This is a genomic window from Paenibacillus sp. NPDC058367 (assembly GCF_042723305.1).
Lineage (GTDB): Bacteria > Bacillota > Bacilli > Paenibacillales > Paenibacillaceae > Paenibacillus_AQ.
Map to the genome: position 1 here is coordinate 1,707,791 of NZ_JBHXIZ010000001.1, position 57,671 is coordinate 1,765,461.

Below are 57,671 nucleotides of genomic sequence, written 5' to 3' on the forward strand. Positions count from 1 at the left end.
GTAGCGGCATATATTTCATCATCGCCATGAACATTTCCGGATTATCGTCCATCGCACCTTCCATTCCAAAAATACTACTGAACTCCTTCACTTTATCTGCCGTACGTGGGTTGTCTAGCAAATCACCAACGGTACTGTTGCGATGAAAACGTAACGCAAGCGGAACTGTCGATTCCACTTCAATAGAAGCAGTCAGACGAATATCCCGCGAAGATGAACCGATAGCAATCTCAAAGACTCCACTTTCCACATGCCAATCACCAATGTTAACGTTGTAATAAGCAAAGGAGCGTTTATCCAGTTCAAAAGAAACCTCTTGCTCTTCCCTAGGCTGAAGCTCTATCTTCTGGAAGCCCTTAAGCTCCTTAAGTGGACGGATCACGCTGCTCTTCACATCGCTAACATAGAGCTGAACGATTTCTTTTCCTGCGCGAGTACCCGTGTTTTTGACGGTGGCCGTAACTTGTACGTTCTCGGTATCTTTTATGCTGCTCTTGGAGATTCTCAAATTGCTGTATTGAAACGCTGTGTAGCTTAGTCCGAAGCCGAAAGGAAACAGCGGTTCAAGCTCTTTTTTATCATAATAACGATAGCCAACAAACAAACCTTCTTTATACTCTACTGTATCCCCTTCACCTGGGAAATTAAGAAAGGATGGATTATCGCTCAGCTTCATCGGGAAGGTCTCTGCCAGTTTGCCACTTGGACTAACCTCTCCAAACAGTAAATCTGCCACTGCACCGCCAAAAGCCTGACCGCCTAGATAACCTTCAAGAATACCCTTCGTTTTATGAATCCAAGGCATTTCTATGGGTGAACCATTGCTGAGTACGACAACGATATTGCTTTGCACCTCAGACACTGCTTCGATCAGCGCTTTATGGCTCTCTGGAAGCGACAAATGACTGCGATCATAACCCTCTGATTCATAGTTATCCGGAAGTCCAAGGAACAATACGGCTACATCACCTTTTGCCGCTGTATCCCGTGCCTCTTGTAGCAAAGCTTCATTAATCCCGTCATGATTCAGTTCATATCCTTGCGCATATAGCAGTTCGGCAGAACCTGCAAGGACCTTCATCTCTTCAAAAGCATCGTCCAATTTCGTCGGATTCACATGTGAGCTGCCCCCGCCCTGATAACGCGGATTTCTAGCAAACTCGCCAATGACCGCAATCGTTCCTTGCTTTGTCAGCGGCAGAATGCCTTCCTCATTTCTAAGTAGAACCATGCTCTCCCGCGCCACTTCACGAGCCAGACGGTGATGCTCATCAGCATTAAATGAAGCATTATCTTTACGGTTCTCCACCGCCTTAAAAACAAAGGTAAGTAAACGTTCCACTGCAAGATCTAACGTTTCTTCAGACAGCTCGCCACTTTGTACTGCTGCGACAATCTTGGCATCACCAATGCCTCCGGTTGACGGCATTTCCAGCTCCAGTCCTGCTTGTAGAGCCTTCACCCGTTCATTAACCGCTCCCCAGTCGGAAACGACGAATCCCTTGTAGCCCCATTCCTCTCTAAGAATCTTTGTCAGGAGAAATTCACTCTCGGAGGCATATTCACCATTTACCCGATTGTAAGAGCACATCACGCTCCATGGCTGACTCTGCTTAACTGCGCCTTCAAAGCTAGCCAAATAAATTTCTCGTAGCGTCCGCTCATCAATCACAGCATCTACAGACATTCTCCGGTGTTCCTGATTATTAGCAGCAAAATGCTTAAGCGAGGTGCCTACCCCTTCACTTTGCACACCTTTGATATGATTCCCACCCATCTCCGAGGAAAGATAAGGGTCTTCCGAAAAATATTCAAAGTTACGACCGTTCAGTGGAGAGCGCTTAATATTTGTTCCCGGTCCGAGCAGAACAGCAACGTTCTCTGCTTGACACTCTTTCCCGAGTGCTTTACCTACACGCCCGATTAACTCCCTATCCCAGGAAGAAGCCATCCCTGCTGCCGAAGGAAAACAAGTCGCGGGTACACTGTTATGGAGTCCGAGGTGATCGGCGCTCTCTTTTTGCTTGCGTAAACCATGGGGTCCGTCCGTTACCATTAAAGAGGGGATTCCGAGTCGTTCAATGCCCTTTGTATTCCAGAAATCAAGCCCTGAGCAGAGTCCTGCTTTCTCCTCAAGGGTCATTTGTGATATGAGTTCATGAATATTGGTTTTCATAAAAATACCTCCTCTGAATGTATACTATCCCCATTTTAATCTACTTCATGTTAGATTTATGGCATTATCATTGTATTTTTGGTATTCTGGTTGGGCGAGGAGGTTGAAAGAATGTTGAATCATTTGGACGGTCATGAAGGAGCTCAATATATTTGTAAAGTGTTGTATGAATCGCTGCAAATTCCTGTGTTTCTGCTAGATGCCAATCGGAGAATCGAGCTAGCGCTGCCTTCCTCTTCAGAGAGCGCCCCGTGGGTTCATAACCTCAACGAGCTTCTTTCAGAAATTGCAGACTCTACTAAAAGCGAGAACAACTCTAAGCACGATAGCTCAAATGCCTCTATACCGATCATTCGCACCACTAACTTCCTAGAGAATTACATCCTTCTCCATCTGCCCTCAGGCAGCAGTAACGGGGGAAGCATTGTGATCGGTCCTACACTTTATACTCACCTTTCAGAGGACAATATGACAAGTCTGATGCGTGACCATGAAGTTCCATTAAAGCTTCAAGAGCAATGGATGAAATACTACCGCAGCTTGACCGTGCTAAATAAAATGAGACTCTACCATACCGCTATGCTGATGTACTCGCTCGTCACCGGAAAGACGTTATCTCTTAGCGAACTGCTACTCGACACCCGAACTCTTGAGCATAAACAGCCTCCCGCAGGCAGTTTGGACTTGGATGTTTCCTATCGACGTGAGAATACATGGCTGCACCACGAACCCATGCTGGAAAAATCCTTATTTCACCATATCAAAAATGGAAATAAGGCTGAGCTACTTCGTGTCCAAGCAACCTTCTCCGAAGACAATTACGGAGTACTCTCCAAGAAGAGCCATTTACGCAACAAAAAAAATCTGGCGATCTCCTGTATTACGCTCGCTACTCGTGCAGCAATAGATGGAGGACTGTATTGGGAGATTTCTTATACCCTCAGCGACTTTCATATCCAGCATATCGAAGAACTAAAGGATGTTCCGGCTGTAGATCATGCTATTCTTAATGCGCTTTGCGATTTCGCCGACCATGTCAAAGAGAGCCGGATGGCGAAACTTTCGCGCACCGTGGCCCTCTGTCAGAACTATATTTTTAATCACTTATATGAGGAACTCTCCTTAGATAAGCTGGCTGAAGTCGCTGGATTGAACAGAAGCTATCTCTCCCTATTATTTAAGAAGGAAACAGGATTCACCATCAGTGATTTTATTCAATTCGAGCGGATTGTAGAAGCCAAACGATTAATCGAATTACCGGGCATTAGCTTATCTGATATCGCTACGAGGCTACATTTCAATGACCAGAGCTATTTTACCAAAGTGTTTAAGAAATATACTGGCACCACCCCTAAACAATTCAGAAGAAACTGGGAAAGCACGCTTTAAGTATAGATAACACGACAAAAAAACTAAAAAGAGGATTAAAGATCAGTGATGGCTGCCAGAACAGTATTATTGAAGTAATCCACATACATATTTTTAAATGGCTTCTGGTGATCTAGCTCTACAGATAAATGCACCGTAACTGTCTGATAAATCGGATCAACGCAGAGGAAAGGACCTGCCGCGCCCCAGTGTGAATAGGCTTCTGGAGAAAACAAATCTCCACCATCACGCTTCGAGCCGTTAATCGCCCATCCGTACCCCCAATACGCTTCTGGAAAAACCTCGTTTCTATATTGTGAGGATACGCCTGGAATTTGGTTGCGGGTCATTTCTTTTACGGTTACCGGACTAAGAAATCGTACTCCGTTATATATCCCACCGTTAAGAAACATCTGGCCAAAGACAGCCAAATCCATAGCCGTCGAGTAAGCGCCGCCCCCCGCAGATACGGAATTCAAATTATACTCGCTGTCCACCCATTCCGCGCACGCTGCTTCTGGTGCACGTCTTACTACTTTGTCCCGCACATCCATGGGTACACGATAATATGTATTTTCCATACCAAGCGGTTTAAAAATGGTTTCCTTTACGAATACATCATAAGCCTGTCCGCTAACGCGCCGGATGATTTCACCCAACAGCTCATAGCCATACCCGCAATAAGACATGACCGTACCAGGTTCGTTACTAAGCGGTGCATCATAACCGCCATATAAGTACTTATGCTGATCTGGATCTTGATTAGGTTCGTGTGGAGGGTACTCTCCTTGTTCCTTTTTCAACTGTCCGTTCTGCCAAATCACCTCACCCTCCAGGCCAGAGGTATGTGTCAATAAGTGATGTACGCATACCTTAGTTTTGCCTTCACCTGTAAATTCGGGGATGTAATCGGAAACAGGTCTGTTTAGACCAATCTTCCCTTGTTCCATTAACATCATTATAGCGGTTGCCGTAAACAGTTTTGTTATGGAACACAGTGGATAAATAGCATCTACAGTTAATTCCGCTGCGCCTGGCTCTGGACCGAATTTCCCGTTCGCTTGATGGACCAGTAGCATCCCCTTTCTCGCAGCAACAATAACTTGTGCCGGTGTGATGTTGTCTTCAACCATTTGTGCAGCTGCTATACGTATGCGCTCTATACCGTAAGCCGACACACCCGCCTGTTCTAAAGAATGAAATAACAGTTCTTTCATGGGCAGCCCTCCTAAATAAATTTATTCAATACATATATAAACTATTATATAAATATGTTAAATAATCCTGCTTACTTACTATTTACCTGTGACTCCATGGTTAATGAGCTATTCTTAATAAAAGAAAAACGCTAATCTCGGTTATCTCCCGAAAATTAGCGTTTTATTTTAACCGCATCCACTTCTTCACTAAGTGACCGCTACCTTAAAAGCATCGACATTTAATGCCGTCCCATTGATGGTTAATGTGGCGTTGTAATAACCGCGATCACCACTCGGCTTACATTTATAATCACCCGAACATCCGCACACAAAGAATTTTGTATTTGTATAACCTGGATATATATTAGTAAGCTTTCGATAAAACAAATGTCCATGATGTGTGAAAATAGCTAGCACCTTATCCCTCACTTTCGTAGGAATAGCTGCAAAAAACTTAGCAGTCTCCGCCGCGCTTAATACATGGCTTGGATCGACCGTGATCCCGCTCACTTTTAAAGGCCAATGAAAATCAATAATATAAAAATGCTGATCATCTAAATTTTTCAATATATTTATACTACCCGGAGTGAACAGACCCAGAGCACAATTAAGCCACACGTACTTCACCTTACCCTGTGTCCCAGGGAAATTCATTTGCCCTTCTACTGCACCTAAATATTGCGTGAATAAGGACTGGGTACTTGCCTCCCAATTTCCTATCGATGCTTTATAGGGGATACTTCCGAGCGTGCTAGTTACTGTATCCTTGAAGTCCTTGTAATAGGCATTTGCATTATTTCCATGATTCGCTCCCGCTTGCGTGTTATCTCCTCCAAAAATAACAAACCTCTTATTCCCGCTCCCTACAGCCTTTGACAAAAGATTTCTAAAAATGCTTGCGCTATTCCCATATCCCACATGACTATCCCCAATTACCGCGAAGTTGATAGTCTGGGCTGTTGCTTTAGGATTCAGATTACGTTTGGGCTTAGGACTGGCGAAAAGCCTTCGCTTCTTAGTGGAGGCTGTCTGCTTTTTCATCTTAATCACCTCTTTAAAATGGATGAAGAATACCTGGTAGTATATATATTCGATCCAATATGCTTTCTCTTGGACAGACGTATCCTTTAAAAAGAATAATAGGGCAGATAATTAACAGGCTTATCTAAAAAGGTAAGATGTTATAATTAGTTCCACAGACGTCAATAATACAGTTCGATCCATAGCATTATAGTTTGAAAATATATTCAAGTAACGGAGGCCTTATTTTGAATAACGTTATCCCGGAATGGGCCGAATCTCATTTTCCTTTATATAGCGCTGGCAGCATTCAATCGATGTATGGGACCTCAAATCTACCAAGAGTTCAGATTCATGAGAATCTAACCGTATTACTGGCCGTTGCAGCTGGTAAAGGGAGCCTTGAGGTTAATAATCTGACTTATGAGCTTACGGAAGGAAGCGTAATCCTTCTCCCCGCTAATACTCATGCCTCTTTAATTACAAATCTCCAGCAGCCGCTTCACGCCTATAAGCTCACCATCTGGATTCAAGAGCAGACTCAGGCTATACCTGGCGGTGCGATGATACGAAAAAGCGAAATGGCTTCGAGTTCAAATATGCTGTTGTTTCCTTATGAGCCTACTATTGTATCCAGTATCAAGGAATTGTATCTTCACCGACTGCCAGATCGAGAAACACGCCATGTACAGAATCAAATGCTTTTTCATCAGATTATTTTACAATTGCTCGAACAGCAGGAAGCCAGATATACAGTTAACGAGCAACCATCGATGGAACGGAGCATTTCTTACCTGGAGAATCACTTTAGCGAAAAAATAACACGTGAGCACTTAGCCGCCATTGCGGGTGTAAGCAGCTCGCATTATTCAACGTTGTTTAAGCAGGTGACAGGCTTCAGCCAGAGCGAATATCTGTCGCGGCTACGGGTTCATAGTGCCAAGGAGCTTTTGCTTAACGGTTCAGGCACACTTAGGGAAATTGCGCTAAAGGTAGGCTACAAGGATGAATTTTATCTCAGTCGTCGTTTTAAGCTGCAGACAGGCGCATCTCCGTCTGGTTACAGCCGAAGCTCTTTCCAGCGAGTTGCCGTAATGCTTACCCCTTATGCAAGCCATTTGCTGTTACTTGGCTTAGAACCTGCGGTAACCATCTCTGAAAGTAGTGAATATTTGAATCTTTCGGATCAGGAGCCACCGCAGTCGATGAAGTTTATCAATACAAACAGCTCGGCTGAACAGATCAGATCGCTATTAATTGATGCCAACGTTGAACTGATTATTGCGGCCAAAGAACATCTGGAGGAATACGGATTGAAGGCCGGGCAGCTGCGAGCTGTAGCACCTATTATGGAGATCTCTTGGAACGAAATCGGCTGGAAAGATCAGCTACGCCTAATCGGCCGAGCCATTCAGCGGAGTGAACGGGCGGAGCAGTGGCTGAAGGATTTTGAACAAGAAGAGCTAGAAGCCCGAGAAATAGTACAGCACAGCACAGTAGCTAACGATATCATCACCATTCTGGTAATCAAGCCTGAGGAGCTACTCGTTTACGGAGCAAGGAATGTAGGTTATGTGATGTACCAATCCCTTGGACTTAGAGCACCGACCTTGATTGACAACGAGATAAAAAGATTGGGAGATCAGTTCCATTCGATTTCGATCGGGGTTTCAGATCTTGCAGATTATGCAGGAGACCGAATTTTAGTCATTGTATTTCCCGATGCCAAAGGCTCTACTGCGCATACTGAAGCGATCTTTCAATCCCCTTATTGGAGCCAGCTTCCCGCAGTGCAGCAGAAGAAAGTCCATATTCTTGATCTGGATGATTGGGTGCCTTATAACCCGGCTTCGATTCGCTTACAACTAGGACGAGCGGTAGCTTTATTCGGAGGCAAATAATAGTCCAAGTCTTTTTTCCAACAAAAAGGCATGGTTAGGCACATGAGTGATCCCTATAATAATTACAAATGCGAATGATTCTCATAATCACTCTAAGGCATAGGCTGAAGATTGATTTACATTGTTTGAATTGTTCAAAGTAACACTGTCATACAAAAAAGGGGAGAATTATTTAATGAGAAAGATATTTATTCCGTTTGTACTTATTATGGGGATTGCACTTAGTGCTTGTGGGGGAAACCAGGCGAAAAATGATGCTAGTCCTACAAACAGCCCATCTTCTACTCCTGCTGCGGAGTCAGAAAGTGCGACTTTTACGTATCAATCCGAAGATGGACCTGTTGAGGTTCCAACACATCCTCAGCGTGTTGTTGTACTCACCCGTTTTTTAACAGGTAATGTCATGGCACTGGGTGTACCTGTTGTGGGCGTAGATGAAATGTCCAAAACTAACCCGCGCTTTGAAGAGCAACTAAAAGACGTAGAAGCGGTTAGCGATGAAAGTCTGGAGAAAATCATTGAACTGCAGCCGGATCTGATCATCGGGCTCTCCGATATTAAGAATATCGATAAATTCAAGCAAATCGCACCAACCGTTACTTATACTTATAATAAAGTGGATTACTTAACCCAACAGCTGGAAGTCGGCAAATTGGTGAACAAAGAAAAAGAAGCTCAAGCTTGGGTCGATGATTTTAGTGCCCGTACCAAAAAAGCGGGTGAAGAAATCAGAGCGAAGATCGGTGATAATGCAACTGTCTCTGTTATTGAGACCTTTAATAAGCAATTGTATGTATACGGGTATAACTTTGGCCGCGGAACTGAACTCCTCTATGGGGACTTCAAGCTTGGCATGCCAGAAACAGTAAAAGAAAGCACCAAAACGGATGGATTCTTTGCTGTCTCGACAGAAGTGCTGAAGGATTATCTGGGCGATTACGTTATTTTCAGTAAAAATGCGGATGAAGATAATTCCTTCCAGAATACAGAAATCTACAAGAGCATCCCTGCCGTCAAAAACAATCGTGTTTTCGTGGCTGATGCAAAAGCATTCTATTTTAACGATCCGCTTAGCCTTGAGTACCAGTTGGAATTCTTTGAACAACAATTTCTTGGAAAATAAAGATAATGACTACGAAGCAAACTTCCATTCCATTTTTATATAAGCTGCTTGGTAGCGTGCTGGTAATGGTTATATGCCTCGTGATTGCTATGCTATTCGGGGCTAAAGAAACCACTTTCAATGATCTGTGGCTTGCCATCACCTCTAATTCAAAGGCAGACAATGTCCTTATTCTGCGTGAGATCCGGCTACCTCGCGAACTCGCCGCCATGCTGATCGGTGCTGCCTTTGCCGTATCCGGTGCTATCATGCAGGGGGTTACACGCAATCCATTAGCCGACCCAGGCCTGCTCGGTCTGACCTCGGGCGCGAATATGGCGCTGGCTCTTACGTTTGTATTTCTGCCGGGACTGAATTATTTTGGTACCATGATCGCTTGTTTTTTTGGCGCTGCCCTAGGAGCCGTGCTAGTGCTTGTTCTAGGTTCTGTGCGCCAAGGTGGCTTCTCTCCGATTCGAATCGTACTCGCCGGTGCAGCGGTATCTGCCTTTCTGTATGCTATTGCAAGTGGTGTAAGCATTGCCTTCAAAATATCCAAGGATGTATCCATGTGGACAGCGGGTGGATTGATCGGCACAACCTGGGGCCAGCTTCAGGCTATCGCACCCGTTATTCTCATCGGCATTGTGGTGGCATTAATATTTTCAAACCAGTTAACCATTCTTAGCTTAAGTGACGAGGTAGCCATCGGATTAGGACAAAACCTTGCTGCGGTTAAAGGGATTCTATTCACTCTTATTATTCTGCTGACTGGAGCATCGGTCGCTCTAATTGGGGATATGGCTTTTGTAGGGCTGATGATTCCGCATATTGTCCGTAAGATTGTCGGTACCGATTATCGGTATATTTTGCCGATATCGATCTTCACGGGTGCATCGTTCATGCTTCTCGCGGATACAATTGGACGGACAATCCATGCACCTTATGAGACGCCAGTGGTCGCCGTCGTAGCTATGCTTGGGCTACCTTTCTTCTTGTTTGTTGTTCGGAAAGGAGGTAAAACACTCTCATGATTTCCTCTGCACCCGTGCGAAAGCAACGTATTATCCTATGTGTATGCACCGGATTGATTCTGCTAACAGCAATCGTCAGCATGGGAATCGGATACTCTTCCCTATCTTTTGACAGACTGCTTCCGGTTCTGTTCGGGCATGGAACCTTTAAAGAAGACTTTGTATTATTCTCTGTAAGATTGCCGAGGATTCTGATTACACTGCTGGCAGGCATGGCCTTGGCGTTATCCGGTTCCATTCTGCAAAGCGTTACACGAAACGATCTAGCCGACCCCGGTATTATTGGTATCAACTCTGGTGCGGGTGTCGCTGTCGCTGTTTTCTTTCTTTTTTTCCCGGTTAGCGCTGGATCATTCATTTATGCGCTGCCGCTGGTTGCTTTTATAGGGGCATTACTTACGGCAGCGTTAATCTATCTATTTTCATATAGTCGGACTAAGGGGCTTGATCCTGTTCGATTGGTGCTCGTTGGGGTAGGGTTCTCCCTAGCGTTGTCTGGCGTTATGATCGTGATCATTTCGTCCGCGGATCGTGCCAAGGTAGATTTTATTGCAAAATGGATCGCAGGGAATATATGGGGTACAGATTGGCCATTCATTTGGGCTTTACTGCCTTGGTTAATCTTACTAGTTCCCTTTACCCTGTACAAATCACAGCGACTCAACCTGCTCAGCCTAAGTGAAGTCTCTGCCATTGGTGTCGGGCTGAATCTCGAACGTGAACGTATCGTTCTGATTCTCACGGCAGTTGCAGCTTCCGCCTCCGCGGTTTCTGTCACAGGCGGGATCGCCTTCATCGGACTGATGGCTCCACATATTGCCAAATCGCTAGTCGGCCCGCGTAATCAGATGTTTATTCCCGTCGCTGTATTGCTGGGCGGCTGGTTACTTCTGATCGCGGACACCGTTGGCCGCAATCTCGTCGATCCTGACGGCATTCCGGCAGGGATCATGGTGTCGCTAATCGGCGTACCTTATTTCGCTTATTTATTGCTTAAGAAATAAGCAGTTCTATAAACAAAAAAGAGGACCTCGGCATAATTGCCGAGGTTCTCTTTACTGACCGTCTTTGTCCCCAGATTTCCACCGCTACGAGCGGTTCAATCAAGAAATCTGGGGACAACAACGGCAGGAAGTCCAATGATTCACTGCAGTGAATACTGAGCTTTTTGTTCGCAAATTTAGTTCAGCCTATATATCACCTAAATCTTCATATCCTTACCCGTATAATCTACAAACATGAAATGACCTTCTGGTGTAGTACGCTTCTCGATCAGGTCAAGGATCCCCTCGGCACTTTGATTTGGATTTGTCGGTGCCTCTGCCCCGCCCATATCGGTTTGCATCCACCCCGGATGCACGCTGAGCACTTGAATCCCACGTTCTTTTACATAGACATGCAGCTGCTGTGTGAACATATTGAGCGCCGCTTTGGAAATGCCATAAGGATAGTCGTTCGGATAAGCATTCGTGATACTTCCTGCTTCCGACGATATATTGATGATCGAGCATTCGGGTTCCGTAAGTAGCGGCAGGAAATGCTTAACCACTCGTATCGGTCCATACAGATTAATATCCATCGTTGTAAGCATATCTTGGAAATCCAACGCTTCAATCGATATATCCCGAGCGTTGAGTACCGCCGCATTATTAATAATGGCACCGAGGGTCCGACCTTGTTCTTGTAGACTCGCAGCCAGTGCCGCGATTCCTGCCTCGTCCGTCACGTCCATCGCAGCGATGGTTAGCTTCTCTCCATAGGTTTCAGCAAGCTTCGATAGCGCTGTTTGTTCCTGATCGGGCCGGCGAACCCCAGCAATAACTCCATAGCCCCGCTTCAGCGCTTCGGCCGCCAGTTCATAACCCAGTCCACGTCCAGCACCTGTAATGATAATATTCATAGTTATTCCTCCCCGTTATCCTTATCGTTCTCTAGCAGCTCCACAATTACTTTTAACTCCTTGAAAGTGTCCATATAAGCATAACGCCCCCCGGTATACTCACCCTTTTGCTGGAGTGGGAAGCCTTTGCCTTCTAGCAGCATTATCTTTTCTTTCATTCCTTCAACTACAAAAGCAATATGATGAGGCCCCTCACCATGTTCATTCAAGTAATCCCGCCACGTACTCGGCTCATGATCCGGTTCAATCAATTCCAGCTGTAAAGAGCCCATATCAAAAAAAGCTAGCTTAGCCCGCGCCTGCGTAGCCACGCCATTATGCCGGGTCTGCGCAATATCTTCTGTATCTGTAACGATAATTTCCGGCTTTTTGAGTCCAAAAAACTCCGCATATGCCGTACTTACCTTCTCCACATCATTCACCAATATTCCAATCTGCGTAACAAAATTACCAAGCAATCCTGACATGCGCATCAACCTCCTATTAGTCTGACAAGTCCACCATACCGATTCTTTGAAAGGGCTGTCAAGCCTGTGTTGAAATCATTCTGAGCAGCGATAATTTCAAGTATGTTTGTTTCGCTTAATCACCAATCCGGTTATAGAATGAAAAGTTTACATTAACAAAAAGGGGTGAGGAACGATGGACCATAGAAAAAGATCACGCCTGATGCAGCAGTTTGTTTTTGTCGGGCCGACTTCCTTGTTTTTCTTTATGATTGTGCTGATTCCTTTCTTTTTAGGACTCTATTATTCTTTTACCAGTTGGAACGGAATCTCACGTGATGTGGAGTGGACCGGACTCCGGAATTATCTACATATCTTCACAAAGGACCCTTCCTTTCTTCATTCATTCTGGTTCACGGCGAAGTTCACTTTCTTCGGTCTGATACTGACCAATCTGCTCGGCTTCGTACTCGCTTATGTGCTGACCCGCAAGCTATTCACGCGCAATGTCCTGAGAACGGTATTTTTTGTACCTCATGTTATCGGTGGACTTTTGCTCGGGTTCATTTGGCAGTTTATTTTTGTCAGAGGGTTCTCCTCGATTGGACAGGCTACGGGCTGGTCCTTCTTTAATCTTCCGTGGCTGGGCACCGGAGGGACAGCCTTCTGGGCGATTGTAATCGTATTTGTCTGGCAAAATGCAGGGTACCTAATGGTCATCTACATTTCTGCAATCAACAACGTTCCCAAAAGCCTGATTGAAGCCTCAAAAGTGGATGGTGCCGGACGCTTTCAGGCTTTACGCCATGTCACCATTCCGCTGGTTATGCCAGCTGTAACCGTTTGTCTGTTCCTTTCTATCTCTTGGTCGTTTAAGCTGTTCGACCTTAACCTGTCGCTGACCAAGGGTGGTCCCTTCAAAGCTACTGAATCTGTAGCGTTGAATATTTACAATGAGGCCTATACTATTAGCCGATTCGGGATGGGCTCCGCGAAAGCGATGATTTTCTTCGTCATTGTGGCCGTAATCTCCCTGCTACAGGTTAGAGCAACCAAGAAAAGAGAGGTGGAGCTGTAATGGAGACTACCGCCAAAAAATTCAATGTGCCATTGCTTCTCGTCGAAGTAATTGTGATCCTCCTGGGCCTTCTATTTCTAGTACCGTTTTACTTTCTTCTAGCTAACTCGGTTAAAAGCTATAGTGAGATTCTTTCGGATTCCGCTGCGCTGCCCTCCGTATTCCAGTGGAGCAACTACGCCGAAGCTTGGAAAGCTATCAATTTTCCTCGTGCCTTCCTGAACTCTTTTATTATCACGGTGATTAGTAATATTCTGCTAGCGTTCCTCTGCTCTATGTGCGCTTACAAAATGGTTCGCAATAACAGCTTATATAACCGCATACTTTATATTGCTTTAGTGGCCGCTATGGTGATTCCGTTTCAGGCGATCATGATCCCGCTGGTGCAAGTTGTTAGCGGTCTGGGCGTCATGGATTCAACCACAGGTTTGATTTTAGCGTATCTTGGATTTGGCGCCCCGATGACTGTGTTTCTATTCCATGGCTTCGTCAAATCGGTACCTCTTGATATTGAGGAAGCTTCGAGAGTAGATGGCAACAGTCCTTATGGTACCTTTTTCCGGATTGTGCTTCCGCTCATGCAGCCGATTATTGTCACTGTCATTATTCTGAATACCCTGTGGATCTGGAACGATTACCTGATGCCTTCGCTTATTCTGCAGGACCCGGTGCTTCGCACCATTCCCATCGCCACTTATAGCTTCTTCGGACAATATACGAAACAGTGGGATTTGGCACTTCCGGGACTTGTGCTCGGGATTACGCCCGTGGTCATCTTTTTCCTAGCGATGCAAAAATATATTATTGAAGGTATTGCCCAAGGCTCCGTAAAGGGCTAACGATACATGTTATTTTCAGCCAGAGAGGATGAATGAATATGAGAACCAAACGTGGAATTCTCCTCGCATGCTCCCTGCTGCTGGCTGCTCTGACAGCCGGCTGCGGACGTGGCAGTGACAATGCGAATGGAGTTAAAACCGTGCATATCTACCAGTTCAAGGTTGAAATATCTGAAGCGCTAGCTTCGCTTAAGACTGAGTTTGAGAAGGAACACCCCGATATTAAGCTGGAGGTGCAAAGCGTGGGTGGCGGGACCGATTATGGTGCCTCCCTACGCGCCAAGTTCTCATCTGGAGATGAACCGGATATCTTCACCATTGGTGGCAACAATGAACGTGATATGTGGATGGAATATCTGGAGGATTTAAGCGGTGAAGCTTGGGCCAAGGATGTAAAGCCCCTTGCAGCAGAACAAATGACTGCAGATGGCAAGCTCTATGGCATGCCCATGAATCTCGAAGGATACGGCTTCATCTATAATAAGGACCTGTTTAAGAAAGCAGGCATCACCGAGAAACCCTTAACTCTAACCGCTCTGCGCGAAGCCTCCGAGAAGTTAAAGGCAGCAGGCATCACACCTTTTGCAAATGGATATCAGGAATGGTTCGTGCTCGGCAATCATAATGTGAACGTAGCTTTCGCCCAGCAGCCAGATCCCGAAGCATTTATCGCCGGGCTTACGGACGGCACCAAAACTTTCGCTGGAGACCCGGTTTTCTCCAAATGGATCGACCTGCTGGACCTTACTGTAGAGTACGGCAACAAAAATCCACTCTCCACCGACTATAATACCCAAGTCACGATGGTAGCGAGCGGAGAAGCCGCGATGATGCAGCAGGGTAACTGGACGCAAGGACAGATCGACGGCATCGATCCTAATCTAAATCTGGGTATCCTACCGATGCCCATTGACGACACCCCAGAAGACAATGACAAGCTGTATGTAGGCGTGCCAAGCAATTGGGTGATCAATAAAAACTCCCCCGTTAAGGAGGAAGCCAAGGTCTTCCTGGATTGGCTGGTCACCTCCGAGACCGGGAAAAAGTATATCACTAAGGAATTCCAGTTCATCCCTGCGCTCGACAGCATTAAGGGCACCGAAGAAGATCTTGGAGCGCTGGGCGCCGAGGTGCTGGCTTATACCGATAAGGATCAAGCGCTGACCTGGAACTGGACCCGTCTACCGAACGGGATGCCGCAGGAATTATCCAGCAGCATTCAAGGCTATCTCGGTGGCAAGCTGAACAAGGAAGGTATGCTGAAGGAATTCCAAGTCAACTGGGATAATCTCAGTGTGCAGTGAGTTACCCGCTCTGTACACGATCGTAAAGAAAAAGCCGCGCAGCGATGCACGGCTTTTTCTTTACGATCGTATTCATTTGACTAGTTCGCACGCAGCATACTAATTTGTCTGGCAAGATACACTGGTGTATAGGGCATGTCATCTCGAAGCCAAGAAATAACCGTGCCAATCAGGGCTGCTGAACCGTACCAAACGGCAATGTCCTTCTGTATGGGCATCTTGGAATGCTCAGCAGCACCCTCCTTTTTCTCCTGGTGTGCAGAGATGATTTCCGCCATCAAGTTGAACAGACGGTCTGTAAAAATAGGGCTTCTTTTCGATGTGAGTATCACTTTATAGAATTTGGCATTTTCCGCAATATGCTTAAGCAGACTCTCTAATATCCTCAAATTCTCTTCTTCAACCGATTCGTGATCGTTGTCATCGTTGTTGACCACTTGTAAAATGTCCTCCACCATCTCATCCGCCATCTTTTCCAACATATCCGGGAGATCCCGATAATGCAGATAAAAAGTAACACGATTGATTTTAGCCCGCTCTGCAATACGGTTTACTGATATTTTCTCAATATCCATTTCCTCAAGCAATTCAATCACAGCATCTCTAAGCAATTGACGTGTACGAAGTACCCGGGGATCTGTACGTTGCGTTGTGTTATTCATCTTACTCTCTCCAATCTTTAACTTTCATATCGTAAACTACAATTTATAAAAAATTGTTGTTTTTTCATGAGAAAACACTACAAATTTAAAATGAATGTAAACTATTTTACATTTTTTCGCAAATCGTTGCTTGATTACATGAAAATTTCATTTATAATCTAATTCATGCATTGTAAACTATACAACACACTGTAAATTTAGTCCATGATCGACGATTTGAGAGGATGGAGTGGAGTGAGTACAAAGACAGAAGTATCAAGCAGTTCCGTAAAAAAGGGACCCATCTTATTCATTATGATTTTGGGCGCTTTTCTTGCGACACTGAATCAGACAGTAATGAGCGTTGCCGTTCCCGAGTTAATGCATGATTTTAATATCTCGGCTGCAACCGCTCAGTGGCTGACAACAGGCTATATGCTGGTTAATGGTGTTCTAATCCCAATTACAGCTTATTTGATGCAACGGTTTACGACACGAGAGCTTTTTCAAGCTTCCATGTTTATATTTTTAGCTGGAACGATCGTCTCAGCCATCGCGACAAACTTCCCTATTCTACTGACCGGGCGTATGATTCAGGCAGCTGGCGCTGGGATTATCATGCCACTGCTCACAAATGTCATCTTGACCCTGTTCCCTCCTGCAAAGAGAGGGGCTGCCATGGGGATGGTAGGCTTAGCCATTATTTTCGCACCTGCGATTGGACCTACTCTGGCCGGATATATTTTGGAGCATTATTCTTGGGAGACTATGTTCTATGGCATGATTCCTTTGACCGTCATTGTAATCATATGTGGATTTATTTATTTGAGAAATGTATCGGAGCGCATCTATCCTAAGCTGGATATTGTTGGTGTAGTTCTTTCTACTATCGGTTTTGGCACCTTGCTGTATGGCTTCAGCCGTGCTGCCAGCGCAGGCTGGTCAAGCGCAGAAGTACTGTTGTCTCTGGGTCTAGGTGTCCTTTCCCTTGGCTTGTTTACTTGGAAACAGCTAGCCTCCCAGAACCCGTTGCTTGATCTTCGAGCTTTCAAATACAGCATGTTTTCCTTAACGACTGTCATCAGTATCGCAGTCACTATCGTGATGTATGCAGATATGATGCTGCTGCCTTTGTATCTTCAAAATGCCCGTGGCTTTACAGCGATGGAATCCGGCTTACTGCTGCTTCCTGGTGCGCTCATTATGGGTTTATTGATGCCGGTAACCGGAAAGCTGTTCGACCGGTTCGGGGCAAAGTGGCTCGCTATTATCGGTCTACTGATTACAATTGCAACGACGCTAAGCTTTGTGAATTTAACGGACTCAACCAGTTACATGTATCTGGTATATATGTCAACTGGCCGCCGGATCGGTATGGCTCTGCTCCTTATGCCAATACAAACTTTAGGGCTAAATCAATTGCCCTCCAAGCTTAGTGCGCACGGTACAGCAATTTCGAACACCATTCGACAAGTGGCTGGCGCCGTAGGGACTTCCCTACTTGTCACTGTAATGACAAGCCGTACTACAACGCATATGAAGGATATGCTGGCCTCGGGCAGCACACAGAACGGAACACAAGAACATATGATTATGGAAGCTTCCATTCAAGGTATCAATGATTCCTATCTAGTTATTGTTGGTATCGGCATTCTTGGGCTGCTGCTCTCTTTCTTCATTAAACGTGTTGGGCAAGCGCCTGATTCGGAGCAAGAACCCGAAGTGAAGCTCAAAAAAATTATTGCTAAAGAAGCTTAATATATAGAAGCAATTAGCACTATTTAAACCAACTTGCAAAAGAGATCAGCGATGTTAATCATTGCTGATCTCTTTTTAGTCTGACAACTACCCTGCTTATAAGCTCTGGCGGTTCACTACCCTGTATCCTGAATTAACCTCCACTCGCTTCTAAAAAATTGCCCATTGCGCAATTTTGCCCTTTGGGCAATAATATAAAAATAGAAAATAGAGCACAGAATGTCCTCTGTACTTAAGAAAGGAGATCGCATAGAACTTGAACCCCAAACAGACGCTGCGCGACAAAAAAAAAGAAGCTACGGCCTATGCCTTAGCCAAATCTGCCTTCGAGCTTGCGCTTGAACTAGGGATGGACGGCTTCATCGTCGACGACGTTGTACAGAAGGCTGGCTACTCCCGGCGGACCTTTGCCAACTACTTCTCGTGCAAAGAAGAGGCGGTAGCAGCATATTTTATCAGCAACTCTTCAAGAGAAGATAAAAGCATGTTATTCGATAACCTGCCACCAGATGCAACACCGCTAGATGCCTTGTACAAATTGTTCAAGCTGCAGTTTACTTCCGAGTTTCTGTATCAATTGCGGCAGTTCGTATCGCTGGCTAATCAGTATCAGTCACTGGAGCCTTATATTCTCAGCGTATTCCGCCGCCTGCAGATTGCCGCACAGGAAGTGCTCGAACAGTTTACTCATGGACGTTATGCCGACGGGTATACACATCTTCTCGCAGGCGCCGTTTACGGAGCGTTCGTGCCGATTCTGGATGGACGTCTGAACGTCATGCTGCCAGGTGAAGCGCAGGATGAACACTCCGATGCCATATCGTTCGATCAATATCTAAATTCCATGTTTACTTATTTACGCAAAGGCTTTTAATTTAGAGATACAAAGGAGAAACCATAATATGTCTACATTTCTATACCGATTGGGCAAATCTGCATATACCAAGCCCTGGTATTTCCTTACCGTCTGGATTCTGATTCTCGGTGTTATAGGCGCCCTGCTTGGTGTCAATGGCATCCAGTCCAGCTCAGAAATGAAAATTGAGGGCACTGAATCGCAAAAAGTACTGGATATGCTGGTCAAGGAACTTCCAGCAGCTGCTGGCGGTCAGGCGAGTGTTGCCTTCACCGCGCCTGATGGAGAACGGCTAGATACGCCGGAGAGATCAGCACGGATTCTGAAGGCTATAAATGATGTCTACAGCATGGACTATATCATCAATCCTGCTGAACTGGCCGCGCAAGCCGCGGCGGCTACGGGTCAAGCTGCAGGAGCAGACCCATCAGCAGCTGCCAGTGGCCAAACTGCCACTGCAGACCCTTCGGCGGCTGCGAGTCAGACAGACGCTGCGGGTCAAGCTACTGCTTCGGTTCAGGCCGTTCCTTACGGGCCACTAATCGTTGATGGTGCTCCGGTTCCCGGCGTCATGCTGTCTGCCGACGGCAGCATCGCCCTGTTCCAATTCCAGTTCACTGTTCAGCAGACATCACTCCCCTCTTCTGTACCAGATAACGTGATTAAGGCTGTAACCGAAGTCGAGCAGGCAGGCTCCGGGATCACAGCCATTCCGAGTGATTCGCTCAAAAGCACACCGTCCATCGGATCTACGGAAGCGATCGGAGTAGCCGTCGCAGCAGTTGTGCTGTTTATTACACTCGGTTCGATTGTTGCAGCCGGACTGCCGCTGATCACCGCGCTTCTTGGCGTCGCGATTAGCGTCGGCGGTGCTTTTGCTCTTTCGAATATTGTGCACATGAATGACATTACACCCATTCTCGCAGTCATGATCGGTCTGGCTGTTGGTATCGACTACTCCTTATTTATCGTGAACCGGCAGCGGCGGTTAATTCTCGATGAGAATTTAAGTGCCAAGGAAGCAGCAAGCCGAGCTGTCGGCACCGCCGGCAGTGCAGTATTCTTCGCCGGACTGACCGTCATCATCGCCCTATGTGGCATGTTAGTCATCGGCATCGGCTTCTTGTCAACCATGGCTCTCGTTGCTGCTGTCAGCGTGCTGATCACTGTTCTGTTGGCGCTTACCCTGCTGCCTGCGCTGCTGGGTCTCGTCGGCGAACGGATCTGCACCGCCAAGGCACGTTCAAAGAACGTAGCTTCCGCGAACAAAGCCCGTAACGGGTTCTCACACCGCTGGGCGAACGCAACGGTAAAATACCGCTGGGCTATCATTGTTCTAGTGGTCTTGATTCTTGGTACAGCGGCGATTCCAGTAACCAAAATGGAGCTAGGTATTCCGTCTGGCGCTTCGGCAAATCTGGACACTCCAGCACGCCAGAGTTATGACATCATCTCCAAGGGCTTCGGAGAAGGGTTCAACGGTCCGCTACTACTGGTGGCCCAACCAAACAACCCGTCCGACAAGATTTCCATGGAGACGCTTGGTAAGCTGGTTCAAGAGCTGCAAATGCATGATAACGTCACGCTGGTGTCCCCGATGGGTGTCAACGCGACCGGAGATATTGCTATTATCAGTCTAATCCCTAAAACCGGCCCTACAGATACAAAAACGAGAGATCTGGTACAGGATCTGCGCGATCCCGCTTCCAGCCTCGCATCATCAAATGATGTAACACTTGGTGTGACCGGCTTCACTGCGATCAACATTGATATGTCCTCCAAGCTATCCGATGCGTTTCCCGTGTATATCGGCATCATCGTAATTCTATCCCTAATTATACTGCTGCTTGTTTTCCGGTCGGTCATCGTTCCGATCAAGGCGACGGTAGGCTTCATTCTCAGTGTGCTCGCTACTTTCGGTCTAACCACGGCCGTATACCAGTGGGGATGGCTGCACTCCCTGTTTGGTTTTGACACAGGAGGCCCACTGCTCAGCTTTATGCCAATTCTGGTCACCGGCATTCTGTACGGACTGGCGATGGATTATCAGGTATTCCTCGTCAGCTCCATGCGTGAGGCTTACGTCCATGGACGTCGTGGCAACGACAGTGTGGTTCACGGCTACGATCTCGCCAGCCGTGTCGTACTTGCCGCAGGCGTAATCATGGTTTCCGTCTTCGCTGGCTTCATCTTCGCACCTGATGCGATGATCAAGCAGATCGGATTCGCACTGGCCTTCGGCATCCTGATCGATGCTTTCATCATCCGCATGACGCTCGTTCCGGCAGTAATGGCCGTCTTCGGCGACAAAGCCTGGTGGCTTCCGAAATGGCTAGACCGTCTGCTTCCGAACCTCGACGTCGAGGGCGATAAGCTAATCGCCATGCTCAATGCCAAGGGAGAAGGTAAGAAATAAGAAGAGGACAGCCTTTGAATTGTCCTCCCCAAATTTTGAAGAGCATGACCCTGCGAACTACCTGCAGGGTCTGCTTTACTTTTTAAGGCATTGCAGTTCTCCTGTGTCAGAGAAATCTTCTCTATATTGATCGACGAACAAATCACCCTGTTGGGTGATTTGGCTTCTGTTAGTTTAAATTTGTAGCTTACGGAGCACACCTCGTTGCGCTTTCCACAGATTTTCGGTGGTTTGGCGAGAAAAACTCCAATGTAGAGGAGCATTTTGCTTAGGTAGAACGTGTTATAGGGAAATCCTCCCTATAAATTAGCTCACAGCCGTTATATGAGCAGATTATACGGAATTTCTCCCTATATATTGGTCAATTTCAATAAAACACACCGAGTTCAGCTGAATTATAGGGAGGATTTCCCTATAATCTCTCCACATGAGCTTTTAATGTAGAATTATAGGGAGGATTTCCCCATAATTCTATAGGTTTGACCCTGAAGCGAGGAACAAAAAGCAACTCCTATAAAGAAGCCAATAAACACGTGCTCCGGCACTCCTTTCGTGCACCCCTTGAACTCATTTCTGGCATAGCCCATATCCGTTGTGTCCTATACAAAACAAGAACAGCGATTCTCCATGGATGGGAGAATCGCTGTTTTCTGTCGTTACGTTTTTTTTGATATTTCTTGTAACCGCCTATAAAGACTTTCTCTCCAAGCTAGCCTACAGCTTCCAGATGCGGTACAAGATAACTGCTGCTTCAGCACGGGTAAGCGTGTCGTTAGGCGCAATTCTATCGTTCTTTCCGTTCACAACTCCGAATTTGACCAACAATAATGCGCTGTCTTTCGCATAGCTGGAGATGCTTGCTTCATCCAGATAAGCATTTAAAGTTCCACTCGCCTTGATTTGCTTACCGGATGCCGCTAGCGCACGCGCAGTCAGCACCATCATATCTTGGCGAGAGACTTCAATGTTTGGTCGGAACGTATCATCTTCAAAGCCTGTGGCAATTCCCAGTTCCTTCGCGATGACCAGTTCATCATAATAATAGTCCGTCTTTTGGACATCGCTGAACAATGCTGCACTTTTGCCCGTTCCCTTCAGTTCAAGCGCTCTCACGAGAAGAGCAATGAAATCCGCTCGCTTCATAGAATCTGCAGGTGAGAAGCTATTCACGCTCGTTCCTTGGATGACATCGCGAGCAGCCATAACATCTATGGCTTGTTTTGCCCAAGATACGTTCTGCAGGTCTCCGAAGTTTTTCTTTACAAAGGTTACTGCATAAATGCTGAAGTGGGTCGTTTGAAATACAACCGTTTGGGTTGCAGCATCATATCGACCGTTCGGAACCGGTACTACGTTGCCCTTATCATCGATGTACCAAACAACGATTAAATCCGGATTACTTAGTTCCTCCGCTGTCGGTGTATACGGAATGGATACCGTGACAGGAGCGTTAGGGTTATTCCATGGAATGACTTTATCGCCTGATACTACGCTTAGATCAATAACCGGATGGCTGCCGATCAAATTGCGGGTAGCTGCACTCAGGCTGTCCGCTGAGACTTTACTTATGCGTATGGACACTTGCTCAGCATGGTCTGTTAAGTCGGGCAGCATATTGCTTGGAATTTGGATTGTAGCATTTTCCGTCTTAAGCAATAGTTCAAAGTTTTCTTTCCCCATCAAGCTTTGGGTTGGCAATTGTATATCATACACTTTCGCATCCGTTTGCTTTGGTACTTCGATCACGATTTGTTTCTTGCCGTTTGCCGCTGCTGTAGCTTGTTCAAGCGCCTTTTTCAAGTTGTCGCTGGAGATCGTGCCTATGGCACGCCCGTTATCGGATTTCACCTCCAGTGTAATCGTAACAACACCATCTTTGTTTGCAATGGCTACAGGCTGTGGAGTTGTTACTGCACTACCAGTGTTGCTACTACCAGTTGGTTCATTGGTTGGTGTTGGTGTTGGTGTTGGTGTTGGTTCCGTATCAGTTGACTTCCCCTTGAGGGTAAGTACACCGTAAACAGATGTGTCCATATATCCAGTACCGGTTGTATCGTTCCAAGCCGCAACACTTTGACGTGAGCCGTCTTTAGCATCATTGATCTGTACATCGAAACCAAGCTTTGTATCGTCATCTGGAGTTATCCCATGAAGCGGAATCTTCACTTCAACCGTGTAGTTTGTTCCGGAAATGTGAGTCGCCGACTCGAAACCAGCTGCGATGCTTGTTGGATTAAATGAAGTCTCGTTGTCAAAATTGACTCTGTACTGCCCATCATCCTCTTGATAGAACGTTGTTTTCCCATTGTTTTGGTCCACGAAGATTTCAACCGAATCCTGTTCATGTGCGTTCACACTGCTCTTATCAAGCTGCGTATCGCTAACCTGGATCAGGACATAAAGATTTTGATCATCCCAGAGTGCTTTTGCCACTCCGCTCGCTCCCTGCCAAGCTGTTTGATAACGGTTGATCGGCATTTCAGCGGTCTGGCTCCAGATCTCATCAACCGTTCCATCAATGACAGGTGCAGCGAATTTGGCGGTCGAATGATTGGCTTCAACCTTTTCAGGATCATGCTCTTCAATGAAGGTATCAGGATCGATAACGCCATAGTATGCTGGCTTGGCTTGCAAGTTCTTATCGAACAGCAGTGGATTGGAAGAAGCTCTCCAGCTCGTGTTATCATCCATACCCCAGAAGGTAACGCGTTTGATATGCTCATCGTTAGCTCTGAAGATATTTAACAACTGCGCATACAGATAACCTTGCGCATTAGCGAGCTTCTCAGAAAGCTGATAGTTGCTTCCAGCCTGAATATCCAGCTCGGTAACGCTAACTTCGACACCCAAGGAAATAAACTTCTCCAAGGACCGCTCCACATTTTCCGGGTTTGTATTGATGCTGTAATGTGCTTGCATGCCGACACCATCAATAAGCAATTTACCAGGGTGAGTGAGCGCATATTTATCATTAATTTCTTTGACCATACTGTAAATGGCCTGCGCTTTATTCTGATTATCTTCGTTATAATCATTGTAATAGAGTTTAATATTCCAATCAGGATTCGCGTCTAGAACTTCTCTTGCCGCCAGGAATGCCTGCTCTACGTAGTCTGCGCCGATAGCACTCTTCCATGGGGCGGATCGCAGTGCAGTTTTCCAATCCGTTGGGTTAGACGGGTTATCACTCATCGCCTCATTGACAACATCCCAGGAGATCACCTTATCGCCAAAATGCTCCATAACGGTTTTGATATGAGTCCTCATATTATCTAGAGCCTCATCCCGGCCCAAGGGGATCGTGTTGTTGTCTGCATCTGATGTTGTATTCATCCATGCTGGTGATTGCTGATGCCATACCAATACATGGCCATGCATCTGCATTCCCTCATGCAACACTTTATCTACAAGCTCATCCGCACCAGTGAACGTGAAGTTGCCCTTTGTAGGCTGCAACGCATCCGGCTTCATGGCATTACCTGCCGTAGCGACATTATGATGCATTTTCAGAAGATCAAGTCTTACGCCTTCCAAATCCTCCGCAGATATTGCGTTTCCGATCAAAAAATGATCTTCATAAGCATCTTTAATCGGAATCAGATCCTTTTGAATACCAACCGGACCCGATCTTGTTTTTTCAAAGCTGATGTCGTCGATATAAAAAGATGCAGTACTGTTACTTGAGCTTTCCACATAAATGGTCAAATACTCGCTGCTTACATTGTTATAGCGGTATGTGCCTTCGAACTGAACCCAGCCATCGTTTGCGCTGATGGTTTTAGGTGCGAGTTGTACATAATTGGCGCTGCTTCCATTGCCAACCTGGGTAGACAGCTGAAGCTGGGAGCTTGCAGGCTGGATCAGCTTGACCCATAACGAAATTTTATATTCGTAGCCCTTGTCCACATATTTCTCCACACGTAATGAAGGCCCATGCCAAGTACTCGTTCTGCCCTCTACTTTTAAAGCGTATGAACCGTTATCCGTATGATTCTCATCATCGGTAATAGTAAGCGTCTCGCTACCTGCTCTGCCTTCAAAACCACCTGCTTTTTGATCCTCAAAATTAACCGTGGTAAAAGGCAACGCTGGATCTCTGGGTGGTTCTGGTGTTGGTAATGGTGTCGGCTCTGCTGTCACCTTTTCTGTAACCAACACATCGCCGATATAGAACGGAACGGCTTTCCCTATCGCGTTCGATTGGACGCGAAGTTTCGTATCTTTACTCGTATCTACGATGAATTCTTTCGTCAAAGTGATCCCTTTGCCAGCTTCATAATCCCCACTTGCCAAAAGGGCATAACTGCCTATCGCTTGTATATAAGCTTGTGCACCGCTAGGTACAGTCACATCAGGATCAACGTACACTGTTGCGGTCACCGTGTAGGTTTTACCATTTTTCAGGCCTATGTCGCTAAATGTAAAATCAGCCGCGTCCCAATCATTTGTTCTATCGCTAACATATAAAGCGGCACCATCAGCATTACCAGCAAAAACCTTACCGGTGACAGCTGTTAGATTAGCACTACCTGATTGTGTAGCTAAACCCTTGCCACTCACAAAAGATTCGTGATAAATTTCTTTATCCGTTTCTGTTACCGCTTTTTTTGCCGTGATGAGGACGTCCCCAATGTAAAACGGAACGGCTTTACCAATCTCGTCCGACAGAATACGTAGCGTCGTATCTTTACTCATATTCACAGTGAATTCTTTAGTCAAGGTGATCGCTTTACCTGCTTCATAATTTACACTTGCCAAAAGACCATAGCTGCTTATGGTTTGGAGATAAGCTTGTGCGCCGCTAGGTACAGTCACATCAGCGTCAACATAAACGGATGCAGTCACCATGTAGGTTTTACCGTTTTCTAGGCCCATGTCACTAAATTTGAAATCAACCGCGTCATAGTTATTTGTTCTGTTGCTTACATATAAAGCCGCTCCGTCAGCATTGCCAGCAAATGCTTTATCGGTGACAGGCGTAAGACTAGCACTGCCTGATTGTGAAGCTAGACCCTTGCCACTCACAAAATTCTCGTGATATACCATTACTGAGTCTGATGGTACTGTCGCATCGGGTGCTGCAGCTTCCGTAATCGGAGCCAGCCAGCTAGACGGAATAAGCAAAGCAGCTGCGAGTAAGATCGAGATGACTTGTTTGAACATTCTACTCATTTGTTGCATTCCTCCTCCAGTGATTTTAAAATGAGATATCCTCCTGATACTTAGGCGTAGCCAATGTCTTTAACTTTAGAGATTCACCCCCATTTGTAACCGCTTACATATGTGCTTACACCATTTTACAACTCCGACACAATTGACAACTATACTAATACTAAAGGTGTTACCCCCCATAATCATAGGAAAACACACGAAAGATCCAGAAATTCCCTATGTCTTCCCATGTATAAAGACTTCTTCATAGGTAATCCAATACTATTCATTAAAAAGATTTCACAAGATGGACGATTACGAATGATCTTTTTTTAGATATGCGCATACTAAGCTCCATATTTTGAAACTTGCGCCAAGTTGAATCGTAAGTTTGAAGATAGGTCCTGAAGTCTACTGATTTGACGAACTGATATACCATACTTGTGTAGAACACGCAGTTATGTGCACTTATGCAGTAAATCGAAGCTTATGAGACCTAAAAAAAAGACACAGCACAGCGGAGAGGAGCTATCATTAGTGGAGTATTACCGCAAGAATGTAACAGACAGTTTACAGGAAGTGCAGAGTACAACTAACGGGCTTACGTCGACAGAAGTCGACAAACGACTGGAACGTGATGGTTACAATGAATTAAAAGGAAAGAAAAAAGATCCCCTCTGGAAGCTTTTTCTTGAAAATTTCAAGGACCCTATGGTGGTCGTACTACTTATTGCGGCCATTGTCCAGATTGTTATGGGTCAAGTTATGGAGTCGCTTATCATTTTCCTCGTGTTGATTCTCAATGCAGTTATAAGTGTCATCCAAACTCGTAAAGCGGAGAGTTCACTTGATGCCCTGCAGCAGATGTCGGCACCCGAGGCTAAAGTGTTGCGGGATGGAGCCTTAAAAACCGTCCCTGCCAGAGAGCTTGTTCGCGGTGACATCGTATTACTGGAGGCTGGAGATTTCGTACCTGCCGACGGCCGTATCATAGAATCGGGAAGCTTGAAGATCAATGAAGGCATGCTGACCGGAGAATCCGAAGCTGTAGAGAAGCATACGGATACCATCGCGAAGGAATCTCCACTCGGAGACCGTCGTAATATGGCGTTTAGCGGTTCTTTGGTTGTATATGGCCGTGGAACTCTTGTAGTAACAGGAACTGCACTGACAACCGAAATCGGCAAAATCGCTGAACTCATTGAGAGCGCCGAAGCCAAGCAGACGCCACTACAGCGTAAGCTCGAAACCTTTAGCAAACAGCTGGGTGTAGCGATTATCGTGCTGTCCGTTTTGATCTTTGCCATCCAAGCCGGACGTGTTTGGCTGTCGAATGATACAGTGGATACCACGGAAGCCATTCTGAATGCCCTAATGTTTGCAGTCGCTGTGGCAGTCGCCGCTATTCCTGAAGCTCTATCCTCGATCGTAACGATTGTCTTATCCGTAGGTACGAATAAAATGGCTAAGCAACATGCGATTATTCGTAAGCTGCCAGCCGTCGAAGCACTTGGATCAACCAGTGTCATCTGTACGGACAAAACCGGTACTCTGACCCAAAATAAAATGACAGTTGTAGATTACTTTTTACCGGAAGGTGATCGTGATCAATTCAATCAAGAGCCCGAAGAATGGTCTGAGGAAGCCCGGCGCCTCCTACACATTGCCGTGCTTTGTAACGACTCTAACATTAATGAAGATGGTAAAGAACTAGGCGATCCAACTGAGGTGGCACTTATTGCCTTCAGTAACAGCATGAATAAAGATTACAAGGAAATACGCGATAATTTCCCTCGTGAAGCCGAACTTCCTTTTGACTCGGATCGCAAGCTAATGACGACCTTACACACTTTTAACGGACAAAAAGCAATGATTACTAAAGGCGGACCAGATGTACTCTTTAGTCTTTGTACGCATGTACTACTAAGTGGACAAGAAGTGCCGATGACACCGGAAGTTCTTGATCGTTTCATTGAAGCCAATGAGGAATTCTCCAGCAGAGCACTACGTGTACTTGCCTATGCCTACAAAACTGTACCAAATACAGTCACTGAAGTGGGTCTTGAGGATGAACAAAATCTGGTGCTCGTAGGCTTGACAGCTATGATTGATCCCCCTCGGGAAGCTGTCTATGGCGCGATCGCAGAATCCAAGAAGGCTGGAATTCGGACCATCATGATTACTGGTGATCATAAGACAACCGCACAAGCGATCGGACGCGATATCGGTCTTATGACCGAAAAAGAAATTGCCGTAACCGGTCAAGAGCTTGATGCCATGTCCGATGAAGAATTGGATAATAAGCTTGAGCAGATTGGTGTGTACGCCCGAGTCTCCCCGGAGAATAAGATCAGAATTGTCCGGGCGTGGCAACGAAAAGGCAAAATCACAGCCATGACCGGTGATGGCGTAAATGACGCGCCTGCCTTGAAGCAAGCAGATATCGGTGTTGCTATGGGTAGTGGAACCGATGTTGCTAAAGATGCGGCTGCCATGATTTTGACTGATGATAATTTTGTATCCATTGTGAATGCTGTGTCTGTAGGCAGAACGGTATTCGACAATATCAAAAAAGCGATCGCCTATTTATTTTCAGGCAACCTGGGTGCGATTATCGCTATTCTGTTTGCCCTGATCTTCGACTGGATTAATCCCTTCACAGCGATTCAGCTTCTATTTATCAATCTGGCGAATGATTCACTGCCCGCCATTGCCCTTGGTATGGAGAAACCTGAACCTAACGTGATGAATAGAAATCCAAGGGAACTGAAGGAAGGTATATTTGCCGGAGGAATGATGCAGGCTATTATTACCCGTGGTCTACTTATAGGTATAGCCGTAATTATATCCCTGTATATCGGACTCCAGCATTCCCCTGATATGGGCGTGGCTATGGCATTTACAACCCTGATCCTGTCTCGTACACTTCAGACCTTTGCCGCTCGCTCGAACAGTCAAACAGCTATTGAAGCTGGGTTTTTCAGCAACAAATACGTCATCGGAGCCGTTTTGGTCTGCTTTGCCTTTTACGGGATTGCGGTTCTGCCAGGAGTTAGAGAAATCTTCTCGATTCCGGCTTCATTCGGAATGTCCGATTGGCTGATTGCAAGCGGGCTGGCACTCGGCGCCGTCATCCTAATGGAATTGACGAAGGTTATTCGTAGAGCGTTTACTCCTAAATCAGCTTCTTAATCACAATTGAACAAAAAGAAAAAACAGCGATTCTCCGAGAATGGAGAATCGCTGTTCTTCTGTCATTTACAGATCTGATTCAAACATCCGTATTATGATCAAAATATCACGTAAATTTTTAATATTTGACTATGTATTCACAACATTCATCCCCATGAACATTACATTTCACTTCCCGGACGGAAACTCGTTTCCCACGTATTTTGCTAAGTGCTCCTTCGATAATGGCCCCCTCTAGATCACATACCATTTTCCCTTCCATAATAGGTAACCCTTCGCAGAAACAATCGTGTACTGCAATTGACATTCCCTTGTCATCTTCATGGGTTATTATTGGGATCCCTATCTTCATTTGTTCGAATAACCCGAATAGTTCATTAACGGAGGTAACACCAAACTCTTCCCCAATTTTTCTTCCTATGGTCAAAGTTGTGCCCTTACCATTCATGGGTAACGCTTGGTATAATCCAATAAGTCTAATCGTTCTGAAAAGCTCTAAGGGTACAACATCACCCAAATTTTCTCTCTTTATTTTTTTCATATCTGTAAAAGTAAACTGATCCATGCCCGTAGCCTCCAAATTCTTATGTAATTTATATTTCAAATTTAATTGATATATTGAGTATAAACGTATCCAATAAATGCTTTGTGATCCTACGCACTTCCTATCTCTTATGATTGGAAGAACAAGGGTTAAAAATCATTATTTTATATTCTGACACTTGACTGTTAGCGCTTCATCTACGATAATTACAACCTCACCCAAAAAACTGGGACTGGAAGAAAATTGATAATGAAAAGGGGCGGTCGTTATTAGCTGGTTAAGTGATCTATATAAATTACAGAAGCGGGAGCTAAAAAAGGACATCGAACCCTCTTTAGTCAATGCCATCTTTCGGATGTATGATAGATTTCCCAGGATTGGACTTAAAGAGCGGATCGGCCAGCAAGATATGTCTCTGGATATCGCTGATGCTTATATTAATGGTAGAAACGCAATGATTGAAGCTGGAGTCGGCATCGGTAAGTCCTTTGCATACCTCATACCCAGCCTGCTCATCAACCAAGTCTCAAGGCAACCGATCATTATTGCAACATCCTCCATACAACTTTCAGAACAGATCCATAAAGATCTGAGATTCATCGGAAGCCGGCTCGGATTTACTTCGGTTCGCTCCGTAGTCGGAAAAGGTATGGGGCAATATGCTTGCCGATACAGGGCAACAGACCTGTTACAACCTGATGATTCAAGCTCTCCTCTATCTACGCTTGCCCAGCGTATTGTGAATTATGACATTGATGAGAGAGCAGATATTAAGGGCGGAGTTAGTGATGCAGTATGGTCTAATGTTTGTGTGAATGATTGTAAATTTGAACGATGCCATTATAAAAGCACATGTTCATTTTACGAGATGAGAGCGAAGATTAACGCCGACGCCAGCGACATGGATTTTATTATCGTCAACCAGGACCTGCTCATCCGTGATTTGATCAAGAAAAAAGAAGGAACGAAGGGATTAATCGCTGAACGGCCAGCTCTGATCGTAATTGATGAAGCTCATAATCTGGAAGCAAAGGTTAGAGATGCTAGAACGCTCGAGTTTACATACCGGGGAACCTGCCATATTCTGGATGACACCTTACAGATTCTCTTCAAGCAATCCGCAGATAACGGCCTTTTGCCGCAATTTAAATTTTTAAAAAGATGCGTGGCTCATATTTTCAAACAGGTAGAAGCGGATTTGCTGCAAACAGCCAAGCAGGATAATGACCGGATAAAAGTGTCGGAGATCACAGGGATTCCGTTAAAGCGGGGGGCTCAGGTTTTGAAAGAGTTTAGTCTCAGCTTATCCGTCTTAACTTCCAAGCATGAGCGAGAGATCGATAATCTTTTTGAAGCTATAAACGGACTTATAGATCTCTTTGATGTACTCGCCGGAGTCCAGGATAACTACCTGATTTGGGGAAGCAATACCCAGCGTGAGGCCACTATTAGTATCTGTCCTAAAGGCATAAGCCAGTTCCTAAGATATAGCTTATTTAACGGGAAAACATCTGTTATTTTAACGTCAGCAACCATGTGCCAAACCGGAGAAACACTAGAGGAACAATATGCATATCTGACGCAGTCGCTCGGTTACAAGGGAGATTATATGGAGCGCCAGGCTTCGCCGTTTGATTATGACAACCACACCATGCTGTATATTGCTAAGGATATCCCTTACTACAACCATCAGAACAAGGTAGGTTATCTTGAATCGGCATACAAGGAAATGCTGAGGCTCTGTAATTTAACGGACGGACGGACATTGGTTCTTTTTTCAGCGAAGGAAGATATGAAGTACATTCATAATAAGTTAAAATCCGAGAAGCTTGCATGGGCGGTGCATGTTCAAAGAGAAGGATCGTCTCAGGACGGGGTGATCGCTGAATTCCGTGGCAGTAAAGGCGTCCTTCTTAGTACCGGTGTATTCTGGGAAGGCGTGAACATCGAAGGTTCTGATTTGTCGCAGTTAATTATTTTCCGTCTGCCCTTCCCTGTTCCTTCCGATCCTGTCTATGAATATAAGGCATCTTTGGCGAAGGATCCCTTAAATGACGTTTTTGTACCGGACATGCTGCTTCGGTTAAGACAAGGAACCGGGCGATTGATCCGTAGTGAGACTGACCTTGGTGTACTCAGCATACTTGATTCCCGTCTGTCTGCTGCTGCGAAAAAGGATTACCGGGATAAGGCGCTGGAATCTTTACCATTTAAAAAGGTTACCGAGGATTTTAGAGTGCTGGAGAAGTTTGTAAAAGAAAAAGAGATACAACTTAGCGTTAAGTAGAATAGGCTGTACCGTCCTCTAAGGAACGCGTATTTTTGAATAGCGATACTGTGTATCGTTTGGATGATCCTTTTCAGCATGAAAAATAATAAACAAGCCTGATAAGCTTCTGTGCCAGGCTTGTTTATTTTTGCTGTAACAGCTCTCCGAAGCTGATGATCCATTTATCATCCTTCATTCAATCATTCAAATTGTTCGTAGCCTCAAATGTGATAATCATTTACCCAAGGCAAAATAACCATCACGCTAGTACCTACCTGAACTTCTGAGTCTACCTTAATTTGTCCCCCATACATTTCTATTAATTGTTTACAAATTGATAATCCAATTCCTGTCCCTTTTTGCTTGGTTGTAAAGAAAGGGTCAAATATTCGATTTAGTTTATCCAGTGGAATTCCTTCTCCATTGTCTTTAAAAATAAGGATAATTTCGTTAGTCTCATTAGCGGTGCTAACTGTAATGTCTATTCTGCCTCTAAACGCTGTGAATGAATCGATACTATTTTTTAAAATGTTAAGGATTACCTGTTCTAGTTGAGAGGCGTTTCCATACGTCATTACTTTCTCTAGAGAATACTCCACGGAAAGAATAATATCATCACTAAGTATGAGTTGATTCACGATGTTATTAACTCTATGTATAACCTCGATAACGTTATATACTACGCCGGTATTTTTCGAACTATCTCCTTTTCGAGCCAGTACTAGGAAGTCCGTTACTAATCCGTTCAGAGCATCAATCTCTTTGATGGTTATATCCAGATACGCACGCAATTCATCCGCCTTGATCACCGGTTCATATAGCCTGTTATTTACAAGCTGGGCAAATCCTTTAATCGAAGCAAGCGGATTCCGTATTTCATGTGCCATACCAGCTGCCATTTGTCCCATAACAGCTATTTTTTGTTCGTGCAAATTGTCAATCTGTTGATTTTTATTAGATAAATACCCCTTTGCAAAGCCCGTAAAACCGATCCAATTGCTTTCCATTAAACGATTATAAAAAAACAATCGAGTCGTAGAATCATCTTCCATCTCTTCAATGATCTTAAACATCATATTCTGAGCGATTAAGTTTAAATCCTTGCTCATTTCAAGTAAGATATCAAAATGATCACCGAATATTTCTGCAGTATAAATCCCTCGCTCCACCCCCTCTTTTTCTAGTAGGCTTAGGTATTGGTCGTAACCAAAGGAATCCAAGAACAGTGCCTCTATCATACTGATTAATATCGTGCTGAATGTTGAATCTAACAATTCCTTATGCGTCTCTACAAACCAGACGGATTCGATATTTTTCATAGTTATAGAATGGTAATGCCTATCTAAAATAATTGGAACAGCTAGGGTTAATGACGAACGTAATGCATTTGCTCTGTATGACATTTTCATCCTCCCTCTTTGTTGTTTTGTATTCAATATATATGTATATTTTCCTGCTTCAAAAGTAACAGTAAGTCACTATATTTCACAAAACCAATAGTTTTACTTAATTAATAATTATAAGCGCTATAAAAAATGCAACACCCCAAGCTATTCCGCCTGTAACGGAATGATTTGGGGTGTTGATTACTTGTATGATAAATCTATATAACCAAGGGGAGCTTGTTAGCCCCTACTTACCTTCAAAAGGCTAACCTTCCTCATTCTAGTATAACTATGCAATTGAAACGATAATGTCTTTGTACTATCAAAAAAGCATTTGATCCAGGATCAAATGCTTTTTACGTTGCTCCTTGATTATTCAAACAGATCATTCACGGAACGAATAGGCTTCACATCCATCGATTCCTTCGATGCGGCTAGATTCAAATACACTCCTACCCAGATGATTGCGCACAAAATGATATAAACCATCTCTTTATCCCCTCCCTTGTGTGGGTTTTATCAGCAATCTATTAATCGTCTCTGTACTCAAAAACATCAATGTTAGTGCGGCATCCACCGCTCCCGTGGAATGGCAAATACTATGAACCAGAGCATCGATGGAGCAATGGAAAATCCAAGTAGCGTAACCGCAGTAAGGAAACAACTGAACAATGTGATTCTACCCGTACCCAGACGCTCGACCATCCTGTTGCTGAACAGACTGGACACGATGGTCCCTCCCGCAATGATCATGGACACGATACCTGCCGAGCCGAGTAAAGAGTCAGGAAGTCCTAGACTGATAAAAGCCAGATATATAATAATCAAAAACCAGGTAGACAAGCATGCTTCCCCACGTGATAAAAATGATTCGTTGCACGCGTAAAGAAATACATTTACGCACTTAATAAATATACTTTATAAAGTCTATGTATGAAGTATGCGATATAAGTATTCCTTTGTCAAGCAACCCATTCACTGATCTGGAGCCGTATCATTAGTGTGCAGTGCATATCAGCAATTGGATCAATACTCATATTGATCACCTAAAAAAAAGAGGCTTGTCCCATAAGTCATTCATCTCATGACTTATGGGACAACCTCTTAATGGAGCTCGACCAAATCCGGCTCCAATGACTTCAATGTCAACCAGCGCAGGCCAGCCTCGAAGTCATCTTGAAATGTATTTTGCATAACAATCTGTGGATAAATGGGCATTGGATGTCGAAGCTGATAAGCTTCCCAAGCAGATGTCCAGGTTTCTAATTCCACCTTATCCTGATATATTACAATTTTGTCCGGAGCAAGAACAGCATTCAGGGTTTGGATAATCCGGCAGACAGTATCGATGAACGTGTCCTTGCCCATCTCGAGACTCCAGTCAGGCATGTCGGGCAGGAATTTTATTTCCCCTGACATGCCCTGATTACCTTTAAGGATCTTTCCATTCAGATAGATACCCATGCCAGGTGGGTACCTGTTTGGAAAGTAAAGACCAAGCAAGTACTGTTCCTCTTCCTCTCCCTGGTTCATGCAATATCCGCTGATAGCTGCATTAACGTCATTTTCAACCAAGATAGGCAACTCAAATTGTTGCTCAATCTCTTGAATCATCCGTGAGCCAGTCAGCTCATGGTGGCTGCTGACTTTAATTTCGCCGTTGACAACCTGTCCCGGAATGCCTATGCCAATAACCTTGATAGAAGGATACAAGGCTATAGAGCGTTCAATAATATCACAAAAAAATTGTCTTTCGAAGACTGGAATGATATGTTCATCCTTCGCCAGAATCTCGTTCTCCAAATTCACGACAGTGGCTGAAATCAGTACCTGTCCCTCTTTATCCTTCAGATAAATGACTAGCCCGAGGCTGAAGTTGTAATTGTAGCGATAAGTTTGTGCTGGTCTACCGCCGTTTGATGGTACAGTCAAGTCTTCGAAGAGCTCACCTAACTCGTGCAGCTCCTTGACTAATGAGTTTACTGTTACGACGCTCAGTTTGGTCAGTGCTGCCAGCTGGGGTTTGGTAGCTGTATTTATACGTTTCATCACTTGACGAACGTTGTTGAGGTTAATTTCCTTCATTAAGTTGGCGTTTGCTGTTCTCATAAGCCCCCCTGCTCGATGAACGTAGGGATCAATTCATCAGGTATTCCTTTTAAGTAGATTGTACCTTAATGTCGTCTAGTTTTCATCTTCGTATCTTAATACGATAGTGAAATATTAAATCTTGGGGTCCATCAAACTGAATTGCAAAGAATTGAACCTGGCTCGGATTAACAATAAGGACCTTTAATTATTAAGAAGTAGAGCCGCCAAATCTTAGCCGCTCTTCCATTAGTTCCATCATTCTCATCTTAATTCGTAATTACCCATTTTTGCCGATCAAGAGTAGGATCAAATTCGCTTAAAGACAATGTTGTTCCATCCGCTGATACTTCCAGCGCTTTCCTATGATGAGCAGAAATAATGCTTAGAGTACCATCATCATTCTTGTGAAGAATCCAACGCTGATTGTTATATCCGAGATAATGGTATAACTGAATTTTATTTTGCCCTGTGTCGAGATCAAGCGCCTGACCGGCTGTTGTACGAATGGAATAGGAACCTGCATCATCCCCCGTCGGCACGATTACCCATTTCTGATCCATAGAAACATTCGCATCCTTCAGGGTAACAGCTTCACCATTTGCAAGATTTGCTGTATAGAGAGATTTCTGTAGTTTTGCATTTACTAGACTAGATGTGGTTAAGTTGGCAGGTGTTTCTCCGCTCACGTTAACGTTTTGATATGAAGCATATCCGCCAAATACATGTAGTCCAAAGCGACCTTCTGCAAATGTGCCGTCCTGGAGGTCGATCACTTTCTGCCCATCCACATAAACTACAATATGCGAGCCCTTCGCTTCGATTTTTACTTTATAGGTTTGACCCGGCTGAATGAACATCGGAACTTTCGCCAGTATTTGACGCTCTTCAAAACGGCCTTCGATTTTATAAAAGAGACGTACGGACTTCATATTCGGATCCAGATTTAAGTAGTATCCGCTGCGTCCATCTTCGCTGGCGCGGAACAACATAGAGCCTGCTCCCCCGGATTTCCCTAATATCATATCTGCTTCATAAGTAAAGTCTCCAGCCTGCTTCGCTGCGATATAATTCGCGTCACTCAAGTAATTTCCACGAATCCCATTTTCACTAATGACCCAAGAGGCTGCAGAAAGATCTTTAGTCCATCCACCTAAGTTCGTATGAAATTCACCATCAGTTACCTTAACTAAAACGCTTATTGATGTCTTCCCATTTGGAGTAGAGACAGTAATGATAGACTCGCCTTCTTTTTTTCCTACAATGGTTGCCTGTGAGCTATTTTCTACGTTTAGTTCAACTACATCCTTGTTACTGGAATTCCATTTCAGCGGCTGTGCACCATTACCTGTTCCATTCTCTACCATTGCCAAGAGTGTGTCGCTTTGCCCCTTGCTCAGTTCACGATCATTTGTATCCATCATTATCTTGGTAGCGGAATCGGACTCCTGATTCCATACAGATCCTAACTGATTCACTTTCAGAGATACGACCTTTACGTTGCCTCCATTGGTGTAAAAGCTCAAAGCTCTGCTGGCTGGATCCGGAAAAATGACATCAGAGAAAACGACTTTACCGTTGTTGCCAAAAACCTCAACAGAAGACTCGTCTACAAGGATACGCATCTTAATACGCCTATTCTCCGTTTGCATTGGCGCTTCATGTCTTGTACTAAATAAACTCGAAAAATCCGTCATACCAGATGCAGACCGATCCACAAAAATCTGACTCTCACTAGGTTTATATCCAACTACCGTTTTCTGACTTCCACCTACTCGAACGTTAAAACCAAATTCACTTACCTGACTGCCTGCAGGAATTTCTACTTCAGCTTCAATCTCGTATGCACCAGAAGTAACGCCTTTCAGTAGGTTCTGAGAAGAAGGACTCACCACTTTATTAGCTGTAAAATACAGCTGACTACGCAGCGATTCCAACTCTTTGATTGGGCTTTGAACGAGCTGAATCCCATCTTTAGTCGTTACTAATGAGACTTCCCTTGGGATTGACAGTACGCCCTTCCAATGGGTCGTTGGAAAAGCAAACGGATAGTCCCAGTTTGTCATCCAAGCCATCATTACGCTGCGATGATCTGGCATGTTCGAAAAAGACATCGAAGCGTAGAATTCTTTTCCAAAATCTGTTCGCAATACTTTCCTCGACGGATTATCATTAACGAATTTACCTTCCGCTGTTAAATGACCCACAAAATATTCAGCATCTGATCCGCCTGTTTTTGGATTCGCTCCTGTACTAATCATCAGAACCCATTTCTTCTGTGATGTTCCGTCTACCGAAAGCTGAAGTAAATCCGGACATTCCCATACACCGCCGCGAACATAGTCCCCGTATCCCCAACTATCTGTCAGGGTCCAATCAAGTAGATTCGTTGAAGTAAAGAAACGAATATGATCTCCACCGGATACAACCATTACCCACCTGTTATTGTCGTTATCACGAATCACTTTCGGATCACGGAAATCCCAACCTCCAGGCTCATCTCCATTATCTCCGGGATTTCCAATAACAATTGGACGTTCCTTGAAATACTCCCAAGTACGACCTTGGTCCTTGCTGTATGCAAGACCGATACGCTGATTCCCATTCGGGCCATCGGGATTATAGGAAGTGTAGTAGCCAATCAGCCCCTTACCTCCTGAATCCCCGAACAAGCCTGATGCATTCGTCAAATCTGCCACAGCCGATCCAGACCAGACATGTCCATGATCATTCCAGGGTAGCGCAATCGGAAGGCGCTTCCAGTTCAGCATATCTTTACTGACAGAATGTGCCCATGTGCCTCCGTCCTGATGGAATAGATGATATTCTCCTTCGAAATAGACCAGTCCATTCGGATCACTTGCAGAACCACGAATTGGCGTATAGTGATATTGAGGACGATATTTTTCATTATAATAACTGCTAGCATCCGTCACATAAGTATCCTGGAAGTAAGCCGTTCCTTGTTTAACGACGATTCCTGCATATCCATCGGTGTAGGTTTTATCTGTTAGATCGATTGCAGCCGGGGTGTATCCGTCTAGGAAGACCTGAATTCTGTTTCCACTTGCCTTTATCTCTACGTGATGTTTTGCTCCGGTCTGACTTGGATAGGTATGCTGTGAACTTGCAATGTCTGTTCCGTTAGCTTTCGTCAAGCTTACACGGACCTGATTTCCTTCCTTCGTAAGGGCAGCTTCATATCCCTTTGTTCCATCAGCCGATGAACGAAAGGCGAGCGCTGCAACAGAATCAGGACGAAGAGATATATTTCCTTCATATACAAAATCAGCAGCTTGTTTGTTATATATTTGCAGTGACTTACTCTGGTTTGCTACCATTCCTTTTTTGCCGCTGATATTAGGCTGCCATTGTCCTTGATTTGTAACCACAGCACCAAGATTTCCTTTCAGATCACTTACGATTATGTTTTGGAACAAAACAGAACCATCCCATACATTGAGTCCTAGCTTACCTGTACGATACGCGTTATCCTGAACCTCAATCACAGGTTTATATGCATTGTCCCAATATATTTTCAGCGATGAACCCTCTGCTTTCACCTTGAGATGATAGATTTCGCCTGCCTTGACTGTAACCTTCCGCTCCTCTTTTAATTTCCCTTCACCATCACTTGCGTCTCGTAAGCGGATCATACCTGCATTCGGAACAATTTGGAGCATGTAGGAACCCCAGCCATCTTCATTAGAACGGAACAATAAGGTCGCATCAGCTTGCATATCCTTGATCATGACGTCAGCTTCATAGATAAAATCCTCTGACACCGTTTCGGAGATTGCCATTACATTTTCTTTTGGATCGGAAGTCAGTAAGATTCCTTCAGGAGTATCCACCAAGTTACCTTTTCCTTTTATTTGCCAACCTGTCAAATTCGTATTTGTATTGGTTACGCTTTCAAAAATAGAAAGTCCCACCTTAGCTCGTTTGCTTACCTCCTGTTCAGCGAGCGCAGCCCATCCAGTCCCGGGATTTGCTACATAAATGCCTGCTGAAGTCATTACAAGTCCTGTTGCCATAAGAAAGCATATTGCGAATTTCCCTTTATTTTTCATCTTCTTTGCCCTCTTTTTCTATCATTAATATTGAAAAAAAAGAAGGAGGCCAATTCATTACTGCACTGACCTCCTCTATATATTCTTTTACAATTGAGCAGAAATCTGACTTTCCAGTGCTGTGAGTCCAAGAGCCAGAGCACCGCATAATCCCGCCTGTTGGCCTAACCCTGGTGGAACGATATACTCATCTATGTGTTCCAAAATAGTACTTGAGCTGACATAGCCGTTCAGGTTCTGAAGCACAGCCTGACGGATCAGTGGAAACAATTGTGACTGCTGCATAACACCACCACCCAGAATGATTTTCTGAGGAGAGTTAAGCAATATAGCACCCGTAATCGACTGTGCAATATAAAATGCTTCCATTTCCCATGCAAGATGATCCATAGGAAGTTCATGGCCCTTCTTCCCCCACCTTGCTTCAATAGCAGGACCTGCCGCCATCCCTTCTAGGCAGTCCCCATGATAGGGACATCCCCCTGGGAATACATCGTCAGGATGGCGTCTCGTAAGAACATGCCCCCCTTCAGGATGTACAAGACCATGAATGAGTTTACCTTCTGAATACACTCCCACACCAATACCCGTGCCAACTGTATAGTACAAACAGCTGGATAACCCTTGAGCAGCGCCCCATTTGGCTTCACCAAATGCCGCTGCATTGACATCCGTGTCCCATCCAAAAGGAACCGAAAAGTTTCTTTTCAAAGTGCCCAGCATATCGTAATTTCCCCACCCTGGCTTTGGTGTTGTAGTAACGTAACCATACGCCCTGCTATCTGTGTGAATATCAATCGGACCAAACGATCCAATTCCGATAGCTTCTACTTGCTTGCCTTGAAAATATTGAATAACTTTGGGCAACGTCACCTCAGGATGTTCTGTTGGGAAACTAATCTGATCTTCAATTTCCCCATTTTCATTCCCAATGCCACATATAAACTTCGTCCCGCCAGCTTCAATCGCTCCTATACGCATATACATGACTCCTCTCGTTGACTAATTCTTGTCTTGCTCAGCAGAGGGAGTAAGCTCATAGATATCCAGGGAAATCAGCAAGTCATTCTCATTTTCTGCAAACACAGCTATACCTTTAGATTCTAGTCCAGGGAATATAAGATCCGTAATCACTGCCTGACCACCATTACTGAACGCCTCAACTGAAGAGCGATCCACAAAAATACGGAGATCATTTGACTCATCAAGCGCTTCGAGCTTGGCTGAATGATGTCCTACGAAATGTTCGTGGAAATCATGCTGACCTGAAGCCATCCGATCTACATAAAGCTCCTCTGTCTCACCGTTAATACCGATTATTGTTTGGCTATCCGCACCTACTCTTACTTTGAAGCCTACAGATTTACCTCGAGTAAACTCAGCTATAATCTCATAAGATTCCAAGTGAATCTCCTTAAGAAGAGTATTGATTTCTTGCACCGTTGCCTCTTTCACAGAAAGGACTTGTACACGAGCAGATTCCAACTCTTGTACCGGCTTCTGCACAAGAAAGATCTCCCCTTGTCTTGATTCGAGTTGAAGTTCCCTTGCAATCGTCATCGCGCCGCGGAATTCTTCTGCCGGCGTCTTGTTAGCATACATCCAGTTGCTCATCCAGCCGATAAATAGTCGTCTTCCATCTTCAGCCGGTATATCGGACCAGCTTACACCTGCATAATTATCTCTTCCATAATCAATCCAGCGAACTTTTATCGAATCTTCATCTGGCGTGAACACTTCTCCATCAAAATCCCCTGTGAAATACTGAGTTCTTGACCCTTCCACAAAAGCGGGATCCGCACCGATGCTCACAAGCATCACCCATTTCGTGTTCGAATGATCGCCATCAATAGCAAGTGGGAACAAGTCTGGGCATTCCCATACCCCGTCATGAGAACCGATTCCGTTACCAAATTCGCTGGCATATGTCCAGTTAATTAGATCAGGAGAATGATATAAACACACCGTTTGACCACAAGCTACAATCATCACCCATTGATTCGTATCTTGATTCCAAAATACTTTGGGGTCACGGAAATCTATGAATGTATCATGTTCAAGTACCGGGTTTCCTTCATACTTCGTCCAGGTTCTTCCGTTATCTTTACTGTAGGCCAAGCTTTGACGCTGAATGGCTGGCTTGCCTTCTGGCATATCCAAATGATGCGTAAAAATCGCTACTAAACCTGGTTTACCTTCAAAAAATCCAGTCGTATTATTCCAGTCAACTACAGCACTGCCGGAAAAAATCATACCTAATTCATCTGGAGCGAGAGCGATAGGCAGTTCCTCCCATGTAACAAGATCCTTGCTGACCGCATGGCCCCAGTGCATAGCTCCCATGGTCATTCCACCCGGATGGTGCTGAAAGAACAAATGATATTCACCCTCAAAATAAACCATTCCGTTTGGATCATTCATCCACTTTTCCTTAGGGGAAAAATGATACACACCTCGGTAATTTTGTTTCGCAATCGTAGACATTATTGTTTTCTCCTTTACTCCCGTTCTAAAATCATCTCTCTTTATATAGATGAAGGTCGTGTATAGCAGTGTAACTGCATGGAACTCGGCCTTCATCCCACAATATTAATCATTTGTTATTGGGTTGCTCTATCATATCCGCCTTGTTTAATTTCAAGCCATTCTTGCAAGCCCAGACGATCCAATTCTTTCAGATATTCATCCCACTGCGCTTCGATTTTACCGTTTTGGTACCATTCTGTGCGCATTCTAAGCACGTAGGCAAAAAGATCCGTTTCAATTGTCGTAAGGCGATCAAGCTCTTGAATGGAGTGGAATACACTCGGCATTACGTTTTCTGCTTTCATCTTTGGCGCCATGATATTCTTGATAATATCCATTCTGCTTTTGGCATCATCCGGCATGGTTGTGTATTTCCCATAATAAGAATCAAGAATAGCTAGGGGTCCACCGACACTTGTTTTCTCACGTAGTTCTACAGGAGCTGCACCCTCCAGCGGCAAATGTTTCAGCATTCCTTTTTCTTTATCAAATTCGAAAATATTCTGCTGTTTCTCATCTCCATACGTCCCCCAGTTGTTCTGTACAGATTGAATCGGATCGAAGAGTTGATCAACCCATTTGGCTGTCGTTTCCAAGTTCTTATTGGCGCTTGTGACAACCATCTTACCTCTTCCCAAACCAAGCGCGTTCGTTCTTGTTACGTTAACTTCACCATCGGGTCCAGCAAGTGGAGGCATAACTTCGTAGCTGTCATTATCTCCGGTGATGTTGGCCTTATCCCATGAGAAGTAAAGTCCGTATTTCTGATCCTTTCCTTTTGCAAGGTAAGTACTCCAGTCTTGTGTGTAGGCTTCAATATCAATGAGTCCTTCTTTATACAGCTCGTTAATAAAAGAAACTGCTTCCTTGTAGTCTTCTTGTGCCGCCGTAAATATCACTTTCCCATCATTGCTCACAACCGCATGGTCAGGGTTCTCACCCAATCCAAACGAAGCAAATAGGAATGCCAGATCTTCTGCTCCCGGCTTGTTAATAAAGGACAATGGAATTTCGTCAGCCTTACCGTTGCCATTTGGATCTTTTGTCTTGAATGCAATTAATACTTCCTTTAATTCTTCTGTTGTTTTAGGCATATCAAGGCCAAGCTTCTTAAGCCATTCCACATTGATCCAAGGCATACTATCTACCGCCTGGATTCTTTCTTTACCGCTACCCAGCTCTTCAATCCATGGAAAGGCATAAATATTGCCATCTGGTGCCGTAATCATACTCTTATATTCTGGTGCTTCTTCCAGCACCTTTTTGAAGTTTGGCATATTGTTCTCGATGAGATCATTCAGCGGGACGATGGCACCATCTTTAGCAAGCTTGAGCAGCTCATAGTCACTATAGTCCGCATTAAAAATTGCATCAGGAAGATCACCACTTGCCACAGCCAGGTTTCTTTTTTCAACAAATACGTCTTTCGTGAAATTCTTCCAATTAATATGAACATTCGTCTTTTCTTCAAGACGTTTATTAATCAGTTTTTCATTTGGATCCGTTGGTGCAAGTGGAGAGCTTTGCGTAATAAAATTCAAAGTTACTTTACCGCTGGCGTCCTGTTCTTTACTAGCTGCACTTCCCCCTCCTCCTCCACCGCATGCACTAAGGAACATAAGTGAAGCAAGTACAGTTACAGAAGCTGCTTTCGTCGAAACTCTTGATTTCTTAATTCTTTTCATAGGGTATGACCTCCAAATTAGATATGAATGAATTAATCTTTATCTATGTGCAGCCTGTTTCCTACTTAAGGGAACCGACCATAACACCTTTTTCAAAGTACTTCTGGAAGAACGGATACATAACAATGAGTGGCAAACTGGAAACAACGATGGCAGCATACTTGATGATTTCAGACAATCGTTTCATTTCCGCCATGGCGAGTTGATCGCTGATCATGCCCGGATCTACCTGATTCTGGATCAAGATGGAACGCAACACGAGCTGCAGTGGATGAAGATTAGGATTATCTAAATAGATCATAGCGTCAAAGTAGGAATTCCACTGGCCAACAAAGGCATAAAGAGCGAGCACAAAAACAATCGGTTTGGAGAGCGGTAATACGACACTGAAGAAAATCCGCATCTCGGAAGCTCCGTCTACATTAGCGGCTTCCTTCATTTCATTCGGAACTCCTTTGAAGAAAGTTCTAGAGAGAATGATGTTCCAAACATTGACCGCCCCTGGAATGATCACCGCCCATACTGTATCAAGCAGACCAAGGTTCTTAACGAGCAGATATGTAGGTATGAGTCCACCCCCAAAGAACATGGTGATAATAAACAATGTCATGAAGAACCCTTTTCCTTTGAGCCTGTCATCGGACAGTGCGTAACCGGCACAGATTGAGACGAGAACGGTAATCATAGCAAATGAAACAGAGTATAAAACAGAGTTTCCAAAACCTCGGATCATGGCAGGATTAGAAAGAATTTTTATATACCCTTCTAATGACCAGTCCGATAGGTTGAATGATAATCCTTTACTGAGCAGCACAGATGGATCCATAAAAGATGCAATCACTACATAAATCAAGGGAAGTACGATGATAAGTACGGCCAGCGTCAGGAAGATCGCATTCAACACGATGATAAAACGATCTAATCCGGAATGTTTAATGGGCATAGCTTGTTGCTCCTTTCTTAGTAAAGACCTTCACCCTCATTCAGTTTCTTCACGGTGAAGTTAACGGTGACGAGCAAGACGATGTTGATGATAGAGTTAAACAATCCTACTGCGGCTGAATAAGCATAATCGCCCGACTGCAAACCAATTTTATAAACGTAAGTCGGAATGATTTCTGAGGTTGGCAAGTTCATCGCCGTTTGCATGAGATAGGCTTTTTCGAAGCCAATGGACATAATCCCACCAGCTGCAAGGATAAATACAATAGCCATAATTGGACGAATGGTTGGCAGATCGATATGGCGTATTCTTTGTAGAAGATTAGCGCCGTCAAGATTGGCTGCATTATGTAACTCAGGATCGACATTAGCAAGCGCTGCTACATAAATAATGGATGCCCAACCGGCTCCGGTCCAAATATCAGAAAGAATGTAGATCGAACGGAAGTACTCCGGACGAGACATGAACATGATTGGTTCACCTGTAAGCCAGGTAAAAAACTGGTTAATCGGTCCCGTTGGGGACAAGAAGATAAACAACATCCCGACCACAACGACAACAGAAATAAAGTTAGGTGCATACAAGAACAACTGAATGTTCTTTTTGACGCCTGCACGGCGAATTTGATTTAACATCAACGCAAGCAGGATTGGAATTGGAAAACTCAGAATTAATCCGAAAAAACTTAATTTAAGCGTATTCATAAAGATAACTTCGAAGTTGGGGGATGACAGGAATTTCTCGAAGTTGTACAAGCCTACCCATTCACTCCCCATAATCCCTTTGATTGGGCTGAAATCTTTAAAGGCGATAATCGCACCATACATAGGACCGTATTTAAAAATAAGGGTCAGGATCACAGCTGGTGCGAGCAAAATATAAAGAAAGTAGTATTTCTTTAGATAGTCTAGTAAGGAGCTCTTATGTTTGGACACCATTGTTCTGTGTTCAGCTTCTATTAGGTTTTGCAATGCCTTTACCTCCGTTCTTATCAATGTTTATATCTTGATACAGTAAGGGCTTTCAATTGGCTTATGTCCTGCTGCTTTTACAATTTACCAAACACTTAATCGTTCGTCAATACATTTTGTAAAAATATTTATGTGCATATGACAAAATATTTTGTTCATAAATGACGCTTTAAATTTTACAAAATTACAAATACAGCCAATTTAAATAGGATTACATACTTTAAAGTCAACATATTCTCATTAAAACGAAAACAAAACTACCTTTTTCGCACACTTACCCACTGGTAAAATGTAAACTAAATTGTGCATTTGTAAATATTATATTGCTATTTTGAGTAAACTAATATACATTAAAGAGAGTTGGAATCATGACAAATAGTACACTATTTGTGGCGAAGGTTAAGAACAAGAATATAGAGGTGAATTACATAGATGGCCAGGGAAAAAGTAACCATACAAGACATCGCGGATGCTTTAGGAATCTCCAGAAATACAGCTTCCAAAGCCTTAAATGGAACGAATGGTATACCTGATGAAACCAGAAACAAGGTTATAAAGAAAGCGATAGAGTTAAAATATAAACAATTTGCTTTTATGGACACCGAGAGTGTTCAACCAAGAAACTCTGGAAATATCGCTTTATTAACAGAAAACTTACCTAACACTTCCCACTTTGGGTCGAAACTGATCAGTGGCATGGAAAAAAGAATCAGTGCAGAGGGATATAATTTATCCATGCACATTATTAGAGACATTGATCAAGAGTCCCTGTCTCTTCCAAATAATTTTGATGTCTCCAATGTAGACGGAATTATTTGTATTGAGTTGTTCAATTCGGAATATAGTAAGTTGATTACAAATCTAGGTATTCCAACTATTTTCATCGACTGCTCTGCAGATGTCTGTTACCCTGAATTCCAAGCAGATGTACTTCTCATGGAGAACGAACACAGCACATACCAACTTACCAAAAAGTTAATTGAGGGCGGTTACAAATCACTGGGGTTCATCGGGGACTATAATCACTGTAGGAGTTTTAATGAAAGATGGGTGGGCTTTAATCGCGCACTAATAGAATCCGGGATTCAGCTTGATCTCACACAATGCATTCTCGATGACGATCAACTATTTTTCTCAAGTCCAGAGTGGGCAGATACTAGACTAAGTCAAATCAATGAGCTCCCTTCTGCTTTCGTGTGTGCTAACGATTATATTGCGGTTACCTTTATGAAGTCACTCAAAAATGTGCTTTCCATTCCTAACGACATCGTCATTTGTGGTTTTGATAACGGTCCTGAATCAAGCATTGTAGAACCCCATCTTACTACGGTTCATATTTATAGTAATGAGATGGGTGTCAAAGCAGCCGAAATGCTACTTTCCCGAATTAATGATCCGAAGCAACCCTATCAGGTTTCTCATATTTATACCAAACTCATCATAAGAGACTCTACACCTAATATCAGTTGATGAATTCATAATTTTGAGATAAAAAAATAACCTATGAAAATGAAGCAAAGAACCCAAGCGATTTAAAATTCAATCGCTTGGGTTCTTTATGTTTGTTAGACTACAAGAATGACCGTCTACTCCCTTTATTGGGACGATAGCTCTTAATGGCATTAATCAAGCCGATGCACGATGTGATGTCAACAAAGAGGGCGTCTCTTATTCGTTGTTCCCCATCGTGCTGATGTCGATGACGAACCGGTAACGGACATCTGAAGCAAGCACACGCTCCCAGGCTTCATCAATCCGGTCAGCAGAAATGACCTCGATTTCAGATGAAATATTATGTTCAGCGCAGAAATCAAGCATTTCCTGCGTTTCACGAATTCCACCAATCATCGATCCGGCAAACGAGCGGCGGTGGCCGATCAGCGAGAATACGTTTACTGCCAAAGGATCAGCAGGCGCACCGACATTGACTAATGTACCATCCAGCGCCAGGAGCGAAAGATAGGCATCGATATTAATCTGCGCGCTTACAGTATTTACGATTAGATCGAACGAACCGGCAAGCTGTTTAAATGTCTCCGGATCGCTAGTGGCATAATAATGATCCGCCCCTAATTGCAATCCGTCTTCCTTCTTCTTCAGGGACTGTGATAAAACAGTAACCTCAGCCCCCATGGCATGAGCGATCTTCACAGCCATATGTCCAAGCCCACCAAGACCCACTACAGCTACTTTTTTACCGGGAGCTGCTCCCCAATGACGCAGAGGTGAATAGGTGGTGATTCCTGCACACAGAAGCGGTGCAGCAGCATCAAGCGGAATACTGTCAGGGATCCGAACCACAAAATCCTCGGTTACGACGATATGAGTGGAGTAGCCGCCTTGCGTATACTGCCCGTACCGGTCGATAGCTCCATAGGTGCCCGTATTTCCACTCAGGCAATACTGCTCCTCACCTTTATGGCAATTACTGCACTCTCCACAGGAGTCAACCATACAACCTACCCCTACCCGGTCGCCCACTGAGTACTTTGTGACTTCAGAACCAATCTGGCTGACAATTCCGGCGATCTCATGTCCCGGAACGAGTGGATAGTTGACCGGTCCCCACTCCCCGCGGGCAGTATGAATGTCCGAGTGGCAAATACCAGCGTATTTAATCTCAATAAGAACATCGTGCGGCTGCAGTTCTCGGCGTTCGATTGTGGTTAGCTTAAATGGACCTTCCTGACTGAATGTAGCGTGTGCATTAACTTTTATCATAGTGAAACCTCTCTTCTGGTTAATAATAAAATCTAAAACGTCAGCTTTACAAAACATATGTTATTACTTAAAGTTAACTCTAAGTCAAGCACAAAATATATTTGAGATGGGAGATAGATGATGAAGACATACTCCATAAGTGAAGTTGCAGAGTCCTTTAACATGACACCACATACCCTACGTTACTATGACAAGGAAGGTCTTTTCCCTTCTATAGAAAGAACCTCCGGCGGTAAACGTATATTCAAACAATCCGATATGGACGCTTTAAAGGTAATTGAATGCCTGAAGTCATCCGGGATGCCAATTAAAGAAATAAAACATTTCATTGAGTGGTGCTCTGAGGGGGATTCCACCTTACAGCAAAGATATGACATGTTTCTGGAGCGGAAAGCTTCCGTAGAAGCGCAGATGGAAGAATTAAAAAAAACGATGGAAGTCATAGAACACAAATGCTTCTACTATAAGACTGCCTTGGATAGTGGTACGGAAGATATCCATAAAAATAATAAAATAAAAAGTTCATCCGCTCATTAGGAATGGACCTTCAAATTACAGTAAAGGCGGGGCAGATTGATCTGCCCCGCCTTTCTTCAATTCATTTTTTTTAATTGGTACGCCTTTTTGCCAGAAGCTTCTCCGTAAAATTCACATCAAAAAAATGAATGATGGGTCCCAGACCAAGTGCTGACACCAAAGTTCCTAAGCCTACAATGCCTCCTGCCAGGAAACAAATCAGAGCACAAAGAGCATCCGTAAACATCCGGTGCCAAAAATAAGATATTTTAGGGAAGTTCTCTCTCATAATCAGGGACAAGCTGTCGTAGGGAGCTACTCCCACCTTCGATGTCTGATACAGGGAGACCCCAAAACTGCATACCACCACGCCAATTGCTACGATAACCACTCGCTGCCATAACAAATGAGGTTCGCCGAACAGAGATAGCCAATTATTATGAAAGAAAGTAGCAATATATCCTAAAAGAATTGCGTTTACGAAAGTCCCGACTCCAATAAACTTTCGTCCTGTTATGAATTCGATTACAAACAATAGCAGGTTCAGTAAGATCAAAAAATTCGCATATGTTATACCGACGCTCTCTGCAAGTGCCATTGCCATACCGCTGAAGGGATCATTCCCCATGCCGGACAGCTTGAAAATACTAATTCCCATGCCCAGAAATACATTGCCGATAATCATAATAAGCAATCGTTTTTTATCGACGTTATGAATATATCCCCTCATATTGTCCATCCTATTTTCATATTAAAAATGCAACTTACAATAACGACGTCATTATATCATATTTTCTTGATTGGGATTGGAAAGAAATACAAAGACTACACAGAAAGGAGACGATTAAATGAAGGACGACAAGAAAGCTCCGCTTGATGGACGCGGCCCGGGTGTTGATCCTATAACCGAACCCGATTCAAGCCTGGCTGGCGATATGGGAGCAACAGGTAAGCTGGAAGAAATCGTGGGTGCTTTGCAGGGCGACGAACCAGAGATCACAGCTCCCGGCATTTCTCCTGATAAACAAAAAAATACAGAAACAACGGACTGAACATTGTTTGAAGGGAATATTCTAGGAAAGAGACTGTCCGATATTATTACAGCTAATGAGGTATCCCGTTTTTTAATATTCCAGGATCCGGGATACTTTGTTATCTAATCACCTTCCTAAAAAAACAAAACAACTTATCCGCAGACAAGTCGCCTTTTAATACTTTAATGTCAACAGATCTACTTTATGACTTTAAGCTCAACGCTTTCAACATTATCAAGTCCAACTCTTCCTGTGACAACAGCACAAACACCATGACTGACCAACTTCTTTTGAGACAATATCATCATTGTCAAATTTGTAAAAACCTAATGACTCTAAATGCTTATACTACTTGTTCACATATGATTTGTTCAACCTGCAAACTTGAATTTTTAAAAAACAGGCAATATTTTTTCCAAATACCAAGTGAAGTCGGTAATATCAATATCACTTTCAACTACAATTTTATTCCTATATATTGATAAACTGAAAACCATCTCATTCGTATTAAATATAAGCAAATCGCATCCGGCTTTAGAATCTCTTCGTAACAATTGAATTCCAATAGTTTCACATAACCAATTGAAATCATCATCATTACCTATCGGTAGAAATGTAACAATCCCCTTACTATCGACGTAATCCCAACCTTCATTTACAAAGTGCTAAATTAAATTGGGTACTGATAAAATTGCACAACTACGCTCGCTAAAAAAACCTCCAACCCCGTATATGCGGCTTAGGAAGTTATTCATTGACGCTGCATTTCGCAGTTACTCTAAGTACAGAATTCCAAAATCACAGCTTCTATGAAATTCTGGTTTGTTCGAATGAACTTTGCTCCATGTTCCAAAGTGCGGATAGGTCGTATCGTCGCCACACTTGTAAAAGTTTCCTCTTATCCTTTTTCCCGGTACTGCCCGAAAATCCGAAAAATAAGATTGTACCCAAGCCCATGAGATCGAAAAGCTTAATTCCCAATACACTTCTCCTTTATCATTGATTTGATCTGTGGTGCATACGACGTGGAAAAGTACCGGATTGATAGTGATTGGAAATCGATCATACCGATCCGCTCCTATCTGCAAGAGAATTGCGCCATTCGCATTAAATTCGAAATTCATATAGCGCTGGTCCGAATCCGGAGTAGACTGAAAAAAGAACTCGACGCAGCTATCCTTATACACAGGATCATTCATATTTCTATATGTTCGTATTGGATTCTTTTCGTAAACCTTAAACTGAAGCTTCAGATCCTCCTGACTGTAATTTAATCTTGCTGTAACGACCGGGTTATACCCTTTAAGCCATTGATACTGCTTGATGATCTGGATTTCTTCTGTATTTGAAACATCTTTCTGATTTGTCAGGCGGGAAATTACTAAGGTTTCCAATTTTCTTTCCATGGTTCATTCCCTTCTGTTCGAAATCCCACTGGGATTAACACAGCAAAACAACCCCATTAATTAACTTAATTATTTAGACCCGCGATTACCCGGTTTTCCAATACGCAGTCTCGATCCCTGAGATTTCGCACGGCCGTCTGCCGTTACCTGTATTGGCGGATGAAGGAGACCGCCCGCTCTATTTCCCTCTCGGGCGCATCCCCCCGTATCCGCTCTCCTGCAAGGCGGCCCTTCCTCTCGCCCAACGGAACCTCCTGGAATATGGCTCCGGAGCTTACAAGCTCTGCAATCCGTTGATGATCCAGCGGCTGGTACCCGACGGCACCGTATACATCCCTCGGTTCGAGCTGCTGATGTCGGATGCCGTCCTTCACATGGGTGTGGACGATATAGTCCTTCAGCAGGTGTACACCATGCACCGGACCATCCCCTGTTACCATCACCATGTTGGCCCACCCTTATTTCGCGCAAGGTAACGTAATTCCTTCATGAATCGCCCGGTCGGCCAGGAGAGCGATCTCCATCGCCCGGCAAGCATCCTCCATTGCCGGTATAGCGGGCAAGTTGTTCTCCAGCATGGACAGGAAATAGTCCAGTTGGGCACCCGTAGGCTTCACGGAGAAGTCCATATTGATCTGCCGGAACGTTCCTTTCCGGTGGTCTTCGACCTCGACCAGATTTCCCAAATGCTGATCCTCTCGCGGTCGATCGTTCTTGTAGATGATACGGATCCGGCCTGCGGGTCCGATGAATTCCTTCCGGTTATCAGTCGGAATCCCCTTGCCCCATCCCGTCTCAAAGTAGCCGATGGAGCCGTCCGACAGACGGAGGGTCATTAGTCCGTAATTGTAAGTGTACGGCGGGACTTCTTCATAGAGACGCTGCCCGATCCCGTTGACGCTTACCACGTCCGCCCCTGTAGCCCAACGCATCACATCGATATAATGAACGCCGCAATCCACGATCGGCGAGACGTCCCGGAGCAGGGACAATTGGGAAGCCCAGTTTTTGGAGGGCTTCAATTGGGATAACCGGATGACCAAGGGGAAGCCGATAGCGCCCTCCCGGATCATCTTCATAACCGCCTGGTACGTGGTGTTATGGCGAAGGATGTGACCGACCAGGACCTTGGTTTTGGCTCCACGGGCAAGCTTCATGAATTCCTGCGTTTCCCGTGCATTACCCGCCATCGGCTTCTCGCATAGGATATGCTTCCCTGCAGCGAGACAATCTTTTGCGATCTCCAGATGGGAGGACGGGTACGTGGCGATAATGACCAGATCCACATCGTCACGCTCGATCAAGACCCGGTAATCCGTGCTCCAACACTCGGCTCCGTATTGGCTTGCCACTAAGGAGGCCCTGTCCCGGTTCCAATCCGCCACGCCGATCAACCGGACCCGCTCCTGTCGTGATATCGCGTCCAAGTGGAGAGAGCCCATATAACCACAGCCTATCACGACCGCCCCGTACTTTTTCATGATGCATCCATCCTATCCTTCTCACTCGCGGAGGTTATTTTATGTTAATCCAAGCTCCTTGTTGGGAGAAACCGAAGTCTCCCTACTGCGTCTAGTCTTCTTGGGCATTGATGACTTACCATTCTTCATGCATATCCTTCTCTTACATTTGTATTATACCGGATTACTACAGAATAACTTTTATCTAGTTATGATGCCTTGTTACCTTTATTATATAAGAATGATGGATAGTTTTATTTAGCTAAGAAAGTTACTTTTTGCACGATTCCGTTATTCCGTCTAATACTATGTATGGGAACTGTCCCGCTATGCCCCCCTCTCAAACGCCGGTCCGCAAGCGAGTCCCCTTCCAGGAGTGGACTCCCTCCATCCATTACGCGCAGTTCCAGAGGGTCGCACCTCGCTTGTTCCCGAGAAGGAGGCTGTACGATTTCGAGCTGCTCTATGTATGCCATTGCGATGAAGGAGCGAACCTACACGGTGTTACCTGGGCAGCTTATCGTTCTGCTTTCCGGCGACTACCACCGGAAGGCAAAGGAGGCTGATCCGACCACCAAACTGATCGGGATCACGGTGAATTGCAGTAGGTAGAAGCGCAGAACTTAAAATCTTGCGGTACGTGAGTACCGTACGGGTTCGCCCCCCCCCGCCCTCAGCAGTTACAAAGTTAATTTTCTGAATATGCTTTTTTTATTTTCAATTAGCCCAACTACTTAAATTAACAAAAAAGCAACTCCCTTGTTGGTAAGTCGCTTTTAAAACACTCTATAGTGAATCTTTATTAATTTTCAAAATTATCCTCTAAATTCTACCGCTTCGCCTTATAAAACTCATGATACAACTTCATGAGCGCCCTCTTCTCTATCCGCGAAACATAACTCCGCGAGATCCCCAACTCCTTGGCAATCTCCCGCTGCGTCCTCTCTTCTCCACCTGTATCCAGCCCAAACCGACCCACGACAACTTCTTTTTCACGATCATCCAGAATATCAAGGTTTCGATAAATCTTGCTCTTCTCAATCTTCAGATCGACCTCTTTAATGACATCATCAGCCTCGGAGCCAAGGATATCGATCAATGTGATCTCATTCCCTTCCTTGTCCGCCCCAATCGGATCGTGCAGAGATACATCTTTACGAGTCTTCTTCAAAGATCTTAGATGCATCAAAATTTCATTTTCAATACAACGGGCAGCAAAAGTGGCCAGTTTTGTGCCTTTGTTCGGGCGATAGCTCTCGATGGCTTTAATCAGGCCGATGGTGCCGATGGAGATCAGATCCTCCACGTCTTCTCCAGTATTTTTGATTTTTTTGAGGTTATGGACACGATGTGATGTCAAAAAAATAAACCAATTACAGCTTTACTATTATCAATAACAATTAATTGATCAATCAACTCTAAGTGAGATTATTCATACTTGTTAAATTGCGTCTAGCAATATCCTCGGTTTCAATATGATAGCCACCGTTTTTCACACGTAGAGCAATACATTCAATATTTAGCCGAACATCAGCTAGTCCCACATAAAACACAATAATTTCAAAGCCTTGTTCCTTTGCATCCCTCATCTGCCTTATAACGTTACCACCCGCTAAAGTGGTTTCCACAATGAAATCCCACTTATTCCAGATATACTACCTGGATATTCTTATGGCTTCTTTCCCAGCAGATACTTTACTCTTTTCAGGATGTCCATTATTGATCTTGCGGGCTAGTGCATCTGGAATCATCAGTGATTCTGCTTTATACCATTCTCCCATATAGGAATCTTCCACTTTCATGAAATGAAAAACATAATATTCTCCGTTAATTATTAGCTGTTCCTCTTCTTTTTGATTTCGTGAAATTAAAGGTTTTTGATGATGCAGGCGGATGATGATACTCAATATCCTATGGCCCCTAAAACCTATCATATAACGTTATCTATTTAACATAATATTTAACATATACATTACACAAAATAATCAAAAAAGCCTTTTTTTCCTTTTTTGAAACTCAAAATATATTAAATTGATAATATTTATTGACTGTAACAAATACTAGTGTTATATTTCCTAACATTAAATAATAAAATACATAAAGGAAAAGGAGATTACGCACATGAATAAGTTCAAACGTCTACGTGAAACTAAAAGAGATCATTCTGGTTCCACCCGATCTGAATATTCACCAGCAAAAAAAAATTGGAGTAAAAAGCAATTTATAGCTACTTCAATTGTGTTATCTGTTATTGCTACGAGTGTAATTCCGTTCCAAACAGCTGACGCTTTAACTAGAGTTACTTCAGAAAGTGGCACAGTATGGGAGATTCACGATGTTTTTGCTCCTAGCTTAGACACAGGAAGTTTACGTACAGTTGGCGCTACACAAGTACAAGGTTTCGGCAATATCTTTGTTAAAGTGTCCTCGCCTTCAGCTCCACTGATGAATGGTCAAATGATGCGTGGGTTTGACTTGAAATACGATGGCGTTAATAAGTTTACTTCGGCTCAATCTGTAAATCTAGGAAATGTAACTGTAACACGTGAGGTGTATGTGGATACTATTCATAATCGAACGAGATTCTTTGATACATTCACTAATAAAAATGATGTCGCTATAAAAGTTGATGTATCATTCGGTGGCTCTTTAGGATATGGTACAACAACAAATGCTTCAGTAGTTAAGGCAACCTACTCAGGCGATCTAAAGGTAACTACAGATGATTCATGGATTGTTGTAGATAGCAGTGCCAGAAACAATAAGCCGCTAGGCGTTGCAGTGGGATCTCCAAAACCGTTTGATAATGGATTAACAGGTCTAGGGAATCAGCAACAGGATCCATTCACAGTACCCTTAGCTGAGTATGAAAATGAAGCGAATTTCTATGGGTTCATTAATTCACTAAATATTGGACCGGGCGAATCGAAGTCCCTAGTAAATTATGTACAAGTTGGAGAAGCTGGTGAAGAAGGGTTGAAAAATCTGGTTGCTATGCTAGATGGACTTAATAGTCTGCTGGATGTAACAGGATTAACAAACGCACAAATTCGTTCAATTAGCAACTGGGATACATCTGCTATAGAGGGACTTGATACTGGAGATCATCTGGATATTCCAAATGCTCCTGCGGCCAAAGAATTAATAACTTCATCGCCGTATGATGTTAAGAATAAATCAATTGCAGAAATGCAGAAGGATATGATTAATGGTAAAACTACTTCTGTACAAATTACTCAAGCCTATTTAGATAGAATTAAGGTATACGATGAGGGACAATTGGGATTCCATGCATTCCTGCATGTATCTGAAACTGCGCTTAACCAAGCAAAAGCTGCTGACGATGCCCGTGCACAAGGTGTAAAAGGTGATTTATTGGGTATTCCAATTGCGATAAAAGATATTTATGATACAAAGGACATGCCTACTACCGGTGGCAGTAAAGCTCTTGAAGGCTGGCAGCCTGATTCTGATGCATTCCAAGTGAAAAAACTGCGGGAAGCTGGAGCTATAATTATTGGTAAAGTAAACACTTCTGAGTTTGCTAACAGCGGAAGCTTTAGTGAAAGCGGCTGGCAGCAAACATGGAATGCACTATATCCATCGAAAACATCTTTTGGCTCAAGCGGCGGGTCTGCAGTATCTGTTGCAGCTGATTTTGCAGCAGCAGCAATGGGATCGCAAACAGGGGTATCTCTCTATGCACCAACTACAGGCGCTAGCTTAAAAAGCTTCCGGGGTACAGACGGTATGGCAAGTACTACAGGTGTACTGCCACTCACTTGGGGACAAGATTATGCAGGTCCCATTGCTAAAACAGTAACTGACCTAGCTATTATATTGAATGCTACAACGGGTACGGACCCACAGGATATTTTCACGGTCACTGCTGATGCAGATCATAAGCGTCCAGTGGATTGGAAGGAATCTCTGGATGTTAATGCATTGAAAGGAAAGAAAATTGGATACATTCCTGCATCCTTTGTATCTGCATATGCTGATGATGATACTGGACAGGCAGTGATGGATAAGTTCTCAGAGCTTCAAGCAGCGGGTGCGACAATGGTTGAAATGTCAGCTGTACCATCAGGCCCTAGTCGTCCTTCAGGTATTAATGGATCTACTGAAGGTTGGGCACGTTATATTGAGCTTCATAAGGACTTCCCTTATATTGATGGAGCAAGTGTACTAGCTTCAGATAAGGTGCTTATCTATAATCAAAGAGGATATAGTACTCCAACTCGTATGACTGAACAAGCTGTACAAGATTACATTATGTATAGAACCGACTATAAGGAAGTTATTAAAAACTGGATGGACGCGAATGGCGTTGATGCTGTTGTTTATGCAGGTTTTATTAGTGACGTATATAACAATGACGCATCAGCTTCTCAATTAAGTTCTGACCGTAACACGGGCGTATTAACCTCTAATGTGGGTCTCCCTACGGTAGTTGTTCCTGTAGGAACGAATGACAGCGGATATTCTATTTCTATGCAACTGGTTGGTAGAGCATGGGACGATGCAAAAATTTTAGGCATGGGCTACGCTCTTGAGCAACAAAGTCAAGCTAGACTACTTACAACATTTGCTCCAGCACTTCAATATGTTTCAAACTCTACTAATCCTAATCCAAACACAGATAATGGACCAACCAATCCAAATACTG

The 57,671-nt window shown here is 44.1% G+C and carries 40 protein-coding genes and 2 pseudogenes (2 of these 42 running past the window's edge); 17 read left to right on the forward strand and 25 right to left on the reverse strand.

Translation table 11 applies throughout. The annotated features are described in order from the left end of the window. Positions 1-2,176: the 5' portion of a beta-glucosidase family protein gene (locus ACFWMP_RS07415; protein WP_379422799.1), read on the reverse strand. Its footprint begins 89 nt before the window's first position; the window shows 2,176 of its 2,265 coding nt (coding positions 1-2,176); its start codon is at positions 2,174-2,176; its stop codon lies off the left edge, out of view. 111 nt (positions 2,177-2,287) lie between these two features. Here ACFWMP_RS07415 and ACFWMP_RS07420 point away from each other — a divergent pair, with 111 nt between their 5' ends. Beyond that, positions 2,288-3,565: an AraC family transcriptional regulator gene (locus tag ACFWMP_RS07420; RefSeq protein ID WP_052404193.1), complete on the forward strand. Its 1,278-nt coding sequence runs from the start codon at positions 2,288-2,290 to the stop codon at positions 3,563-3,565. A gap of 35 nt (positions 3,566-3,600) precedes the next feature. Here the strand turns inward: ACFWMP_RS07420 and ACFWMP_RS07425 are convergent, their stop codons facing one another. Together ACFWMP_RS07425 and ACFWMP_RS07430 are read right to left on the reverse strand one after the other, a co-directional pair. Then, positions 3,601-4,761: a serine hydrolase domain-containing protein gene (locus ACFWMP_RS07425; protein ID WP_379422802.1), complete on the reverse strand. Its 1,161-nt coding sequence runs from the start codon at positions 4,759-4,761 to the stop codon at positions 3,601-3,603. Between the two features lie 189 nt (positions 4,762-4,950). After that, positions 4,951-5,784, reverse strand: a complete 834-nt coding sequence (locus tag ACFWMP_RS07430) for a metallophosphoesterase family protein (RefSeq protein WP_379422804.1) — start codon at positions 5,782-5,784, stop codon at positions 4,951-4,953. Between the two features lie 227 nt (positions 5,785-6,011). Here ACFWMP_RS07430 and ACFWMP_RS07435 point away from each other — a divergent pair, with 227 nt between their 5' ends. The 4 genes from ACFWMP_RS07435 (at position 6,012) to ACFWMP_RS07450 (ending at position 10,804) form a co-directional block, all read left to right on the forward strand. Further along, positions 6,012-7,664: a helix-turn-helix domain-containing protein gene (locus tag ACFWMP_RS07435; protein ID WP_379422806.1), complete on the forward strand. Its 1,653-nt coding sequence runs from the start codon at positions 6,012-6,014 to the stop codon at positions 7,662-7,664. A gap of 175 nt (positions 7,665-7,839) precedes the next feature. Beyond that, on the forward strand, positions 7,840-8,787 hold the full coding sequence (locus tag ACFWMP_RS07440; RefSeq protein ID WP_379422808.1) for an iron-hydroxamate ABC transporter substrate-binding protein: 948 nt from the start codon (positions 7,840-7,842) through the stop codon (positions 8,785-8,787). A gap of 5 nt (positions 8,788-8,792) precedes the next feature. Beyond that, complete coding sequence (locus ACFWMP_RS07445) at positions 8,793-9,800, forward strand: FecCD family ABC transporter permease (RefSeq protein WP_379422810.1); 1,008 nt, start codon at positions 8,793-8,795, stop codon at positions 9,798-9,800. Then, positions 9,797-10,804, forward strand: coding sequence for a FecCD family ABC transporter permease (locus tag ACFWMP_RS07450; protein WP_042185906.1), 1,008 nt, complete (start codon positions 9,797-9,799; stop codon positions 10,802-10,804). Before ACFWMP_RS07445 ends, ACFWMP_RS07450 begins: the two co-directional genes overlap by 4 nt. A 197-nt stretch (positions 10,805-11,001) precedes the next feature. Here ACFWMP_RS07450 and ACFWMP_RS07455 read toward each other — a convergent pair whose 3' ends face one another. Together ACFWMP_RS07455 and ACFWMP_RS07460 are read right to left on the reverse strand one after the other, a co-directional pair. Continuing rightward, the gene (locus ACFWMP_RS07455) at positions 11,002-11,700 is read right to left on the reverse strand and encodes an SDR family oxidoreductase (protein WP_379422812.1); all 699 of its coding nucleotides are present in this window, start codon (positions 11,698-11,700) and stop codon (positions 11,002-11,004) included. A gap of 2 nt (positions 11,701-11,702) precedes the next feature. Further along, a complete protein-coding gene (locus ACFWMP_RS07460) occupies positions 11,703-12,167 on the reverse strand; it encodes a VOC family protein (RefSeq protein WP_042185902.1) in 465 nt (154 codons plus the stop codon). A gap of 175 nt (positions 12,168-12,342) precedes the next feature. Between ACFWMP_RS07460 and ACFWMP_RS07465 the strand changes: the two genes are divergently transcribed. From ACFWMP_RS07465 to ACFWMP_RS07475, 3 genes are read left to right on the forward strand one after another with little or no spacing between them, the layout of a single operon-like run. Then, positions 12,343-13,224, forward strand: a complete 882-nt coding sequence (locus ACFWMP_RS07465) for a carbohydrate ABC transporter permease (RefSeq protein ID WP_379422815.1) — start codon at positions 12,343-12,345, stop codon at positions 13,222-13,224. Beyond that, positions 13,224-14,063: a carbohydrate ABC transporter permease gene (locus tag ACFWMP_RS07470; RefSeq protein ID WP_379422817.1), complete on the forward strand. Its 840-nt coding sequence runs from the start codon at positions 13,224-13,226 to the stop codon at positions 14,061-14,063. The genes ACFWMP_RS07465 and ACFWMP_RS07470 overlap by 1 nt, the downstream gene beginning before the upstream one ends. A gap of 32 nt (positions 14,064-14,095) precedes the next feature. Further along, positions 14,096-15,367 carry an ABC transporter substrate-binding protein gene (locus tag ACFWMP_RS07475; protein WP_379422819.1) on the forward strand — a complete coding sequence of 424 codons (1,272 nt, stop codon included), beginning with the start codon at positions 14,096-14,098 and terminating at the stop codon, positions 15,365-15,367. 80 nt (positions 15,368-15,447) lie between these two features. Here ACFWMP_RS07475 and ACFWMP_RS07480 read toward each other — a convergent pair whose 3' ends face one another. Beyond that, the gene (locus ACFWMP_RS07480; RefSeq protein WP_042185894.1) at positions 15,448-16,029 is read right to left on the reverse strand and encodes a TetR/AcrR family transcriptional regulator; all 582 of its coding nucleotides are present in this window, start codon (positions 16,027-16,029) and stop codon (positions 15,448-15,450) included. Between the two features lie 204 nt (positions 16,030-16,233). On the opposite strand from ACFWMP_RS07480, the gene ACFWMP_RS07485 reads away from it, so the two are divergent. The 3 genes from ACFWMP_RS07485 to ACFWMP_RS07495 all read left to right on the forward strand — a co-directional run bounded on the left by ACFWMP_RS07485 (position 16,234) and on the right by ACFWMP_RS07495 (position 21,038). Next, positions 16,234-17,766 (forward strand): DHA2 family efflux MFS transporter permease subunit, encoded by a 1,533-nt coding sequence (locus tag ACFWMP_RS07485; RefSeq protein ID WP_379422822.1) that lies wholly within the window; start codon positions 16,234-16,236, stop codon positions 17,764-17,766. Between the two features lie 256 nt (positions 17,767-18,022). Continuing rightward, the gene (locus ACFWMP_RS07490; protein WP_042185890.1) at positions 18,023-18,640 is read left to right on the forward strand and encodes a TetR/AcrR family transcriptional regulator; all 618 of its coding nucleotides are present in this window, start codon (positions 18,023-18,025) and stop codon (positions 18,638-18,640) included. Between the two features lie 28 nt (positions 18,641-18,668). Then, entirely contained in the window at positions 18,669-21,038 is a 2,370-nt protein-coding gene (locus ACFWMP_RS07495; protein WP_379422824.1) for an MMPL family transporter, read from the forward strand. A 714-nt stretch (positions 21,039-21,752) separates the two neighbouring features. Here the strand turns inward: ACFWMP_RS07495 and ACFWMP_RS07500 are convergent. Further along, positions 21,753-26,210 carry a glycoside hydrolase family 10 protein gene (locus ACFWMP_RS07500; protein ID WP_379422826.1) on the reverse strand — a complete coding sequence of 1,486 codons (4,458 nt, stop codon included), beginning with the start codon at positions 26,208-26,210 and terminating at the stop codon, positions 21,753-21,755. Between the two features lie 516 nt (positions 26,211-26,726). Here ACFWMP_RS07500 and ACFWMP_RS07505 point away from each other — a divergent pair. After that, the gene (locus ACFWMP_RS07505) at positions 26,727-29,381 is read left to right on the forward strand and encodes a cation-translocating P-type ATPase (RefSeq protein WP_379423546.1); all 2,655 of its coding nucleotides are present in this window, start codon (positions 26,727-26,729) and stop codon (positions 29,379-29,381) included. Positions 29,382-29,499: 118 nt separating this feature from the next. Here ACFWMP_RS07505 and ACFWMP_RS07510 read toward each other — a convergent pair whose 3' ends face one another. Then, positions 29,500-29,946 carry a V4R domain-containing protein gene (locus ACFWMP_RS07510; RefSeq protein WP_379422829.1) on the reverse strand — a complete coding sequence of 149 codons (447 nt, stop codon included), beginning with the start codon at positions 29,944-29,946 and terminating at the stop codon, positions 29,500-29,502. A 334-nt stretch (positions 29,947-30,280) separates the two neighbouring features. Here ACFWMP_RS07510 and ACFWMP_RS07515 point away from each other — a divergent pair, with 334 nt between their 5' ends. Next, positions 30,281-32,212, forward strand: a complete 1,932-nt coding sequence (locus ACFWMP_RS07515; protein WP_379422831.1) for an ATP-dependent DNA helicase — start codon at positions 30,281-30,283, stop codon at positions 32,210-32,212. Positions 32,213-32,415: 203 nt separating this feature from the next. On the opposite strand, the gene ACFWMP_RS07520 is transcribed toward ACFWMP_RS07515, so the two are convergent. The 9 genes and pseudogenes from ACFWMP_RS07520 to ACFWMP_RS07560 all read right to left on the reverse strand — a co-directional run bounded on the left by ACFWMP_RS07520 (position 32,416) and on the right by ACFWMP_RS07560 (position 45,832). Next, positions 32,416-33,597: a sensor histidine kinase gene (locus ACFWMP_RS07520; protein ID WP_339245979.1), complete on the reverse strand. Its 1,182-nt coding sequence runs from the start codon at positions 33,595-33,597 to the stop codon at positions 32,416-32,418. Positions 33,598-34,164: 567 nt separating this feature from the next. After that, positions 34,165-34,422: pseudogene (locus tag ACFWMP_RS07525) on the reverse strand (MFS transporter); the annotation flags it as partial. Between the two features lie 261 nt (positions 34,423-34,683). Continuing rightward, positions 34,684-35,664 carry an ROK family protein gene (locus tag ACFWMP_RS07530; RefSeq protein ID WP_379423548.1) on the reverse strand — a complete coding sequence of 327 codons (981 nt, stop codon included), beginning with the start codon at positions 35,662-35,664 and terminating at the stop codon, positions 34,684-34,686. Positions 35,665-35,936: 272 nt separating this feature from the next. Then, positions 35,937-39,740, reverse strand: coding sequence for a GH32 C-terminal domain-containing protein (locus tag ACFWMP_RS07535; RefSeq protein WP_379422834.1), 3,804 nt, complete (start codon positions 39,738-39,740; stop codon positions 35,937-35,939). A gap of 87 nt (positions 39,741-39,827) precedes the next feature. Continuing rightward, positions 39,828-40,721, reverse strand: a complete 894-nt coding sequence (locus ACFWMP_RS07540; protein WP_379422836.1) for an ROK family protein — start codon at positions 40,719-40,721, stop codon at positions 39,828-39,830. Positions 40,722-40,742: 21 nt separating this feature from the next. Next, positions 40,743-42,224, reverse strand: a complete 1,482-nt coding sequence (locus tag ACFWMP_RS07545; protein ID WP_076284361.1) for a glycoside hydrolase family 32 protein — start codon at positions 42,222-42,224, stop codon at positions 40,743-40,745. A gap of 116 nt (positions 42,225-42,340) precedes the next feature. Beyond that, positions 42,341-43,951: an ABC transporter substrate-binding protein gene (locus ACFWMP_RS07550; RefSeq protein ID WP_042185869.1), complete on the reverse strand. Its 1,611-nt coding sequence runs from the start codon at positions 43,949-43,951 to the stop codon at positions 42,341-42,343. A gap of 61 nt (positions 43,952-44,012) precedes the next feature. Beyond that, positions 44,013-44,894, reverse strand: coding sequence for a carbohydrate ABC transporter permease (locus ACFWMP_RS07555; RefSeq protein WP_379422839.1), 882 nt, complete (start codon positions 44,892-44,894; stop codon positions 44,013-44,015). Positions 44,895-44,911: 17 nt separating this feature from the next. Continuing rightward, entirely contained in the window at positions 44,912-45,832 is a 921-nt protein-coding gene (locus ACFWMP_RS07560) for an ABC transporter permease (RefSeq protein ID WP_076220051.1), read from the reverse strand. Between the two features lie 465 nt (positions 45,833-46,297). Between ACFWMP_RS07560 and ACFWMP_RS07565 the strand changes: the two genes are divergently transcribed. Beyond that, on the forward strand, positions 46,298-47,335 hold the full coding sequence (locus ACFWMP_RS07565; protein WP_379422841.1) for a LacI family DNA-binding transcriptional regulator: 1,038 nt from the start codon (positions 46,298-46,300) through the stop codon (positions 47,333-47,335). Between the two features lie 198 nt (positions 47,336-47,533). Here ACFWMP_RS07565 and ACFWMP_RS07570 read toward each other — a convergent pair whose 3' ends face one another. Continuing rightward, the gene (locus ACFWMP_RS07570; protein WP_379422843.1) at positions 47,534-48,586 is read right to left on the reverse strand and encodes an NAD(P)-dependent alcohol dehydrogenase; all 1,053 of its coding nucleotides are present in this window, start codon (positions 48,584-48,586) and stop codon (positions 47,534-47,536) included. 120 nt (positions 48,587-48,706) lie between these two features. Between ACFWMP_RS07570 and ACFWMP_RS07575 the strand changes: the two genes are divergently transcribed. Beyond that, positions 48,707-49,123, forward strand: a complete 417-nt coding sequence (locus tag ACFWMP_RS07575) for a MerR family transcriptional regulator (RefSeq protein ID WP_042185857.1) — start codon at positions 48,707-48,709, stop codon at positions 49,121-49,123. 70 nt (positions 49,124-49,193) lie between these two features. On the opposite strand, the gene ACFWMP_RS07580 is transcribed toward ACFWMP_RS07575, so the two are convergent. After that, complete coding sequence (locus ACFWMP_RS07580) at positions 49,194-49,832, reverse strand: YczE/YyaS/YitT family protein (RefSeq protein ID WP_076284368.1); 639 nt, start codon at positions 49,830-49,832, stop codon at positions 49,194-49,196. A gap of 118 nt (positions 49,833-49,950) precedes the next feature. Here ACFWMP_RS07580 and ACFWMP_RS07585 point away from each other — a divergent pair, with 118 nt between their 5' ends. Further along, positions 49,951-50,154 (forward strand): hypothetical protein, encoded by a 204-nt coding sequence (locus ACFWMP_RS07585; protein WP_076284369.1) that lies wholly within the window; start codon positions 49,951-49,953, stop codon positions 50,152-50,154. Positions 50,155-50,909: 755 nt separating this feature from the next. Here the strand turns inward: ACFWMP_RS07585 and ACFWMP_RS07590 are convergent. The 6 genes and pseudogenes from ACFWMP_RS07590 to ACFWMP_RS07615 form a co-directional block, all read right to left on the reverse strand. Beyond that, the gene (locus tag ACFWMP_RS07590; protein ID WP_379422846.1) at positions 50,910-51,542 is read right to left on the reverse strand and encodes a carbohydrate-binding family 9-like protein; all 633 of its coding nucleotides are present in this window, start codon (positions 51,540-51,542) and stop codon (positions 50,910-50,912) included. Between the two features lie 143 nt (positions 51,543-51,685). Next, a pseudogene (locus ACFWMP_RS07595) lies at positions 51,686-51,994 on the reverse strand (sugar phosphate isomerase/epimerase); the annotation flags it as partial. A gap of 6 nt (positions 51,995-52,000) precedes the next feature. Then, complete coding sequence (locus ACFWMP_RS07600; protein WP_379422848.1) at positions 52,001-53,023, reverse strand: Gfo/Idh/MocA family protein; 1,023 nt, start codon at positions 53,021-53,023, stop codon at positions 52,001-52,003. 808 nt (positions 53,024-53,831) lie between these two features. Continuing rightward, positions 53,832-54,368 (reverse strand): RNA polymerase sporulation sigma factor SigK, encoded by a 537-nt coding sequence (gene sigK, locus ACFWMP_RS07605; RefSeq protein WP_379423551.1) that lies wholly within the window; start codon positions 54,366-54,368, stop codon positions 53,832-53,834. Positions 54,369-54,420: 52 nt separating this feature from the next. Further along, positions 54,421-54,630 (reverse strand): hypothetical protein, encoded by a 210-nt coding sequence (locus ACFWMP_RS07610; RefSeq protein WP_379422850.1) that lies wholly within the window; start codon positions 54,628-54,630, stop codon positions 54,421-54,423. A gap of 27 nt (positions 54,631-54,657) precedes the next feature. After that, complete coding sequence (locus tag ACFWMP_RS07615) at positions 54,658-54,909, reverse strand: hypothetical protein (RefSeq protein WP_379422852.1); 252 nt, start codon at positions 54,907-54,909, stop codon at positions 54,658-54,660. A 214-nt stretch (positions 54,910-55,123) separates the two neighbouring features. Between ACFWMP_RS07615 and ACFWMP_RS07620 the strand changes: the two genes are divergently transcribed. Further along, positions 55,124-57,671: the 5' portion of an amidase family protein gene (locus ACFWMP_RS07620; RefSeq protein WP_379422854.1), read on the forward strand. The gene runs 605 nt beyond the window's last position; only the first 2,548 of its 3,153 coding nucleotides appear in the window; its start codon is at positions 55,124-55,126; the stop codon falls past the right edge of the window.

Excerpts from the sequence above, each read along its gene's own strand:
- ACFWMP_RS07420 (WP_052404193.1), top strand. The coding sequence starts at position 2,288 with ATGTTGAATCATTTGGACGGTCATGAAGGAGCTCAATATATTTGTAAA.
- ACFWMP_RS07425 (WP_379422802.1), bottom strand. The coding sequence starts at position 4,761 with ATGAAAGAACTGTTATTTCATTCTTTAGAACAGGCGGGTGTGTCGGCT.
- ACFWMP_RS07430 (WP_379422804.1), bottom strand. The coding sequence starts at position 5,784 with ATGAAAAAGCAGACAGCCTCCACTAAGAAGCGAAGGCTTTTCGCCAGT.
- ACFWMP_RS07440 (WP_379422808.1), top strand. The coding sequence starts at position 7,840 with ATGAGAAAGATATTTATTCCGTTTGTACTTATTATGGGGATTGCACTT.
- ACFWMP_RS07445 (WP_379422810.1), top strand. The coding sequence starts at position 8,793 with ATGACTACGAAGCAAACTTCCATTCCATTTTTATATAAGCTGCTTGGT.
- ACFWMP_RS07450 (WP_042185906.1), top strand. The coding sequence starts at position 9,797 with ATGATTTCCTCTGCACCCGTGCGAAAGCAACGTATTATCCTATGTGTA.
- ACFWMP_RS07455 (WP_379422812.1), bottom strand. The coding sequence starts at position 11,700 with ATGAATATTATCATTACAGGTGCTGGACGTGGACTGGGTTATGAACTG.
- ACFWMP_RS07460 (WP_042185902.1), bottom strand. The coding sequence starts at position 12,167 with ATGTCAGGATTGCTTGGTAATTTTGTTACGCAGATTGGAATATTGGTG.
- ACFWMP_RS07465 (WP_379422815.1), top strand. The coding sequence starts at position 12,343 with ATGGACCATAGAAAAAGATCACGCCTGATGCAGCAGTTTGTTTTTGTC.
- ACFWMP_RS07470 (WP_379422817.1), top strand. The coding sequence starts at position 13,224 with ATGGAGACTACCGCCAAAAAATTCAATGTGCCATTGCTTCTCGTCGAA.
- ACFWMP_RS07475 (WP_379422819.1), top strand. The coding sequence starts at position 14,096 with ATGAATATGAGAACCAAACGTGGAATTCTCCTCGCATGCTCCCTGCTG.
- ACFWMP_RS07480 (WP_042185894.1), bottom strand. The coding sequence starts at position 16,029 with ATGAATAACACAACGCAACGTACAGATCCCCGGGTACTTCGTACACGT.
- ACFWMP_RS07485 (WP_379422822.1), top strand. The coding sequence starts at position 16,234 with ATGATCGACGATTTGAGAGGATGGAGTGGAGTGAGTACAAAGACAGAA.
- ACFWMP_RS07495 (WP_379422824.1), top strand. The coding sequence starts at position 18,669 with ATGTCTACATTTCTATACCGATTGGGCAAATCTGCATATACCAAGCCC.
- ACFWMP_RS07500 (WP_379422826.1), bottom strand. The coding sequence starts at position 26,210 with ATGAGTAGAATGTTCAAACAAGTCATCTCGATCTTACTCGCAGCTGCT.
- ACFWMP_RS07510 (WP_379422829.1), bottom strand. The coding sequence starts at position 29,946 with ATGGATCAGTTTACTTTTACAGATATGAAAAAAATAAAGAGAGAAAAT.
- ACFWMP_RS07515 (WP_379422831.1), top strand. The coding sequence starts at position 30,281 with ATGTATGATAGATTTCCCAGGATTGGACTTAAAGAGCGGATCGGCCAG.
- ACFWMP_RS07520 (WP_339245979.1), bottom strand. The coding sequence starts at position 33,597 with ATGTCATACAGAGCAAATGCATTACGTTCGTCATTAACCCTAGCTGTT.
- ACFWMP_RS07530 (WP_379423548.1), bottom strand. The coding sequence starts at position 35,664 with ATGAAGGAAATTAACCTCAACAACGTTCGTCAAGTGATGAAACGTATA.
- ACFWMP_RS07535 (WP_379422834.1), bottom strand. The coding sequence starts at position 39,740 with ATGAAAAATAAAGGGAAATTCGCAATATGCTTTCTTATGGCAACAGGA.
- ACFWMP_RS07540 (WP_379422836.1), bottom strand. The coding sequence starts at position 40,721 with ATGCGTATAGGAGCGATTGAAGCTGGCGGGACGAAGTTTATATGTGGC.
- ACFWMP_RS07545 (WP_076284361.1), bottom strand. The coding sequence starts at position 42,224 with ATGTCTACGATTGCGAAACAAAATTACCGAGGTGTGTATCATTTTTCC.
- ACFWMP_RS07550 (WP_042185869.1), bottom strand. The coding sequence starts at position 43,951 with ATGAAAAGAATTAAGAAATCAAGAGTTTCGACGAAAGCAGCTTCTGTA.
- ACFWMP_RS07555 (WP_379422839.1), bottom strand. The coding sequence starts at position 44,894 with ATGCCCATTAAACATTCCGGATTAGATCGTTTTATCATCGTGTTGAAT.
- ACFWMP_RS07560 (WP_076220051.1), bottom strand. The coding sequence starts at position 45,832 with ATGGTGTCCAAACATAAGAGCTCCTTACTAGACTATCTAAAGAAATAC.
- ACFWMP_RS07565 (WP_379422841.1), top strand. The coding sequence starts at position 46,298 with ATGGCCAGGGAAAAAGTAACCATACAAGACATCGCGGATGCTTTAGGA.
- ACFWMP_RS07570 (WP_379422843.1), bottom strand. The coding sequence starts at position 48,586 with ATGATAAAAGTTAATGCACACGCTACATTCAGTCAGGAAGGTCCATTT.
- ACFWMP_RS07575 (WP_042185857.1), top strand. The coding sequence starts at position 48,707 with ATGAAGACATACTCCATAAGTGAAGTTGCAGAGTCCTTTAACATGACA.
- ACFWMP_RS07580 (WP_076284368.1), bottom strand. The coding sequence starts at position 49,832 with ATGAGGGGATATATTCATAACGTCGATAAAAAACGATTGCTTATTATG.
- ACFWMP_RS07585 (WP_076284369.1), top strand. The coding sequence starts at position 49,951 with ATGAAGGACGACAAGAAAGCTCCGCTTGATGGACGCGGCCCGGGTGTT.
- ACFWMP_RS07590 (WP_379422846.1), bottom strand. The coding sequence starts at position 51,542 with ATGGAAAGAAAATTGGAAACCTTAGTAATTTCCCGCCTGACAAATCAG.
- ACFWMP_RS07600 (WP_379422848.1), bottom strand. The coding sequence starts at position 53,023 with ATGAAAAAGTACGGGGCGGTCGTGATAGGCTGTGGTTATATGGGCTCT.